The 57671-nt window shown below is 52.5% G+C and carries 46 protein-coding genes and 1 other RNA gene (2 of these 47 running past the window's edge); 10 read left to right on the top strand and 37 right to left on the bottom strand.

The window, feature by feature from the left end; all coding sequences use genetic code 11:
• From EH228_RS19705 to EH228_RS19740, 8 genes are all read right to left on the bottom strand, one after another.
• Window positions 1-136, bottom strand: partial view of an efflux RND transporter permease subunit gene (locus EH228_RS19705; protein WP_152323310.1) — the 5' portion only. The gene continues 3053 nt to the left of window position 1, outside the view; the window shows 136 of its 3189 coding nt (coding positions 1-136); the start codon lies at window positions 134-136; its stop codon lies off the left edge, out of view.
• Window positions 133-1380, bottom strand: coding sequence for an MdtA/MuxA family multidrug efflux RND transporter periplasmic adaptor subunit (locus tag EH228_RS19710; RefSeq protein ID WP_152323311.1), 1248 nt, complete (start codon window positions 1378-1380; stop codon window positions 133-135). Before EH228_RS19710 ends, EH228_RS19705 begins: the two co-directional genes overlap by 4 nt.
• A 159-nt stretch (window positions 1381-1539) precedes the next feature.
• A complete protein-coding gene (locus EH228_RS19715) occupies window positions 1540-2952 on the bottom strand; it encodes an efflux transporter outer membrane subunit (protein ID WP_152323312.1) in 1413 nt (470 codons plus the stop codon).
• Complete coding sequence (locus EH228_RS19720; RefSeq protein WP_152323313.1) at window positions 2952-6071, bottom strand: efflux RND transporter permease subunit; 3120 nt, start codon at window positions 6069-6071, stop codon at window positions 2952-2954. The genes EH228_RS19715 and EH228_RS19720 overlap by 1 nt, the downstream gene beginning before the upstream one ends.
• 10 nt (window positions 6072-6081) lie before the next feature.
• Complete coding sequence (locus tag EH228_RS19725) at window positions 6082-7209, bottom strand: efflux RND transporter periplasmic adaptor subunit (protein ID WP_152323314.1); 1128 nt, start codon at window positions 7207-7209, stop codon at window positions 6082-6084.
• 201 nt (window positions 7210-7410) lie between these two features.
• Window positions 7411-7599 carry a toxin-antitoxin system HicB family antitoxin gene (locus EH228_RS19730; protein ID WP_152323315.1) on the bottom strand — a complete coding sequence of 63 codons (189 nt, stop codon included), beginning with the start codon at window positions 7597-7599 and terminating at the stop codon, window positions 7411-7413.
• A gap of 1189 nt (window positions 7600-8788) precedes the next feature.
• A complete protein-coding gene (locus tag EH228_RS19735; protein WP_152323316.1) occupies window positions 8789-10513 on the bottom strand; it encodes a penicillin-binding transpeptidase domain-containing protein in 1725 nt (574 codons plus the stop codon).
• Window positions 10514-10908: 395 nt separating this feature from the next.
• Window positions 10909-13182 (bottom strand): molybdopterin guanine dinucleotide-containing S/N-oxide reductase, encoded by a 2274-nt coding sequence (locus EH228_RS19740; protein WP_152323317.1) that lies wholly within the window; start codon window positions 13180-13182, stop codon window positions 10909-10911.
• A 203-nt stretch (window positions 13183-13385) separates the two neighbouring features.
• Here EH228_RS19740 and galR point away from each other — a divergent pair, with 203 nt between their 5' ends.
• Window positions 13386-14387, top strand: coding sequence for an HTH-type transcriptional regulator GalR (gene galR, locus EH228_RS19745; protein WP_152323318.1), 1002 nt, complete (start codon window positions 13386-13388; stop codon window positions 14385-14387).
• Window positions 14388-14480: 93 nt separating this feature from the next.
• On the opposite strand, the gene lysA is transcribed toward galR, so the two are convergent.
• Window positions 14481-15734 carry a diaminopimelate decarboxylase gene (gene lysA, locus EH228_RS19750; protein ID WP_152323319.1) on the bottom strand — a complete coding sequence of 418 codons (1254 nt, stop codon included), beginning with the start codon at window positions 15732-15734 and terminating at the stop codon, window positions 14481-14483.
• Window positions 15735-15855: 121 nt separating this feature from the next.
• Here lysA and EH228_RS19755 point away from each other — a divergent pair, with 121 nt between their 5' ends.
• The gene (locus EH228_RS19755; protein ID WP_152323384.1) at window positions 15856-16776 is read left to right on the top strand and encodes a LysR family transcriptional regulator; all 921 of its coding nucleotides are present in this window, start codon (window positions 15856-15858) and stop codon (window positions 16774-16776) included.
• Here EH228_RS19755 and EH228_RS19760 read toward each other — a convergent pair whose 3' ends face one another.
• The 6 genes from EH228_RS19760 to xerD all read right to left on the bottom strand — a co-directional run bounded on the left by EH228_RS19760 (window position 16777) and on the right by xerD (window position 24393).
• Window positions 16777-17940 carry an MFS transporter gene (locus EH228_RS19760; RefSeq protein ID WP_152323320.1) on the bottom strand — a complete coding sequence of 388 codons (1164 nt, stop codon included), beginning with the start codon at window positions 17938-17940 and terminating at the stop codon, window positions 16777-16779.
• A gap of 330 nt (window positions 17941-18270) precedes the next feature.
• A complete protein-coding gene (gene lysS / locus EH228_RS19765) occupies window positions 18271-19791 on the bottom strand; it encodes a lysine--tRNA ligase (protein WP_152323321.1) in 1521 nt (506 codons plus the stop codon).
• A 9-nt stretch (window positions 19792-19800) separates the two neighbouring features.
• A protein-coding gene (gene prfB / locus EH228_RS19770; protein ID WP_152323322.1) for a peptide chain release factor 2 occupies window positions 19801-20899 on the bottom strand; the annotation gives its coding sequence in 2 pieces (ribosomal slippage) (window positions 19801-20823 and window positions 20825-20899; 1098 coding nt in all).
• Between the two features lie 129 nt (window positions 20900-21028).
• Window positions 21029-22747 carry a single-stranded-DNA-specific exonuclease RecJ gene (gene recJ / locus EH228_RS19775; RefSeq protein WP_152323323.1) on the bottom strand — a complete coding sequence of 573 codons (1719 nt, stop codon included), beginning with the start codon at window positions 22745-22747 and terminating at the stop codon, window positions 21029-21031.
• Between the two features lie 5 nt (window positions 22748-22752).
• The gene (gene dsbC / locus EH228_RS19780) at window positions 22753-23454 is read right to left on the bottom strand and encodes a bifunctional protein-disulfide isomerase/oxidoreductase DsbC (RefSeq protein WP_152323324.1); all 702 of its coding nucleotides are present in this window, start codon (window positions 23452-23454) and stop codon (window positions 22753-22755) included.
• A 45-nt stretch (window positions 23455-23499) separates the two neighbouring features.
• A complete protein-coding gene (gene xerD, locus EH228_RS19785; RefSeq protein ID WP_152323325.1) occupies window positions 23500-24393 on the bottom strand; it encodes a site-specific tyrosine recombinase XerD in 894 nt (297 codons plus the stop codon).
• Between the two features lie 100 nt (window positions 24394-24493).
• Between xerD and fldB the strand changes: the two genes are divergently transcribed.
• On the top strand, window positions 24494-25012 hold the full coding sequence (gene fldB / locus EH228_RS19790) for a flavodoxin FldB (protein ID WP_152323326.1): 519 nt from the start codon (window positions 24494-24496) through the stop codon (window positions 25010-25012).
• Between the two features lie 76 nt (window positions 25013-25088).
• Here the strand turns inward: fldB and EH228_RS19795 are convergent, their stop codons facing one another.
• The gene (locus tag EH228_RS19795) at window positions 25089-25496 is read right to left on the bottom strand and encodes a protein YgfX (protein ID WP_152323327.1); all 408 of its coding nucleotides are present in this window, start codon (window positions 25494-25496) and stop codon (window positions 25089-25091) included.
• On the bottom strand, window positions 25477-25743 hold the full coding sequence (sdhE, locus tag EH228_RS19800; protein ID WP_152323328.1) for an FAD assembly factor SdhE: 267 nt from the start codon (window positions 25741-25743) through the stop codon (window positions 25477-25479). Before sdhE ends, EH228_RS19795 begins: the two co-directional genes overlap by 20 nt.
• A gap of 223 nt (window positions 25744-25966) precedes the next feature.
• Between sdhE and ygfZ the strand changes: the two genes are divergently transcribed.
• Window positions 25967-26947: a tRNA-modifying protein YgfZ gene (gene ygfZ, locus EH228_RS19805; RefSeq protein ID WP_152323329.1), complete on the top strand. Its 981-nt coding sequence runs from the start codon at window positions 25967-25969 to the stop codon at window positions 26945-26947.
• A 90-nt stretch (window positions 26948-27037) separates the two neighbouring features.
• Here ygfZ and trhA read toward each other — a convergent pair whose 3' ends face one another.
• From trhA to EH228_RS19855, 9 genes are all read right to left on the bottom strand, one after another.
• Window positions 27038-27691 carry a PAQR family membrane homeostasis protein TrhA gene (trhA, locus tag EH228_RS19810; RefSeq protein WP_152323330.1) on the bottom strand — a complete coding sequence of 218 codons (654 nt, stop codon included), beginning with the start codon at window positions 27689-27691 and terminating at the stop codon, window positions 27038-27040.
• A gap of 887 nt (window positions 27692-28578) precedes the next feature.
• Entirely contained in the window at window positions 28579-29322 is a 744-nt protein-coding gene (locus EH228_RS19820; protein ID WP_152323332.1) for an SDR family oxidoreductase, read from the bottom strand.
• Window positions 29323-29398: 76 nt separating this feature from the next.
• Window positions 29399-32272, bottom strand: a complete 2874-nt coding sequence (gene gcvP / locus EH228_RS19825; RefSeq protein WP_152323333.1) for an aminomethyl-transferring glycine dehydrogenase — start codon at window positions 32270-32272, stop codon at window positions 29399-29401.
• Between the two features lie 23 nt (window positions 32273-32295).
• Window positions 32296-32682, bottom strand: a complete 387-nt coding sequence (gcvH, locus tag EH228_RS19830; RefSeq protein WP_152323334.1) for a glycine cleavage system protein GcvH — start codon at window positions 32680-32682, stop codon at window positions 32296-32298.
• A gap of 81 nt (window positions 32683-32763) precedes the next feature.
• Window positions 32764-33858, bottom strand: coding sequence for a glycine cleavage system aminomethyltransferase GcvT (gene gcvT, locus EH228_RS19835; protein WP_152323335.1), 1095 nt, complete (start codon window positions 33856-33858; stop codon window positions 32764-32766).
• Between the two features lie 456 nt (window positions 33859-34314).
• A complete protein-coding gene (gene ubiI / locus EH228_RS19840; protein WP_152323336.1) occupies window positions 34315-35517 on the bottom strand; it encodes an FAD-dependent 2-octaprenylphenol hydroxylase in 1203 nt (400 codons plus the stop codon).
• Window positions 35518-35530: 13 nt separating this feature from the next.
• The gene (gene ubiH / locus EH228_RS19845; RefSeq protein WP_152323337.1) at window positions 35531-36709 is read right to left on the bottom strand and encodes a 2-octaprenyl-6-methoxyphenyl hydroxylase; all 1179 of its coding nucleotides are present in this window, start codon (window positions 36707-36709) and stop codon (window positions 35531-35533) included.
• Window positions 36706-38022, bottom strand: coding sequence for a Xaa-Pro aminopeptidase (gene pepP / locus EH228_RS19850; protein ID WP_152323338.1), 1317 nt, complete (start codon window positions 38020-38022; stop codon window positions 36706-36708). Before pepP ends, ubiH begins: the two co-directional genes overlap by 4 nt.
• A gap of 41 nt (window positions 38023-38063) precedes the next feature.
• Window positions 38064-38645 (bottom strand): YecA/YgfB family protein, encoded by a 582-nt coding sequence (locus tag EH228_RS19855; protein WP_152323339.1) that lies wholly within the window; start codon window positions 38643-38645, stop codon window positions 38064-38066.
• A 169-nt stretch (window positions 38646-38814) separates the two neighbouring features.
• On the opposite strand from EH228_RS19855, the gene zapA reads away from it, so the two are divergent.
• The 3 genes from zapA (at window position 38815) to EH228_RS19870 (ending at window position 40080) form a co-directional block, all read left to right on the top strand.
• Window positions 38815-39144 carry a cell division protein ZapA gene (zapA, locus tag EH228_RS19860; protein ID WP_152323340.1) on the top strand — a complete coding sequence of 110 codons (330 nt, stop codon included), beginning with the start codon at window positions 38815-38817 and terminating at the stop codon, window positions 39142-39144.
• 41 nt (window positions 39145-39185) lie between these two features.
• Window positions 39186-39369, top strand: a non-coding RNA gene (gene ssrS / locus EH228_RS19865) — 6S RNA.
• Window positions 39370-39492: 123 nt separating this feature from the next.
• Complete coding sequence (locus EH228_RS19870) at window positions 39493-40080, top strand: 5-formyltetrahydrofolate cyclo-ligase (protein WP_152323341.1); 588 nt, start codon at window positions 39493-39495, stop codon at window positions 40078-40080.
• A 167-nt stretch (window positions 40081-40247) separates the two neighbouring features.
• Here EH228_RS19870 and serA read toward each other — a convergent pair whose 3' ends face one another.
• Both serA and rpiA read right to left on the bottom strand, forming a co-directional pair.
• A complete protein-coding gene (gene serA / locus EH228_RS19875) occupies window positions 40248-41483 on the bottom strand; it encodes a phosphoglycerate dehydrogenase (protein WP_152323342.1) in 1236 nt (411 codons plus the stop codon).
• A 282-nt stretch (window positions 41484-41765) separates the two neighbouring features.
• A complete protein-coding gene (gene rpiA / locus EH228_RS19880) occupies window positions 41766-42425 on the bottom strand; it encodes a ribose-5-phosphate isomerase RpiA (RefSeq protein WP_152323343.1) in 660 nt (219 codons plus the stop codon).
• 194 nt (window positions 42426-42619) lie between these two features.
• Here rpiA and EH228_RS19885 point away from each other — a divergent pair, with 194 nt between their 5' ends.
• A complete protein-coding gene (locus EH228_RS19885) occupies window positions 42620-43516 on the top strand; it encodes a LysR family transcriptional regulator ArgP (RefSeq protein ID WP_152323344.1) in 897 nt (298 codons plus the stop codon).
• A gap of 45 nt (window positions 43517-43561) precedes the next feature.
• Here the strand turns inward: EH228_RS19885 and EH228_RS19890 are convergent, their stop codons facing one another.
• The 6 genes from EH228_RS19890 to epd all read right to left on the bottom strand — a co-directional run bounded on the left by EH228_RS19890 (window position 43562) and on the right by epd (window position 49629).
• Window positions 43562-44287, bottom strand: coding sequence for an oxidative stress defense protein (locus tag EH228_RS19890; protein ID WP_152323345.1), 726 nt, complete (start codon window positions 44285-44287; stop codon window positions 43562-43564).
• Window positions 44288-44356: 69 nt separating this feature from the next.
• Window positions 44357-44977, bottom strand: a complete 621-nt coding sequence (gene argO / locus EH228_RS19895) for an arginine exporter ArgO (protein WP_152323346.1) — start codon at window positions 44975-44977, stop codon at window positions 44357-44359.
• A gap of 155 nt (window positions 44978-45132) precedes the next feature.
• The gene (gene mscS, locus EH228_RS19900; protein ID WP_152323347.1) at window positions 45133-46026 is read right to left on the bottom strand and encodes a small-conductance mechanosensitive channel MscS; all 894 of its coding nucleotides are present in this window, start codon (window positions 46024-46026) and stop codon (window positions 45133-45135) included.
• 195 nt (window positions 46027-46221) lie between these two features.
• Window positions 46222-47301 (bottom strand): class II fructose-bisphosphate aldolase, encoded by a 1080-nt coding sequence (gene fbaA, locus EH228_RS19905; protein ID WP_152323348.1) that lies wholly within the window; start codon window positions 47299-47301, stop codon window positions 46222-46224.
• 96 nt (window positions 47302-47397) lie between these two features.
• The gene (gene pgk / locus EH228_RS19910; RefSeq protein WP_152323349.1) at window positions 47398-48558 is read right to left on the bottom strand and encodes a phosphoglycerate kinase; all 1161 of its coding nucleotides are present in this window, start codon (window positions 48556-48558) and stop codon (window positions 47398-47400) included.
• A gap of 51 nt (window positions 48559-48609) precedes the next feature.
• Window positions 48610-49629, bottom strand: coding sequence for an erythrose-4-phosphate dehydrogenase (gene epd / locus EH228_RS19915; RefSeq protein WP_152323350.1), 1020 nt, complete (start codon window positions 49627-49629; stop codon window positions 48610-48612).
• Between the two features lie 327 nt (window positions 49630-49956).
• Here epd and EH228_RS19920 point away from each other — a divergent pair, with 327 nt between their 5' ends.
• Entirely contained in the window at window positions 49957-50703 is a 747-nt protein-coding gene (locus tag EH228_RS19920; RefSeq protein ID WP_152323351.1) for a bactofilin family protein, read from the top strand.
• 53 nt (window positions 50704-50756) lie between these two features.
• On the opposite strand, the gene tkt is transcribed toward EH228_RS19920, so the two are convergent.
• The 3 genes from tkt to speA all read right to left on the bottom strand — a co-directional run bounded on the left by tkt (window position 50757) and on the right by speA (window position 55868).
• On the bottom strand, window positions 50757-52748 hold the full coding sequence (gene tkt / locus EH228_RS19925) for a transketolase (protein WP_152323352.1): 1992 nt from the start codon (window positions 52746-52748) through the stop codon (window positions 50757-50759).
• Window positions 52749-52915: 167 nt separating this feature from the next.
• Window positions 52916-53839 (bottom strand): agmatinase, encoded by a 924-nt coding sequence (gene speB, locus EH228_RS19930; RefSeq protein ID WP_152323353.1) that lies wholly within the window; start codon window positions 53837-53839, stop codon window positions 52916-52918.
• A gap of 52 nt (window positions 53840-53891) precedes the next feature.
• Window positions 53892-55868: a biosynthetic arginine decarboxylase gene (speA, locus tag EH228_RS19935; protein ID WP_152323354.1), complete on the bottom strand. Its 1977-nt coding sequence runs from the start codon at window positions 55866-55868 to the stop codon at window positions 53892-53894.
• Window positions 55869-56756: 888 nt separating this feature from the next.
• Here speA and metK point away from each other — a divergent pair.
• Window positions 56757-57671: the 5' portion of a methionine adenosyltransferase gene (metK, locus tag EH228_RS19940; RefSeq protein WP_152323355.1), read on the top strand. It continues 240 nt past the right edge of the window; the window shows 915 of its 1155 coding nt (coding positions 1-915); its start codon is at window positions 56757-56759; the stop codon falls past the right edge of the window.

Below are 57671 nucleotides of genomic sequence, written 5' to 3' on the forward strand. Positions count from 1 at the left end.
GAATGGTCGGGTAATCCACCTGCGGCAGTGCCGAGGTGGACAGGAAACGATAGGCAAAAATACCAGAAATCAGCACCCCGACCATCAGCAAAATGGTGGCGACCGGGCGCTCAATAAAGATGCGGGAAGGATTCATTGCGCTTTCGCGCTCCCGCTAGCGGCCAGGGTCTCAGCCGCGGTAATCACCGACACTTTGCTGCCATTACTCAGACGATCAATGCCTTCCGTCACCACTCGCTCGCCAGCCGTCACCCCATCGAGAATAGCTTGTTGCGTTTCGCCCAGTGGGGGGCCGGCTTTCACCGCTTTACGCGTAACGGTATTATCCTGATTAATAACATAGACAAAGCTGCCATCACTGCTCAGTTGCAAAGCCTGCGCGGGAATAACCGTGGCCTGTTTCAACGTGCCGGTCTGCAACCGAAGATTGACGAACTGGTTGGGATACAACGCTTCATCCTGGTTATCAAACAGCGCTTTCAACTCTACCGTGCCGGTACTGGTATCAATCTGGTTGCTGATAAACTGCACCTTACCCACCGACAGCTCACGGTTGCCATCCTGATCGAAAGCAGTGGCAGGCAAACTCTGACCATTATGCAACACGTTTACCAACGTCGGAATATTGCTCTGCGGAACGCTAAAGGTCACGGCGGCGGGTTGTGTCTGAGTAATCGTGACGATACCGCCAGTATCCGAGGAATGCACCATATTCCCGGCGTCTACCAGGCGTAGCCCCACCCGGCCAGAAATCGGTGCGGTAATACGGGCATAATCGATGTTGAGTTTCGCGGCGGCAATTTGCGCCAGATCCGCTTTAATCGCCCCACGATATTGCCCGACTGTAGCAATTTGCGCATCAAGATCCTGACGGGATAACGAGTCCTGCGCGAACAATTTTTGGTAACGGGCCAGGGTCAACTCGGCACTTTTCAGCAACGCCTGATTCTGACTCAGCTCGCCCTGATACTGCGCCAGGGTCGCCTGATAGCTGCGCGGGTCAATCTGCGCCAGTAACTGCCCTTCCGCTACTTTCTGCCCTTCAGTGAAGTACACCTGCATCAATTGACCATCCACCCGGCTGGTCACCGTCACCGTGGCGTTGGGAATAACCGTGCCTAACGCCGTCAGATAAACCGGTACATCTGCGGTGGTCACTCCCCCGGCATGAACCGGCGTCGGCCCTGACATCATCATACCGCCAGGTCCACCCGGCCCCCCTGGGCCTCCGCCACCGCCTGGAGGTCCACCCGCACCTTGATGCCCTGTCGTTCCATGTGGCCAGAAACGCCAGACCAGTAGCGCGATGAGGATTATCAGGATCAGTAACAGGATTTTTTTACGCCATGAAGATGAGGTTTTGGCAGTCGTTAGGGTCATGAGGCTCTGTGGAGTCAAATAAAGTAAAAATCAAAAAGGCATTTCGCCACCCCTGAAAAAAGTCAGGCCAGCAAAAACTGGCCTGTGGCTATTATGGTTGAGCACGTTGATTAATTTCCATCCCCATAATGTAAGGATTTTGTTAAAATGCGCCCACTATCATGATTTCCATCCACCACCCAGCGCTTTATACAACGCTATTTGCTGGTTGAGCTGGCCTAGCTGGGTGGTTATCAGCGATTTTTGCACAGCATAGAGTGAACGTTGCGCCACCAGTACATTCAGATAATTGTCCACACCTTCCTGATAGCGAATATGGGCAAAATCATAGTTTTTCTGGTTTGCCTGCTCGTCCTGCAGGCGTGCCGTCAGCTCATCCTGATATGTATCCTGAGCGGCCAACGCATCGCCAACTTCTTTGAACGCGGTCTGGATCGCCTTTTCATAGTCAGCAATTTCAATACGTTTTTGCAGATGAGCGATATTAAGATTAGCCGTATTCACCCCACCATCAAAGATCGGCAGATTAATACTCGGGCCAAATGACCATGCTGCAGTACCGCCTTCCAGCAGATGTCCCAGACTGCTGGAGGTCGAACCACCGGATGCAGTCAGCGTAATGCTAGGGAAGAAGGCCGCACGTGCAGCCCCAATATTAGCGTTAGCGGCTTTCAGGGTGTGCTCAGCAGCAATAATATCCGGACGACGAGTCAGCAGATCGGACGGTAACCCGGCCGGTGTTGCCGGGAAGCGCCAACCTTTTTTCAAACGGGCATTCGCCAACATGTCTGACGGCAGGTCAGTCCCCACCAACAGCCGCAAGGCGTTGACATCCTGACGCACCTGGCGGGTATAGGTTGCTATGTCTGCCTGCGCGCTACGTACCGAGGTTTCCGCCTGGACCAAATCCTGCTCGCTACTGACCCCCCCTTCGAAGCTACGCTTCGTCAGGTCATAAGAGTCCTGTTGGCTTTTCACCGTATCCTGCGCTAACTGCAGCAAATCGTTATCCGCACACAGCGACAGATAGGATGACGCCACCTCGGAAATCAGACTGATTTGTGTCGCCCGCTGCGTGGCGGCGGTAGCCAGATAACTTTCCAGCGCCTTATCGCGCAGGCTGCGCAGCCGCCCGAAGAAATCCAGTTCCCAGGCACTCACCCCCAGACTGGTGTTGAGCTCGTGATAAGTCACTGGGCCGCTCGAGGAGGTGTTGTACAGGTTGCCCGGCAGGTGAGCCGAGGTTTGCGAGGCGCTCATATCAACAGAAGGCAGCAGCGCGGCCCGGTTAATCTGCACCTGCGAACGGGCCACATCGACATTCAGCGCGGCCACCCGCAGATCACGGTTATTCGCCAGTGACAACGCGATCAACTTATGCATCACCGGATCGGTGAAGAAGTTTTGCCAACGGATATCCGCGCCGTTACCCGCCATGGCTTTGCCCTGCTGATCGTAGTGCGCCGCCACCGGCAACGCAGGACGATGGTAGTCAGGCTCCATCGTACAGCCGCTCAGCACCAGCATCATTGCCAGTGGCAATACGGCCAGTGAATAAGTCTTACGTTGCATTATTCTTTTACCTCAGTTTTTGTTTTTTTCTTACCAGAGAAGAGCTGAGCGACAACAACGTAAAACATCGGTACGAAGAAGATAGCGAGGAAGGTGGCGGTAATCATCCCACCCACCACACCTGTACCAATGGAGTGCTGACTGCCGGCGCCCGCACCATGGGAAATGGTCAGCGGAAATACGCCAAGCACAAAGGCCATCGAGGTCATGATGATTGGACGGATACGCAGTTTCGCCGCTTCCATCGCAGCCTCTACCAGCCCCTTACCTTCTTTCTCATGCAGATCTTTGGCGAACTCAACAATCAGGATGGCATTCTTCGCCGCCAGGCCGACAGTGGTCAGTAGGCCCACCTGGAAGAAGACGTCGTTTTCCAGTCCACGCATCAGTACCGCGAGAATAGTGCCAATCACCCCCAGCGGCACCACCATAATCACCGAGAACGGGATCGACCAGCTTTCGTACAATGCGGCCAGGCACAGGAACACCACCAGAATCGAGATCGAGTACAACGCTGGCGTTTGCGAACCCGAGCTCTGTTCTTCATACGACAGACCATGCCACTGTACCCGGAAGCCTTTTGGCAGTTTGGCGGCTATCTCTTCTACCGCTTTCACCGCATCGCCCGAGCTATAGCCGCTGGCCGGGGATCCCATGATTTCCACCGCTGAAACACCGTTAAAACGTTCATAACGTGGTGAACCGTATTCCCACTTACCGCTACCAAAAGCAGAGAACGGCACCATGTCGCCGCTGGCGTTACGGAAGTACCATTTATCCAGATCTTCCGGTGTGACGCGCGAACCGGCGTTCCCCTGGATATACACCTTCTTCACCCGACCATTGTAGATGAACTGATTGACATAGCTGGAGCCCCACGCCGTGGAGAGCGTATCATTGATATCTTCCAGACTCAGACCCAGCGCCCGCGCACGCTCATCATCAATGATCAGGTGATACTGAGGCTCATCTTCCATGCCATTTGGACGCGTCGCCGTCAAACGTTTATCCTGCGCGGCCATCGCCAGGAACTGGTTACGAGCTGCCATCAGCGCTGCATGCCCCTGGTTGTTGATATCCTGCAGGAAGAAGTCGAAACCGGTGGCATTCCCCAGTTCCATGACCGCAGGCGGCACCAGTGCGAAAACTTTGGCATCTTTCAGGGTGATGAAGTGCGCCATGGTACGTTGCGCCAGCTTCTGTACTGACTGGTTGCTGTTGCGCTGATCCCACGGCTTAAGCAACACAAATGACATCGCGGTGTTTTGACCACGTCCGGAGAAGCTAAAGCCGTTTGGCGAGAACACCGAGCTGACTTCCGGTTCATTCTTCAACAACCATGACTGGATATCATCCAGCACCTGCTGCGTACGCTCAGCCGAGGCATTGGCTGGCAACGTGATCTGTATCATCATCACCCCCTGATCCTCATCCGGCAGGAACGAGGTTGGCACGCGGGTGAACAAATAACCGGTCAGACCAACCAACACCAGATAGATAACCAGGAACAGTTTGCGTTTGGAGAGTACCGTGCTAACACCGCGGGTGTAGCGCAACGTGCCGGCATCGAACTTACGGTTAAACCAGCCAGCAAAACCTTTAGTTTTGTGTTCAGCCGAGCCTGATTTAAGCATGGTTGCACATAACGCCGGGGTGAAAATCATCGCCATCAGCACTGACAACGCCATCGCCGAAACAATAGTGATGGAGAACTGGCGGTAGATAACTCCCGTCGATCCACTGAAGAAAGCCATCGGCAACAGCACAGCAGAAAGCACCAACGCAATGCCGAACAACGCCCCCTGAATTTGTTCCATCGACTTGATAGTGGCGGCTTTCGGATCCAAACCTTCGTCGTGCATGACACGCTCGACGTTTTCCACTACCACGATGGCATCATCCACCAGCAAGCCTATCGCCAACACCATCCCGAACATCGTCAGGGTGTTAATGGTATAGCCACAAGCGGCAAGAATACCGAAAGTGCCCAACAGCACCACGGGCACCACCATGGTGGTGATCAGCGTGGCTCGCAGGTTCTGCAGGAACACCAGCATCACCAGGAACACCAGGGCTATCGCTTCAAACAGGGTTTTCACCACTTCTTCAATTGAGGCGCTAACCACTGGAGAAGTGTCATAAGGGAATGTCACCTGTACGCCTGACGGCAGGGAAGATTTGAGACCGTCCACAGTGGCACGTACAGCCCTGATCGCGTCCAGCACGTTCCCCCCACTGGCCAGGCGCAGAGCGATACCGGAAGAAGGTTCGCCGTTATAGGTAGCGGAAATGCTGTAATCCTGCGGCCCCAGATCAATCTTCGCCACATCTTTCAGTCGCACCTGCGAACCATCCGGATTGACTTTCAGCAGAATATTTTCAAACTGTTGTACGGTCTGCAGACGTGTTTTGCCGATAATCGTCGCACTGAATTTCGCACCAGGTATGGTCGGCAACCCTGCCAGTTTACCGCTGGAGACCTGCACGTTTTGTTGATTGATAGCGGTGGTAACATCGCTGGGAATCAACTGGTACTTATACAGTTTTGACGGATCAAGCCAGATACGCATACCGTATTCCGAACCCAACACCAGGAAATCGCCCACGCCTTTGGTACGTGAAATCGGATCTTCCAGTTTGGAAACCAGCAGGTCGGTCAGGTCGCCGTTGCTCATTTTGCCGTCGGTGGAGATCAGACTGACTACCAGCATGAAGTTAGCCTGATATTTACGGACGTTAATGCCCTGCTCGGTCACTTCAGTCGGCAGTTGGGATTCCGCCAGCGACACTTTGTTCTGTACCTGGACCTGAGCGATATCCGGATCAGTCCCCTGATCGAAGGTGACGATTATCGTGGCGCTACCATCACTGTTACTCTGTGATTCGATATAACGCAGATTATCAAGACCATTAAGCTGCTGTTCAATGACCTGTACCACGGTATTTTGCGCCGTTTCAGCACTGGCCCCCGGGTAGGTCACCTGGATAGAAATCGCTGGTGGCGCGATATTGGGATACTGGTTAATCGGCAGCTTGAGGATCGACAAACCACCGACCAGCATCACAATGATCGCCACCACCCAGGCAAAGATGGGGCGCTCAATGAAAAATTTAGACATCAGATTTCCTCTACTGCGCTGAAGGATCAGTGGTCGACAGATTGATCTGCGGCGCGGCTCTTTCCTGGCTTTCGTTCGGGCTGACCTTGCTGCCAACCTTCACGTTTTGCAGCCCATTCACCACGACCCGGTCACCGTTTTTCAGACCGGAGGTCACCAGCCATTTGCCGTTGATCATTTCACCGGTGGTAATGGTTTGCTGGACCACGCTATTATTCGCGGTGACCAGGAAGACATACGGCTTACCTTTGGTGTCGTGCATGATCGCTTCCTGAGGCGCGAGGATGCCCTGTGCAGCCACACCTTGAGGGAAGCTGGCATGGACAAACATACCCGGCAGCAGTACATGGTCTGGGTTAGGGAATGCCGCACGCATGGTGACGCTGCCGGTGCTTTGATCAACCGTCACTTCCGAGAACTCCAGTTTGCCTTCCAGCGGATAGGCTGAGTCATCTTCCAACTGCAATCTCACCGCCGCAGCGTTGTCACCCACGGCTTTCAGCTTACCGTCAGCCAGCGCACGACGTTGACGCAGCAGATCCTGTGAGGATTCACTGACATCGACATAAATGGGGTCAAGTTGCTGAATAGTGGTCAGGTAACTGGTCTGGCCGTTGGTGACCAACGCACCTTCTGTATATAGCGACCGACCGATGTGACCGGAAATCGGTGCCCGAACTTTGGTATAGTTGAGATTGACCCGCGCCGTTTCCAGATCGGCCTGAGCTTCGCGCGCAGCGGCGACGGCATCGTCATAAGCCTGCCCACTAATAGCATGTACGGCGGCAAGAGGCTTATAGCGCTGCGCAAGCTTATTGGCATTGGTCAGGGTCGCAGCGGCCTTGTCATAGGCCGCCTGATAAGTGGCTGGGTCAATTTGATACAACTGTTCGCCCGCCGTCACTTCCGCCCCTTCGGTAAATAACCGTTTAAGGATGATACCGCTGACTTGCGGACGGACTTCAGCTGTCCGTACTGCAGTGGTACGTCCTGGTAACTGGGTAAAAAGTGTCACGGGTTCACTATGTAAGGTCGTCACACCGACAGATACCGGCTGATTGCCGCCACCGGACGTGGGACTCTGGTCGCAGGCAGCCAGCAGGAACATCAGGCTCACCGGGAGGATCTTTAAGCGCATGGTGAATTCTCGATAGAGTAAAAAAAGAATAATAATGAGAGTGATCATTCTCAAAAAAGAGAACAATTATAGAAGGGCCTAAATATTGACAATGTTAAGTTTCCGAAAAATTATTTTGCCAAACACTACCGATAAGCACATCGTGCTGAAACGAGATGGTTAGACCCCATCATCTTTTTCATTTTGTGCTTTTCAGCCCTTTCAACCTTTCGGTTCAATGCCCCGACGGCGCAATTCACGCCTCGCCAGCTCTTTCAACCAACAAGAGAGTGTAATGTTATCATTATCAGTTAACGCTTTTAGCTGGTCATGAAGTTCGGGATGAATACGCAGTTGAAATGCCGCTGAGCGACCACCAACTTTCGGCGTTCTGTCTTTCAATTTAGCCATAGGCATCCAGTCCAATTGACGAGAAAAAGCGCCCCTTTCAGCGCTACCAACACAAAAAGGGGCTGTCATTGCCCAACGGAATGCGGTGCCAGACAATGATACTTACACAATAACTCCCGTCACATCGATACAGGTGTTTATGAATTGCAAAAAATAAGTTAAGAGTTGTGAGAATTTTCAGAAAAAACACCACTGAATATCACTTATATTTATGTGACTTCCGTCTTAATATAATGTCATTTTCAGAAAACTGACGGGTATAACGGTTCATCCGTCAGCAAAAGAGTGTATTAAATCGTTATAAACGCCCGACGCGGTTGTTGTAATATTTAGAAATTATATGTAATAAAACAGCCAGAGCGAGAGTAATGAACAACGAAATGATCATCGTGAAGTTTATAAACTTATCGTTAAAAATCCTTGCATCTTCGATTTCCCAAAAAATAGCCAATTCATTCCTGAAATCATCCGTAATTAAAACAGGAAATATAATGCTAATAAGCATAAAAACGCCCAGAAATAATAAACTATAACCGGTATATTTCATCATGTTACCACCATTACACCACAGGCTTTAAAGGAAGCACTCACTACAGGGACCATAATATACTCATCAGACATCAAGCCACGAGTATGTTGGCTGCACTCGCGCTATTCAGCAATGCGTCAACGTTTTTGTCCTGTATCTCAAACCATTCTGGATATCGAAAAAAGTAACCAGTCATTCATTATTCATTACATTAGCTTAGCATTTACCCCAAAAAAATAGTAAAACATCCATTACCAGACTTGTTTTATAAAAAATCTTGTACAGGCTGGAGAGCCTTTCCATAACATAGCGTGATAATGTCATTCATGACCAGCATGTTTTCGGAAACAATGATAATAAGCAGAATATATATAGCCCCAATATACCGATCACAGTTCTGCTCTTTCGCACCACTCCAGACGATATTGACGCCAATCATCAGGCAAAAAAAACCCACGCATCCGCGTGGGTTGGTGCAACTGAACAGGGTTTAAATCTGCCGGGAGCAGATTGCATTCTCACCAATCAATATCTCTGGGACTTTTATCCTGGCAGGTGAGCTGCTGGCATGCCAGCAGCAAAACGCAACGGAATTAGCGAAAATGCTACCAGCTGTAAAACCTTTGCCACTTTAGTTTTCCTGCCTTTTCCACGGGTAAATTATGAGCCGGTGTGAGTGGCGTACAACGCGTCCGGCGCGATATTCATATGCTTAAGCACCGGGCCAATAATGTTACCAAATACTGGCGCGGCGACCGTTCCACCAAAGTGTCCCCCCGCCGTAGGGTGGTTGATCATCACCACCAGCGCCACCTGCGGATTACTGGCCGGTGCCACACCAGCGGTATAGTTGATATAACCGCCATCGTATTTACCACCAGCGCCCATTTTCTCCGCCGTACCTGTTTTGATGGCCAAACGGTAACCGGGTACAGCCGCACGCACCCCACTCCCGCCCGGCAAGGCATCGCTTTCCATCATATGGACAACCGAACGAACGGTATCCTCATCTGCCACTCGAGCCCCTATTACTGGCGGCGTCACTTTGGTTATCGACAGCGGACGGTAGATCCCAAATGAACCCAGCGTGGCGTACTCGCGGGCAATCTGTAACGGTGTCACACGCAGGCCATAGCCAAATGAGAAAGTAGCTCGCTCAATATCCGCCCAGCGTTCACGGTGCAACGGGAAGTAACCCACACTCTCGCCAGTCAATCCCAGACCGGTTGGCCTGCCTAAACCAAAGGAACGAAAGGTATTCACCAGCACTTCGGCCGGCATCGCCAGCGCAATGTGCGATACTCCAATGTCACTCGATTTTTGCAGGATGCCAGTCATGGTCAAGCGTGGCCAGTTGCCAACATCACGGATCAGGTGGCCATTCACACGATACGGCGTGGTATCCAGCACCGAATCCGGACGGACCAGTTTACGGATCAACCCTTCCATCACCACCAGTGGCTTAACCGTTGACCCAGGCTCGTAGCTATCGTTAATCGCCACATTACGCATCTGCGCGGGAGAAACATTGCTGAAATTGTTAGGATTAAAGGACGGATAAGAGGCCATCCCTAAAATCTCGCCGGTATCAATTTTGATCAACACGGCAGCGCCGGAATCGGCTTTATTTAACAGTACGCCGTCACGCAATTTGGTGTACATCGTGTACTGGTCGAACTTATCGATGCTGAGCTGTACTGTTGGCGGCTGACGCGGGGGTTGGTAGTTGATCATCGCCACAATATTACCGTGCGCATCCTGCCGATATTCCTCTTTGCCCGGCGTCCCCTGCAGCACCTTATCAAATCCCTTTTCCAACCCGTTCAGGCCGGTGTTATCCGCTCCAACGATGCCAATCAGCGGCGCGGTAGCGTCACTCATGGGATAGAAGCGGCTGTCATCATAAACGGTACTGATCCCAGTGAGGTGCAACTGGGCGATATCCCTGGAGATACCCAGCTCTATTTTTCTTCCGAGATACAGGAAGCGACGATGGGGATTCTCGTTAATCTGCTGAGCTATCTGCTCAGGGCGTTGATCGAGCGCTTTTGCCAGATATTGCCATTTTGCGTTGGTGAAATCGGGATGCGCCTCCAGCACACGCTGCGGATCGGCAATAATATCGCGCGAAGGCACACTCAGGGCCAGCGCCTCGCCGTTACGATCCAGTAAGGTACCGCGATTGGTTGGAATGGTCACGGTACGCAGGGAGCGTTCATCCGCCTGCTTTTCCAGCATGGGGTGATTAATCAACTGAACATCGCCAACCCAGGCCAGCAGTATCACCAGACAACCAAACACGCCGAGGCATATCAGACGGAAGCGGACAGGATTAAAAGGCGTTTTCGCCGAGTCTTTTGCCAATAATTTCTTTAAGCGGGGCATGATTCTTCTACTAGCCGGTCAAGATAACTGACTGTGAGTTATACAAAAAATGCCATAAGGAAAACAGGAAAACTGTGTTTCAGCCTGTTATTATGCCGTCTTTCCCGCAAGGGGATGGTGATAATAATATTAATAATTTCATTCAGTTATCGTTATTTTTAGGCAAAAAAAACCTGCGCATCTGCGCAGGTTGGTGAAACAAAGCATTAATACTTTTTGATGTTCACCCATCAATACCTCTGGGATGTAAACTGTAGCAATCAGACTGACTCATTCGCTAGTCAGTATTCGCAACAGTTACCCGCAAAATGTAACCAGCCATGTGATTCTTATACGGTTTTGCAAACTTTCAGTAACGACAGAACTCTCCACGTAACCAGCATCATACCCTGCGGTTACATTGACGGCTCAACACGTTTAATCTCCACCAGGCAACTCATGGCGTTAGGCCCCTGGGTCAACGATGAGGTCCCGATATCCAGCGTCAGCACATTTGGATTGCCTGCGCGATCATAAGGCTGCCAGGCCTGACCGAAACCGGGATCAAACCAGGCGCCGGTGGCGATCAGCACCACCCCGCGAGTGACCCCATCAGTTAACCGTACTCCCGCCAACATACGACCACGCTCATTACTGACCTCAATCACATCCCCCGTCACAATGCCACGCGACTGCGCATCATCCGGATGCATCCAAAGTGTCTCATGACCAGCGGTTTTGTTGGCCTGTACCGACGGCGTAGCATCCAACTGGCTGTGCAGACGATCGCCGGGTTGTATTGAGATCATATGCAAAGGGAAGCGCTGACTCACTTCCGACCCCAGCCACTCCCGCGGTGGTCGCCATTCCGGATGCGGCGCGAAGTCATCCAGTTGGTAAGTCGCTATTGTTTCGCTGAACAGCTCAATTTTGCCACTGGCTGTTTTGATCGGATTGGCGACCGGGTCCTGGCGAAACGCCGCCATAAAAACAAACGCGTCCTCACTATGCGGAACTTCCACATGCCCTTCCTGCCAGAACGCCTGAAAGTCAGGCCAGTGAATATCTTTCTGTCGGTGTGCCTGCGCGCACTGATTATACAGGTGTTCAATCCACTGCATTTCATTACGGTTTTCAGTGAAAGCCTCACGATATCCCAGACGTTCAGCGAGGTCGGCAAAAATATCAAAATCATTCCGCGCCAGATGCTGCGGTTTAATCGCCTGGTGCATCGCCAACACAAAACGGTCGCGGGATGAACCGCCGATGTCGTTGCGCTCCAGTGTCGTGGTGGCTGGCAACACGATGTCGGCCATCTGTGCCGCCGCCGTCCAGACAATATCCTGTACAACAACTGTGTCAGGCTTCTGCCAACCTTCGACCAACCGGTTAAGTTGCTGGTGATGATGGAAGGGATTGCCCCCTGCCCAGTGAATTAAATGAATATCAGGCCAGGTGTGCGCCTGTCCCTGAAAAGAGTACGCTTCACCGGGATGGAGCAGCATATCGCTGATGCGGGCCACCGGAATCGCCCGATCGGCAATCGGATTAACGCCGGTAGACATCAACGGTGCCGGGCCTTCTATACGGGGATTCCCGACGCTGTTCATCGAACCGTGGCCGAAAGAAAAACCAGCCCCCGGTAAACCCGGCTGACCAAGCATCGAAGAAAGCGCGATCATCATCCAGTAAGGCTGCTCGCCACGGTGGGCACGCTGCACAGAATAAGAACAGGTAATAAAACTACGTTTGCCCACCAGTTGTTTCGCTAACTGCTCAATGCGCAATACCGGAATACCGGTGATATCGCTGGCCCACGCTGGCGTTTTCGGCGTGCCGTCCGTTTCGCCCAGTAAATAGCGGCGCAATTGCGGATACCCTACACAGTGCGAGGCGAGGAAGTCCTTATCAACCGCCCCCAATCGCTCGATTTCAAAGCCCAGCGCCAGCATCAGCGCCACATCGGTATTCGGACGGATGGGGATCCATTCAGCATTAACAAACGTCGGACAATCATCGCGCATTGGGCTGATGTTGATAACTGGCGTACCTTTGGCCGCCAGCTCAAGCAGCGCCGGCTTCAGACTATGCTGTCCCGCACCGCCGGAAGCCACTTGTGCATTTTTCAACGCCAGGCCGCCAAAGGCGATAAAAATTTCGCAATGTTCTACCACACTCGGCCAGTCAGTAACCCGACCGGTCAGTGGCATATAGGTACCGATAACATAAGGCAGGAAGAACTGCGCCGCGCCCCAACTGTAGTTGCCCAGTTGGTCAATACCGCCGCCACCCGCGAAATAGAAACGGCGGATCAACGTACGGGCATGGTTGACGCGACCTGCGGAAGACCAGCCATAGGAACCGTTGAAAATGCTGGCAGCACCGTAACGGTCCCGCACACGGCGGTTCTCATCGGCCACCAGATCCAGTGCGGTTTCCCAGTCCACGGGCACGAAATCCTCGCGACCTCGCAACGTCCGATCACTCTTCTCCCGTGACTTCAGCCAGGATCGTCGTACCATCGGCTGCCGGATACGCTTGTCCGAATAGACCAGCTCCGGGATGGTATTAAGCATCGGCGATGGATCCTGATCAGCAAAAAAAGGCTCACAGCGTTGTAATTTCCCCTCTTCCACCACGGCGGTGAAGGCGCCCCAGTGGGCAAGATGTGGCACTTTTATTATGGTCATCAGCAAATCCGGCAGGCTTTATTGTTGTTAACACCAGCATACCATTTTTTGGCGCCAGTTTTGAATCGCCAACCCGCCGTCCCCATCAGGTTAATTTTATCCAGCTTTGCGACATCGCTTACATTCTGTGAGCTTGAAGTAGCAGGGGAATTCCGCAACACTTAAACATAATGTAAACGTTTACCCAGGAAGGCACTTTATCTATGGCTACGATTAAGGATGTTGCCAAACTCGCTGGGGTGTCCGTCGCGACGGTCTCCCGCGTTATCAACAACTCACCGAAAGCAAGTGCGTATTCACGCCAGGCGGTTAACCATGCGATGGAACAGTTGCAGTATCATCCAAACGCCAACGCACGCGCCCTGGCGCAACAATCCACTGAAACCATAGGCCTGGTGGTAGGAGATGTTTCCGATCCCTTTTTTGGTGCACTGGTTAAAGCGGTTGAGCAAGTTGCCTATGAGATCGGCCACTTTTTGCTGATTGGTAACGGTTACCACAATGAGCAAAAAGAGCGACAGGCTATCGAGCAGTTAATTCGCCATCGCTGTGACGCGCTGGTGGTCCACACCAAGAAAATCCCCGACAGTGATTTAATCCCGCTGATGCAGCAAATCCCGGGCATGGTACTGATCAACCGCACACTACCCGGTTTTGAACAGCGTTGTATTGCGTTGGATGATCGCTATGGCGCCTGGCTGGCAACCCGCCATCTGATTCAGTTGGGTCACCAAAACATTGCTTATGTTTGCTCAACCCATTCGATATCGGATGCGGAAAATCGTCTGCAGGGCTATTACGACGCCCTGCGCGAGCATAACCTGCCTTGCAACGATCGCCTGGTATCGCTGGGTGAACCCGATGAAGTGGGCGGTGAACAGGCGATGACCGAGCTACTGGGGCGTGGTAAACCTTTCAGCGCCGTCGCCTGCTACAACGATTCAATGGCCGCAGGCGCGTTAGCTGTTCTCAGTGATAACGGTGTACAGGTGCCGGAAGAGATGTCGCTCATCGGTTTCGATGATGTGCTGGTTTCTCGTTATGTGCGTCCACGCTTAACGACAGTACGTTATCCGATAGTCGCCATGGCGCAACAGGCGGCAAAACTGGCGCTGGCGTTAGCCAATAACCAGCACCTGCCAGAGGTCACTAATATGTTCAGCCCGACGCTGGTACGCCGCCATTCGGTGGGTTCGCCGGGCTGAATCCACGATTTATCATCCAGCATCCTGCGATGGCCCCAGCGACCGAACAGCATCCCGAAAACGGATAAAATCGCCATAGCGGATCGCGCGTCCTTACAGCTCCAGCGCCAGCAGTTCCTGTACGGTTTGCGGACGACGGATCTGCCTCGGCTGCCCGTTATCAAACAGCACTTCCGGCAGGAGCGGACGACTGTTGTAATTGGAGGACATCGATGCGCCATAAGCCCCGGTGTCGTGGAAGACCAGGTAGTCGCCCACTTTCACCACGGGCAGCGCCCGGGTCTCCACTTTGCCGCCTTCCAACTGCGTAAACACATCGCCAGATTCACACAGCGGCCCCGCCACCACGCTCTCCACGGTGTGCTGTTCATCCAGCTCGCGTCCATCACCGGCCATCACCGAGATATGATGATAGCTGCCGTACATGGCCGGACGCATCAAATCGTTGAAACCGGCATCCACCAGCACGAAATGGCGACTTCCCATCTGCTTCACGGCGCGAACCTGGCAGATCAATACGCCGGACTCGGCCACCAGAAAGCGACCCGGTTCAATTTCCAGCTTAACCGGATGCCCGAGATACTGCGCAATACGCTGGCGCGCCGCATTCCACAGCCCAAAATAGTGCGCGATATTAATCGCCTCTTCACCAAAGTGATAAGGTATCGACAACCCCCCACCAGCTGAAATCGCCTGCACATCCTGACCAAAACTGATGATCTGATTGACCATCGCATCACACACCTTTTCCAGGTGACCATAATCAACGCCCGAACCGATATGCATATGCATCCCCACCAGTTGCAGCTGATGACGCTGAATGGCTTCTAGCGCCAGATTCACATCGCGGTGCCAGATACCATGCTTGCTGTTCTCGCCGCCCGTATTGGTTTTCTGACTGTGACCATGACCGAAGCCAGGATTGACGCGCAACCAAACGGGATGACCGGGGGAAACATCACCCAGTTGCTGTAGCATATCGACCGAACCGGCGTTAACCGGAATGTTCAGCGCCGCAATGCGGGTCAGCGTGGGGTTATCCAGTACATCAGCAGTGAAGACAATTTCATCGCCGCCCGCGCTGAAACCCGCCACCAGCGCACGCTCAATTTCACCAAGGGAAACCGAATCCACTTTTACCCCAGCCGCACGCATCAGACGCAAAATATGGCTGTTTGAGCACGCTTTCTGGGCAAATCGCACCACATCAAACGGCTGCAACTGCGCGATACGCTCACGAATAATATCGGCGTCATAAACCCAGATCGGGCCAGCGTACTGACGCGCCAGTGGCAAAAGGTTATCGCGGGTCAGCGCGGTTTCGGTGGTGTTGAGCGGACGTGGCATGCGTTTTCTCCTGAAAGATATCGCGTTATTACGCCACAGCCTGAAAATGATGAAAAATATCTGTTTTAACGAAGTCTATTCATCCATGATATGGCTTTGTCCTTTTACCCAGGAAGAGCTTATGGCGGGCATTACGCTGCGGCATATCGAAATTTTTCATGCGGTCGTCACCACCGGCAATCTGACGGAAGCCGCGACGTTACTGCATACCTCGCAGCCAACGGTGAGCCGTGAGCTGGCAAGGTTCGAAAAACTCACTGGATTGACGCTGTTTGATCGGGTGCGTGGTCGCCTGCGTCCCACCGTACAGGGACTGCAATTATTTGAGGAAGTACAGCGATGCTGGTACGGACTGGACCAAATTATCAATGCCGCGGAAGGACTCAAACAGTTTCGTCAGGGAGAATTGTCGCTGGCTTGCCTGCCGGTTTTTGCCCAATCGCTGCTACCGTTACTGTGCCAGCCCTTTTTGCAACGCTACCCCGAAGTCAGCCTGAATATCATTGCGCAGGAATCTCCCTTACTGGAAGAATGGCTCTCGGCCCAGCGCTATGACCTGGGGTTAACGGAAACCAGCCTGACTCCTGCCGGGACAGAACGAACCGAACTGTTTACCGGACTGGAAGTCTGCGTGTTGCCAGCAGGCCATCCGTTAGCAGACAAACGCTGTCTGACGCCGCAGGATTTTAGTGGACAGAATTACATCAGTCTGTCGCACACCGACAGCTATCGCCAACTGCTGGATAGTTTGTTCAGCGAACAGGGTGTACAACGAAGAATGGTCATGGAAACGCCCAGCGCGGCATCGGTATGCTCGATGGTCAGAGCAGGCGTGGGCGTGTCGGTGGTAAACCCGCTGACGGCGCTGGACTATGTCGGCAGTGGTGTGGTTATCCGGCGCTTCAGCGTTGACGTGCCTTTTACCGTCAGTTTGATCAAGCCGCGCCACCGCCCTTCTTCCGCGCTGGTTGAGACCTTCAGCAAACACTTGCAGCAGCAAGTCAGCCTGTTCAACCAGCGCCTGGCCACGTTGCTGGATTAATTAAGCGCGAGCGGCTTGAGTTTGTCCACCAGAGCGACGAAAGGTGAACAGGCAGAGCAGCAATCCTGCAACCGCCAGAACAGCGGCCACAATCGGCACTGACGTCAAACCATAGCCCCCTTTAATCACCGCGCCCCCCGCCCATGCACCAAAAGCATTACCCATGTTGAAGGCAGAAATATTCAGAGTGGAAACCAGATTAGGCGCTTCTTTGCCATGGCGGACGACATTAATTTGCAAACCCGGAATAATAGCAAACGTCGCCATCGCCCACAGAAATAGTGTGATTTCCGCCAGCCATGGCACATGGATGGTCCAGCTGAAGATCAGCGAGAACAGGGCAATCAACGAGAAGCTGAGGATCAGGCTGAAAGAAACTTTCCAGTCCGCCAGCTTACCACCAAGAATGTTACCTACCGTCAAACCGCCGCCGATCAGGAACAACGTCCAACTCACCTCTTTATCGCTGATCCCGGTAACCTGCAATAACATCGGTGCAATATAGCTGAACAGTGTAAACATTGCGGCAGCAAAAAGGACGGTCATCAGCAATGAAAGCCACAATTTACGCTGAGCCAGCGCGCTGATTTCGCTGAGCAGATGAACGGGCTTTTCTTCCTTATTGGTCGGCAGGCTGACAATCAGTGAGATAAACGCCAGGATACCGATAGCCGAAACACCCCAGAAAGTGGCGCGCCAGCCTAACCATTGGCCGAACCAGGTGCCCAGCGGCACGCCCAATACGTTTGCCAGCGTCAACCCGGTAAACATCAGCGCCACCGCTGAAGCCTGTTTATCCGGCGCCACCAGGCTGGAAGCCACCACCGCCCCAATACCAAAGAAAGCACCATGACAAAGCGCAGTGATCACCCGGGCAAGCATCAGCAGATTGTAACTGTAGGCCAACGCGCAAAGCGCATTGCCGATAATAAAAATCGACATCAGCAGGATCAAGGTGCTCTTACGCGGCAATTTTGCTGTTAGCAGGGCCATGATCGGCGCGCCAATAGCGACCCCAAGGGCATAACCACTGATTAACCAACCTGCGGTAGGAATCGAAACGTGCAACCCATCCGCCACTTCCGGCAACAATCCCATAATCACAAATTCTGTCGTGCCGATGGCAAAAGCACTCAGTGCCAGCGCCAGTAAAGAAACAGGCATCTCTCTTTCTCCACAATTGACAACAAGATCCCTTGTCAGCATGAGCCAACACACTAAAATGGGACGGATAAAACGTGTTCAGCAGACAAATTGATCTCTATCACAAATATTAAAGCACAGTGGGGCGATGCCTTATACCCCGACAGTTGCAAGGATCTGTTGCCTGAATTGCAACAATCGCGGCAACAAGTGATTGAGAATTCAGCGTAATGAAAGGTTATTTCCGCCATCGTTATGCAGGCAGGCCGCATATCAGACTGCCTTTACGTTAAAAATGACGCAAAAAAAAGGGCGAATACCCTCGCCCCTTTGTGTACTGCCTGTACGCTATTATTTGCCGGATGGACGCAGTGCCGGGAACAGAATCACATCACGAATAGTATGACTGTTGGTGAACAGCATCACCATACGATCAATACCAATCCCCAGGCCTGCCGTCGGCGGCAAACCATGCTCCAGCGCCGTCACATAGTCTTCATCGTAGAACATCGCCTCATCATCACCGGCATCTTTGGCATTGACCTGCTGCAGGAAACGCTCAGCCTGGTCCTGCGCATCGTTCAGCTCGGAAAAACCATTACCAATTTCACGCCCGCCGATAAAGAACTCGAAGCGGTCGGTGATGTCTGGATTATGGTCGTTACGACGTGCCAGAGGCGACACTTCAGCCGGATATTCGGTAATGAACGTTGGCTGGATCAGATGGCTTTCAGCGGTCTCTTCAAAGATCTCAGTCACGAGACGCCCCAGACCCCAGCTCTTCTCAATATTGATCCCCAGAGACTGCGCAATCGCAGCCGCTTTATCAAAATCATCAAGATCGGCAAGGTTGGTTTCTGGACGGTATTTCAGGATCGCTTCTTTCATGGTCAGCTTTTCAAAAGGCTTACCAAAGTCGAATTCCTGCTCACCATAAGGCACCACCGTGGTACCCAGCACATTCTGCGCCAAAGTACGGAACAGACTTTCAGTCAGTTCGATCAGATCTCTGTAATCCGCATAGGCCATATAGAGTTCCATCATGGTGAACTCCGGGTTATGGCGCGGCGAAATACCTTCGTTACGGAAGTTGCGGTTAATTTCAAACACGCGTTCAAATCCCCCGACCACCAGACGCTTCAGGTACAGCTCCGGAGCGATACGCAGATACATGTCGATATCAAGCGCATTGTGATGGGTGATAAACGGGCGGGCTGACGCACCACCAGGGATCACCTGCATCATCGGCGTTTCCACCTCCATAAAGCCACGTTCAACCATAAAGCGGCGGATGCCAGCCATAATCTGTGAACGCACCTTAAAGGTGTGACGAGATTCATCGTTAGAAATCAGGTCAAGGTAACGCTGGCGGTAACGTGTTTCCTGATCGGCCAGGCCATGGAACTTGTCCGGCAACGGACGCAGGGCTTTCGTCAGCAAACGCAATTCACTGCAGTGAACAGAAAGCTCACCTGTTTTGGTTTTGAACAGCTTACCGCGGGCGCCAACAATATCGCCAAGGTCCCACTTTTTAAACTGCTCGTTATAAATACCTTCTGCCAGGTCATCGCGGGACACATACAACTGAATGCGCCCTCCCACATCCTGCAGCGTGACGAACGAGGCTTTCCCCATGATACGGCGGGTCATCATCCGACCCGCGACGCTCACTTCAATACCCAGCGCTTCCAGTTCCGGGTTTTCTTTTGCATCGTAACGGGCATGCAGCTGATCTGACGTGCTGTCGCGGCGGAAATCATTCGGGAATGCCACGCCATTTTCACGCAGCGCGCTGAGCTTCTCGCGACGCGCTTTCAGTTCGTTATTCAGCTCAAGTGCAGCGTCAGCGCTTTGCGGTTGTTGTTCAGACATGTCAGTTCCTTATAGCCCTGCTTTCAAACTTGCTTCAATAAATCGGTCCAGATCGCCATCCAGCACCGCCTGGGTATTACGGGTTTCAACCCCCGTGCGCAGATCCTTGATGCGGGAATCATCCAGCACATAGGAGCGGATCTGGCTGCCCCAGCCAATATCGGATTTGTTGTCTTCCAGCGCCTGTTTCTCCGCATTTTTCTTTTGCATCTCCAGTTCGTACAGCTTCGCCTTCATCTGCTTCATCGCCTGGTCTTTGTTTTTATGCTGAGAACGGTCATTCTGACACTGAGTCACCGTATTGGTCGGGATATGGGTAATACGCACCGCAGACTCGGTGCGGTTGACGTGCTGGCCACCCGCGCCAGACGCCCGATATACGTCAATACGCAGGTCTGCCGGATTGATTTCGATATCAATATCATCATCCACTTCCGGATAGACAAACGCGGAACTGAACGAGGTATGACGACGACCACCGGAGTCGAACGGACTTTTGCGCACCAGGCGGTGCACCCCGGTTTCAGTACGCAACCAGCCAAAAGCATAGTCGCCCATAATGCGTATTGTGGCTGATTTGATACCCGCCACTTCGCCTTCGGACTCTTCGATAACCTCGGTTTTGAAGCCTTTCGCTTCAGCCCAACGCAGATACATACGCAGCAACATGTTGGCCCAGTCCTGAGCCTCGGTGCCGCCAGAACCCGCCTGGATATCAACATAACAGTCGGCACTATCGTATTCACCAGAGAACATCCGGCGGAATTCCAGCTCACCGAGTTTTTTCTCTAACTCGTCAAGCTCAGCGACCGCTTCATTGAACGTGTCTTCGTCGTCGGCTTCCACCGCCAGTTCGAGCAGGCCGGCAACATCCTCCAGGCCTTGATTCATCTGATCCAGCGTAGTGACTATCGCTTCCAGAGAGGAACGTTCTTTACCTAACGTCTGAGCACGTTCAGGATCATTCCACACATCCGGCTGTTCCAGCTCGGCGTTAACCTCTTCTAAGCGTTCTTTCCTGGCATCGTAGTCAAAGATACCCCCTGAGAACGCCGCTGCGATCAGCGAGATCCTGAATGCGGTTCTTTACCGGATTAATTTCAAACATGATTTTTTATCTTTAATAAATTTGAATGTAACGAAGCAGTTTAACTGAAATTGCGCCCGGATTGTATCCCCTGACGCATCAAGTCACAGGAACAAAACGCCCGGACGTTCAGGGGAACGATTAGCGTCGTTACTGCGGCCAGAGATGGTCGATGATCAATTGTACGCTGCGATTACCACGATACTCGTTGATATCCAGCTTGTAAGCCAGCTCAACCTGCTTCACGCTGGGATCTGGCCACTGTGTGGTGTCAATGTTGAAAGCGATACCATCAAGCAACGGGCCACCGCCCAACGGTTCAATCATCACCTTCAGATGACGTTCAGCCACCAGGCGTTGCTGAATCAGTTTAAACGTGCCATCAAACTGTGGTTCCGGGAAGGACTGGCCCCACGGCCCCGCTTCACGTAGCAGTTCGGCGGTTGCCAGTGTCAGCTCATGCGCCATCAGCTCGCCATCAGACCAAATAATCCCCTGTAAGGCATCCACATCCAGCCATTCTCCGACCAGTTCGCCAAAGCGCTGGCGAAACTCAGTGAACTTTGCCTCTTCCAACGACAGCCCGGCCGCCATGGCATGTCCGCCAAACTTGAGCATCAACCCCGGATTCAGCGTATCCAGCCTTTCCAACGCATCACGCATATGCAGCCCGGCGACAGAGCGGCCTGAGCCTTTTAGTATACCGTCACCTGATGGGGCAAAGGCTATCACCGGACGGTGAAAACGCTCTTTCAACCGGGATGCCAGAATACCCACCACTCCCTGATGCCATTCGGGATGATAGATGGCAATACCCAGCGGCAGTACCTCGCTACTGTGTTCCAACGCATCGCACAGCGTCAGCGCTTCTGTCTGCATGCCCTGCTCAATCTCTTTGCGCATCTGGTTCAGCGCATCCAACTCGTTCGCCAGCATCCTGGCCTGAGCCATATCCTCACTCAGCAATAGCGCCACGCCAATGGACATATCATCCAGTCGCCCTGCCGCATTCAGGCGTGGTCCCAGAGCAAAGCCCAGATCGTTAGCCGCCAGTTGACGGGCATCGCGGTTCGCGACTTCCAACAGCGCTTTGATGCCAACCCGGCATTTCCCTGCACGAATACGGCTTAGCCCTTGCCAGACCAGGATGCGATTGTTGGCATCCAACGGCACCACATCCGCCACCGTTCCCAGCGCCACCAGGTCAAGCAATTCGGCCAGATTAGGCAATGTCGCCACCCCGCTGTCGCGTAGACGGGCACGCAGGGCCAGCATCAGATAAAAAGCCACTCCCACTCCCGCCAGCGAACGTGAAGGGAACTCGCAGTCATCGAGGTTAGGATTGACGATCGCCTCCGCCTCCGGCAGGGTCTCTCCCGGCAGGTGGTGATCGGTAATCACCACGGCGATCCCTTTCTCATGCGCGAGGTTGACCCCGGCATGAGAAGAAATGCCGTTGTCCACGGTGACAATCAACTGCGCCCCGCGCTCGGCAGCCTGCTGAACCACTTCCGGACTCAGTCCGTAACCATCATCAAAACGATTAGGCACCAGATACTTGACGTTACGTCCGCCCATGCCGCGCAGCGCCAGCACGGTCAAAGCCGTACTGGTTGCGCCATCGGCGTCAAAATCACCGACGATCATAATGCAAAGATTATCAGCGATAGCCTGCTGCAATATTTCCGCCGCCCGCTGAATACCATCAAGGGAATGAAAAGCGTGGAGATTTTTGGCACCGCGCTCCAACTCTGCCTCATGCCGCACCCCCCGGTGTAGATACAGGCGACGGAGCAAGGGATGGAGAGAATCAGGAAGGTAACAGCCTGCCACCGCCTCACGGCGGCGGAGTTGGATTTTACTGTTCACTGCGCTCAGACACCCTTCTGGCTATCAAGCTGCTGCTTCATTTCCTGTGGACCCTGGTATCCTGGGATCATCATGCCGTTTTGCAGCAGGATGGCTGGCGTCCCCTGGATACCGTACAGAATACCCAGCTTATAGTGCTGGGCGAGATCGATTTTGCAGTCGATTGGGGAAACTGTTTCACCTTTCATCGCGGCATCAAAGGCTTTGCGGCGATCGGCTGCACACCAGACTGATTTCATATCGTTGGCAACCTGGCCGTTCATACCTTCACGCGGGAATGCAAGGTAGCGCACGGTAATGCCCAGCGCGTTGTAATCGGCTATCTGAGAATGCAGTTTGCGGCAATAACCACAGGTGATGTCGGTGAACACTGTAATGACATGCTGCTCCTTTGGTGCTTTGTAGACGATCATCTGGTCGCTCAGCGCATCAATCTTTTTTTCCAGCAACTGGTTGGTCACGTTGACCGGCCGATGACCACTCACATTATACAAAGGTCCCTGAATAAATTGTTTGCCGTCATCAGTGACATACAGGACACCGCTTTCAGTCAATACCGTCTTCATCCCTGGCAGAGTGGATGGCTGGATCTCAATTTGCTGCAAACCCAGCTTTTTCAACGTCTGCTGGATAGCGGCATCATCAGCATGAGCAAAACTGGTGACAGCCGTCATCAGCAGGGAAAGTAACAGGTGGCGCTTCTTCATTTAATATCCTTAAAATCTTTATTGTGTAGCCATTTAATCTTCCCGCTAAGCACGGGGGTGGTGCTGTAGATGTAACTGACGCAGTCGCTCAGTGGCAACATGCGTATAAATCTGGGTGGTCGATAAGTCACTGTGCCCCAGTAGCATCTGTACGACACGCAGATCAGCGCCATGGTTCAGCAGATGGGTGGCAAACGCATGACGCAACACGTGGGGGGACAGCTTATCGCTATCGATCCCCGCCAGTGTGGCGTAATGTTTAATCCGATGCCAGAAAGTTTGTCGGGTCATTTGTTGCGCCCGGTTGCTGGGGAATAACACATCAAGCGTCTGACCGTTGAGCAACCACGGGCGGCCATATTCAATATATTGCTCCAGCCAGTACACCGCTTCTTCTCCCAACGGCACCAGCCGCTCTTTGTTGCCCTTGCCGATAACTCTGACCACACCCTGGCGGAGGCTGACATTATTCAGCGTCAAACTGACCAGTTCAGTAACGCGCAGACCGGTAGCATACAGCAGTTCCAGCATGGCTTTATCACGGAGTTCAATCGGCTGTTCAGTACTCGGAGCCTGTAACAGACGCTCAATCTGCGCTTCACTGAGGTCTTTCGGCAGTCGCTGCGGCAGTTTTGGCGAAGCCAGCAGCGCGCTGGGATCATCTTCACGTTGCTTTTCACGGTACAGATACTGGAACAAGCGACGCATCGCACTGAGCAGGCGCGCCGAACTGGTCGCTTTGTATCCCCCCTCAACACGTTCGGCCAGAAAACGTTGCAAATCAACTGTATCCACTCGCAACAAATCCAATTCGTGATGAGCAAGCCAGCCTGCTAACGACATCAGATCGAGGCGATAAGAGGCCACGGTGTTTTCTGCCAGATTCCGCTCAATCCATAAGGCGTCAAGAAACTGCTCGATCAGGTCGCTGTCCTGCACGTCATCCTCTCTTTGCTAGCCCCGGCGGCGAAAAACGCCGACAAAGTTCAATTCTGATATAATCCGCGCCATTGCACCATGCACAATGAGTAAACCTGCTATGAATATTGGTCTTTTTTACGGCTCCAGCACTTGCTATACCGAGATGGCAGCAGAGAAGATCCGCGATTTCATTGGTGATGATCTCGTCACTCTGCACAATCTGAAAGACGACTCACCTGCGCTGATGGAACAATATGACCTGCTGATCCTCGGCATCCCCACCTGGGATTTTGGCGAATTACAGGAAGACTGGGAAGCCATCTGGACTACGCTGCCAACGCTGAATCTGCGCGGCAAGGTGGTCGCGCTCTACGGCATGGGCGATCAGGTCGAATACAGCGAGTGGTTTCTGGACGCGCTGGGTATGTTGCATGATGTTCTGGCGCCGTTGGGGGTGCAGTTTGTCGGCTTCTGGCCCAATGAAGGCTACACCTTCACCAGTAAAAAACCGCTGACTGCGAATGGTCGTCAGTTCGTCGGTCTGGCCCTGGACGACATTAATCAGTTTGAAGAAACCGACCAACGCATTGCACAATGGTGCGAGCAGATCCTGACTGAAATGGCGGCATTATTATAATCTCGATGGTACTTCCCCCCGGGTGTATGGACCATTGAGTATAAAATGAAGCAGGCCTGTCACACCGGCGCCCCCGCTACGTCACCCTCCCCATACTGAGCAGTTGCTGACGCAACTGTCGCCACTCATCCTCGTCCATACTGTCACGAAGCAGCCACAGTTTTTCATGTTCGCCTTTTGGCGAACGCAACGTCAGCAGGATCGCCTGACGAGTCATCCACGGCTGACCACAGATTTGCCAACGCGTCTGTCGCCACTGTAACTGCCGTTCTTCCAACAGGGCGATGTCTCCTTCCCGGCTACGGATACGGCGCTGGCTGCGCACGCACTCAAACACCACCAGCGTCAGCAGCAACATCCATACCACTGTATAGCTGTCTGGCCACGGGGCCAGCAGGAGCAACAGGATCACCACGCCATGCAGCAGCAAAGAAATCCACTGTGCACGCCAGGAAACCCGCAGTTCAGAATGCCACAGGGCCACGTTGCTGGTTCCGTTGTTGGATCAAGTTAATCATACGTTTCAGTTCGACATCTGCGGGTTCGCCATGATTCATCAACCAGTTAAACAGATCGGGATCATCACTTTCCAGCAGGCGTACAAACAGCTGTTTGTCGCTATCGCTCAGCGCGTCATACTCATACTCGAAAAACGGCATGATAGAAATATCCAGTTCACGCATGCCCCGGCGGCAGGCCCATTGAACACGCGCCTTATTACTAATATCCATTTGATCCATCATCAGTCAGCCAAACATGCGAACCAGTGTAACGCGTTTTCACCAGGATGTTGATGCTGCAATTTTCTGCTTTTATCCCATTTCGCAAAGCCGTCGCCTCTGTTGCAGGGGTATCACACGTTTTGTGCGTCATTTTCAGGAAACTGGTTGCAAAGCCCGCCGGCTCTTTTAACATAAACAACAGCGTTTACCTTCATCATTCAGGGATACATCAATGCCGACTTTGTCTTTTCCTCCTCGCCAACCAGTGGCTTCAGCACACCTGCCACTTACGCTGATTTCACTGGAAGAGTGGGCGCTGGTTAACGTTACCGGCGCAGACCGCGTCAGCTATTTACAGGGGCAGCTCACCCTGGATGTCGCCGCGCTGGATGCCTGTCACCATCGCCCTGCGGCCCACTGTGACGCCAAAGGTAAAATGTGGAGCAACCTGCGTTTGTTCCATCGCGGCGAGGGGCTGGCTTACCTGTTACGCCGCAGCCTGCGTGAAGCACAAATTACCGAGCTGAAAAAATATGCGGTGTTCTCTAAAGTCACCATTGAAGCTGATGACCAGGCGATACTGCTCGGCGTTGCCGGTTCCCAGGCTCGAACGGCTTTAACGCGTTGCTTTGGTACGTTACCCGACGCAGAGAACCCGCTAGTACAGCAGGATGAAACCACACTGCTGTGGTTCGCCCTTCCCGCTGAGCGTTTTCTGTTGGTCACCAGCCATGATAAAGCGTTGGCGCTGCGCGAGGCATTGAATGGGCAAGCGTTGCTGACTGACAGTTCCCAGTGGTTGGCACTGAATATCGAAGCCGGTTTCCCGGTCATTGATGATGTGACCCGCGCGCAATTTATTCCACAGGCAACTAATCTGCAGGCACTGGACGCGATCAGCTTTAAGAAGGGCTGCTACACCGGCCAGGAAATGGTCGCCCGGGCAAAATTCCGTGGCGCCAACAAGCGAGCGCTGTTCTGGCTGGCGGGTAACGCCAGCCATATCCCCGCCGCCAATGACGCGCTGGAAATAAAGCTGGGTGAAAACTGGCGCCGTACCGGGACTGTCCTGGCGGCCTGTCAGTTGGATAACGGCGACGTGTGGGTTCAGGCTGTGCTGAATAACGACCTTGAGTCGGATAGCGAACTGCGCGTACAGGGCGATGAAGGCGGCAAGCTGACCATTCAACCCCTACCGTACGAATTAAGCTGACGCCAGTCTATTGCGGGGCGAAAGGCCCTCCTCCTTTACAACAAAGCAACAAACGATGTCTGCGCGGGAAAGCCAGGTTTCCGATATTAATCAGGCAACATAAAGATAAATCGCCAGAAAATGGCAGATACTCCCGCCCAGCACAAAGCCATGCCAGATCGCATGGTTATACGGGATCCGTTTCGCGACATAAAAAATGACGCCCAGTGAGTAAATCACCCCTCCGGCCGCCAGCAACCAGACACCGCCGGGCGACAGTTTCATTGCCAGTTGATAAATCACGATCAGCGATAGCCAGCCCATCAGCAGATAGGTAATCACTGACAGCGCCTCGAAGCGATGTACAAACGCCAGTTTGAACAGCACGCCCAACAGCGCCAGACTCCAGATAATCACCATCAAACCATGCGCTAACGGCGACTTCAGACCGACCAACAGAAAAGGAGTATAGGTACCTGCTATCAAAATATAGATCGCGCAGTGATCCAACTTTTTCAGCCAGGATTTCGCCTGCGGATGCGGGATAGCATGATAAAGGGTAGAAGCCAGAAACAGCAGGATCATACTGCCGCCATACAGACTGTAACTGGTGATTGTCATGACGTCAGCCTTGCTATCAAACGCCTGGGTAAGCAGTAATACCAGACCGACGATGCCGAAAATAAAACCGATACCGTGACTGATACTATTGGCCACTTCCTCAGCCAGAGAATAACCTTGCGCTAATAACGTTTTTTCAGCCATATACACTTACTCTCCAGACTTTAAAACAGGCTGCTGACCACGCCAATTACGTCAGTCAACGCTCAGTACTCACCGATGTTATGGCAGGCACGCCCGAAAATTGAGCAGTGACTCATAGCGTAACTGAGAATAATTTCAGAGTACAAGTGTAAGCAATGACAAAATGTGAATATATGTAAAGTTAAGCGACAGAACCCTGAGAACTATCAACGCCAATCAACACCTTTTAAACAAATTAATATAAATATGGCCGTCATGTTTCAAGCTGAACATAACATCAGCATTTCCAGGCAAGAACTGGCGAATTTCTCACTGGCGACCTTCCTTATACCCCAAACAGTGAGGGTCTACCTTTATATTTAAATAAGATATCCCACCAGATTATTCAGTTAACAATAAACAGGATGGTATTAATTTTCACGTCAATTAAAGATAAAACACCAACCAGAAAAATAATCCATTTAATTATAAAATCAAATAAATCTCCAGCGCGAACTGATAATATTTCCATATAATTCCTGCCGTTACCAATAATATCACCTTGCCTGCGTGATAAATTTTCATCTACTATGACTAAATCTTCTAAGGGTCAGTAAATCCAACAATAGAAATATTTTATCTTTCAATAAAAAAAGGTAATATTATGAGGCAGTTAAACCAAAATGAGTTAAAGAAAGTATCCGGCGGAAGTTCATCGCTCTCATCCAAACTTAATAATAGCAAAGTTAAGGATATTATTAATCGTTTTATTGCGATGCTGGAAGTAAGCTAATAGCTATCGATCAGTACCGCCTTCTAATATTAGAAGGCGGCTTAAAGGTGTCCTCCTGAAAGGAGGACACCTTTAAGCGTTGGTGAGGCATTCATCATTCACTTCTTTCGTGCGATTAACGTCCTCCCGATGCATCAATAAAAGTGCCTGTAACATAAGAAGCCGCTTCGCTAATCAGCCAACTAATTGCCTGAGCTATCTCTTCTGGCTGACCGCCCCGTTGCATCGGAAGCGCCGGAGCAACGCGATCCACCCTCCCCGGTTCCCCTCCATCGGCATGCATTTCGGTGTAGACCGCGCCGGGACGTACGCTATTAACCCGGATACCTTGTGCCGCGACTTCCAGCGACAATCCTCTGGTCAGGGTATCCATCGCGCCTTTTGAGGCCGCATAGTCCACATATTCTGTCGGTGAGCCTGTGCGGGCAGCTGCCGAGGAAACATTAACAATCGCTCCCCCTTGCCCGCCATGATGATATCCCATTCTTTTGACCGCCTCGCGACAGCAGAGGAAAGTCCCGAGCACATTGGTGGCAAACACGCGAGTTATCCGATCGGCGGTCAATTGCTCAACCGTTGTCTGCTGAAACAGGATACCAGCGTTGTTGACCAGGGCACTCAACGTACCCGACAGTCCATTTATCTGTCGGAACATTGCCATCACCTGTTCTTCTTCGGCTATATCGGCCTGTATAGCGACGCCATGGCCGCCCTGCTGGAGGATCTGCGCCACTACTTCTTCAGCCGCCGCGCTATTCTGGCGATAATTGACGACCACACAGTATCCCTGCCGGGCCAACAGTAAGCTGGTAGCCCGACCGATCCCCCGGCTACCGCCTGTCACCAATGCGATTTTCATCTGCCGACTCCTGAAATAAAAAATAAGTAAAAAGGGCATGTCATCTGCCCTTTTTACTGTGGTTAAACCAGTCGAACTAGTGGTATTCGCTTATTGGTACGCAGGAACAAAACAGGTTACGGTCGCCGTAAACATCATCAAGGCGCTTCACAGTCGGCCAGTATTTGTTGTCGCTACCCATCGGGAAGACCGCCTGCTCGCGCGTATACGGATGCGACCACTCGCCAACTATTTCCATCTGCGTATGCGGCGCATTAACCAACGGGTTGTCTTCCGCAGGCCATTCACCGGCTACCACGCGATCAATTTCCTTGCGAATAGCCAACATCGCATCAATAAAGCGGTCCAGCTCAATTTTACTTTCCGATTCGGTTGGTTCCACCATCAGGGTACCGCTCACCGGGAACGACATCGTCGGTGCATGAAAACCGTAGTCGATCAGGCGCTTGGCAATATCCAGTTCGCTGATGCCGCTTTGCTCTTTCAGCGGACGGATATCCAGAATACATTCGTGCGCCACGCGGCCATCGCGCCCCGTGTAGAGGACAGGCCAGGCTGACTGTAAACGGGTCGCAATGTAGTTGGCATTCAGAATAGCGACAGAACTGGCCTGCTTCAGACCTTCCGCCCCCATCATACGAATGTACATCCAGCTGATCGGCAGAATAGACGCGCTGCCAAACGGTGCGGCGGCAACCGCCCCTTGCTGCGTCAGCACGCCATCGACCTGTACCACGCTGTGACCGGGAACAAACGGCGCCAGGTGTGCTTTCACGCCGATGGGCCCCATCCCCGGGCCGCCGCCGCCATGCGGGATACAGAAGGTTTTATGCAGGTTGAGATGCGACACATCCGCACCAATATAGCCGGGCGTGGTGATCCCCACCTGGGCATTCATATTCGCACCATCCAGATACACCTGGCCGCCGTACTGATGGACGACCTGACAGACTTCGCGGATGGTCTCTTCATACACACCATGAGTAGAAGGATAGGTCACCATGATGCAGGAAAGCGCGTCGCCAGCCTGCTCCGCCTTCAGCCGCAGGTCGTGCAAATCAATGTTGCCCTGTTTATCACACGCCACCACCACCACTGACATACCGGCCATCTGCGCGGAAGCCGGGTTGGTACCGTGAGCGGAACTGGGGATCAAACAAATATGACGCCCACCTTCATGACGGCTTTGATGGTAACGGCGGATGGCCAACAGTCCGGCGTATTCGCCCTGCGCCCCTGAGTTAGGCTGCATGCACAAGGCATCGTAACCGGTCAGTTGCACCAGCCACTGGGAAAGCTGCGCAATCAGTTGCAGATACCCCGTCGCCTGCCCGACCGGGCAAAAAGGATGTAGCTCAGCGAACTCTGGCCAGGTTATCGGGATCATCTCAGCGGCGGCATTCAGTTTCATGGTGCACGATCCCAGCGGGATCATCGCCTGATTCAGCGCCAGATCTTTGCGCTCCAGACTGTGCAGATAGCGCATCATCTCGGTTTCGCTGTGATAACGGTTGAATACCGGATGGCTCAGGATCGCGTCCTGACGCAACAGCGCGGCAGGCAATGACTGACTGTCGGCCGCCACTACCGCATCCAGTTGGTCGATATCCAGACCATGTGTTTCCCCCAACAGAATGGAGAACAGCACGGCGACATCTTCGCGTTGCGTGGTTTCATCCAGCGTAATGCCGACAGCATGATGAAGATCCATCCGCAGGTTGACCCCAACGCTCAGCGCCCGCTCCAGCACTGCGGCTTTATCCGCTACTTCCACAGTCAGGGTATCGAACCAGTGCTGATGGCGCAGTGTCAGACCACCTTGCTGCAACCCTGCGGCCAGGATATCGGTCAGACGATGAATGCGCGAAGCAATACGCTTCAGTCCTGCCGGACCGTGGAAGACGGCATACAGGCTGGCGATATTGGCCAGCAGTACCTGGGAAGTACAGATGTTGGAGTTGGCTTTCTCACGGCGGATATGCTGCTCACGCGTCTGCATCGCCATACGGAGCGCGGTATTACCCGCCGCATCACGGGAAACACCGATGATACGGCCAGGCATCGATCGTTTGTGCTCGTCGCGGGTCGCAAAGAAGGCGGCGTGAGGTCCTCCGTAACCCATTGGCACCCCGAAACGTTGGGCGGAACCGAACACGATATCCGCCCCCTGCCGGCCCGGTGCCGGCAACATCACCAGCGACATAAAGTCAGCCGCCACCGCAACGATGACCTTGCGTGCTTTCAACTCAGCAATCAGGCGGGTGTAATCATGGACTTCACCGGTCGTGCCGACCTGCTGTAACAGCACACCAAACACCTCCTGATTATCCAACACGCTCTCGGCCTTACCAATCAGTAACTCAAAACCAAAGGTCTCAGCACGCGTACGAACCACGTCCAACGTCTGCGGATGAATATCATCAGCAACAAAAAAACGATGCGCATTTTTCAGCTTGCTCACGCGCTTCGCCATCGCCATCGCTTCGGCAGCAGCAGTGGCTTCGTCCAATAACGAGGCAGAAGCGATATCCAGACCGGTCAAATCCAGCGTCACCTGCTGGAAATTGAGCAACGCCTCAAGACGCCCCTGCGACACTTCCGGCTGATATGGGGTATAAGCCGTGTACCACCCAGGATTTTCCAGCACGTTGCGCAGAATAACCGGTGGCGTCAGCACTGGCGTGTACCCCATGCCAATGTAAGATTTGTAACGCAGATTCTGGCTGGCTATCGCTTTCAGCTCCGCCAGCGCCTGATGTTCAGTCAGGCCATCACCAATCGCTGGTGGGCCTGACAGTTGAATGTCTGCTGGCACAATAGCGGCGATCAGCGCGTTGAGGGAACGGGCGCCGATCGCGTTTAACATCGCATCCTGCTGTTCCGGCGAGGGGCCGATATGGCGTTCGATAAACGCGCCGGTGTGTTCAAGCTGGCTGAGTGTCTGCGTCATGAGCAACAAATCCTGATTACGGGTTATTCTGCAATACTGGTTTTATAAGCGTCGGCATCCAACAATGAATCCACTTCAGATTCATCACTGGCTTTCATCCGGAACAACCAACCTTCGGCATACGGCGCGCTGTTGACCAACTCCGGCTCACTGTCCAGTGCATCATTCACCGCAATCACTTCACCGCTAAGCGGAGCATAAATATCAGAAGCCGCCTTCACTGATTCAGCAACGGCGCAATCTTCCCCCTGGCTGTAGGTGTTGCCCACCTCAGGCAAGTCAACAAACACCATATCGCCCAGCAGTTCCTGGGCATGTTCGGTAATGCCTACAGTCCAGGTGCCATCGTCTTCTTTACGCACCCACTCGTGGCTGTCACGATATTTCAATTCATTTGGCACATGACTCATCGCCCGCTCTCCTGAAAGTTATTATTGGCTGGCTCCCCTTCGCTGGCCGTCAGTGACAACCAATGCTGGATGGAAAGCTGATTATGCGACCGGTTTACCGGCGCGAACAAAAATCGGTTTAGTGACACTGACCGGCACTTCACGGTTACGGATCTGCACCATAGCCTGCTTGCCAATTCCTGCAGGGACACGGGCTAACGCGATACTGCACCCCAACGTCGGAGAAAAAGAGCCGCTGGTGATCACGCCTTCTTTTGGCTTGCCCTGTGCATCGGTAAAATATACCGGCAGATTATTACGTAGCACGCCCTTTTCGGTCATGATCAGGCCGACCAGTTGTCCGGTGTCTTTTTCACGCAGAGCCTCTAATGCTTCGCGACCGATAAAATCACGCTCATCTGGCTGCCATGCCACAGTCCAGCCCATATTGGCAGCCAGCGGAGAAACACTTTCATCCATTTCCTGCCCGTATAAATTCATGCCGGCTTCCAGACGCAGAGTATCACGCGCGCCCAGACCGGCGGGCTTCACTCCCGTCGCAAGCAGCTTCTGCCAGAAATCCGCCGCCTGCTCATTCGCCAGCGCAATTTCATAACCGGCTTCACCCGTGTAGCCGGTGGTAGCGATAAACAAATCGCCAGCCTGCACCCCAAAAAAAGGCTTCATTCCCGCCACAATCTGACGTTGTGCATCATCAAGCAGACTCTGTACTTTAGCCTGTGCATTCGGCCCCTGTACGGCCATCAGCGACAAATCGTCACGTTCTGTCAGTTGTACGCCATACGGTTCAGCATGCTGTGTTATCCACGCCAGATCTTTTTCGCGGGTCGCTGAGTTGACCACCAGGCGGAAAAAGTCATCGGCCATAAAATAGACAATCAGATCGTCAATGACGCCCGCCGAAACGTTCAGCATCCCGCTATACAGTGCTTTGCCCGGTTGCGTTAATTTAGCGACATCATTCGCCAGGAGGTAGCGCAGGAAGTCGCGGGTGTGGACTCCTCGCAGATCGATAATGGTCATATGCGACACATCAAACATACCAGCATCGGTACGCACTGCGTGGTGTTCATCCAACTGAGAACCATAGTGAAGCGGCATCATCCAGCCATGAAAATCCACCATGCGCGCAGCTGAAGCCAGATGTTGTTCGAACAAAGGAGTCTGCTGGGTCATATCATTCCTGTATTTTGCTGGTTGTCAGACGCCTGCACGGGTCGCACTGGACGGGCGCAAACGATACCCTGGCTCTGAACTTACCACCGAACGGTGCCATTAACCATAAGTTAAATGGGGCCGAATCGTTATGGTGCATGACATCATCACCCAACAGAAAACAGAATTTATCACCAAAATAAAACCAAAATAACAATATAAACAGCCAATTTTTAATGAATATTCAGTTTTTAACTAGATAATATGACTCATAAAAATCAAATCTAACCAGGAGAAACTAAATAATAAATGAGAAAATCTAATGCGAATCAGCAAGTGACATTAGAATTTTTCAAACGATGAACCAAAACGGGGCAACGTGTTGACAAGGGAAATGTTGATGAAGGGAATAATGGTGAGAATGAAAGACGGACTAAACAGTAAGGGCGGCATTGCACCGCCCTGGCGGAAAAGAAGTTAACGCAGCCACTGCGGCAAATCATTCAGCCCCATGGCTTGCCTGAGCAATCGCGGTTTCACACCGGGCAAGTTGTCAGCCAGACGCAGCCCCATATCCCGCAAGAGTTTTTTAGCCGGATGATTGCCATTGAACAACTCACGGAAACCCTGCATGCCTGCCAACATCAGCGCCGCGCTATGCTTGCGACTGCGCTCATAACGGCGCAGATACAGATGCTGGCCGATATCCTTTCCTTGTTGATGCAGACGTTTAACTTCACCAATCAACTCTGCCGCATCCATAAAACCGAGATTCACTCCCTGCCCTGCCAACGGATGGATGGTGTGCGCCGCATCGCCAACCAATGCCAAACGATGGGCAGCAAAGTGACGTGCATAGCGTCCCATCAGCGGGAAGGTTTTACGCTCACTCTCCACACTGCACAGCCCCAAACGCAGATCAAAAGCCACCGACAACTGCTGGTTGAACACCGCTTCCGGCATTGATTGCAGACGGTTGGCCTCCTGCGGAGGCAGGGACCAGACGATTGAACTCAGATGCGGATCGCTCAGCGGCAGGAAAGCCAGGATGCCGTCACCGTGGAATACCTGACGCGCGACAGCATCGTGTGGCTGCGCGGTACGGATCGTCGCCACCAGCGCATGATGCTCATAATCCCAGAACGCCAGCGGAATATCCGCTTTATTACGCAACCAGGAATTAGCACCGTCAGCGGCAACCAGCAAGCGGGCACTGATCATGGTCCCGTCATTGAGCGTCACGAATGCTTCATTATCGCCAAAAGCGACCTGCTGCGGTTCCACCGGCGACATCAGCGTAATATCGCTCAGGCGGCCAGCCTGATTCCATAATGCCTGATGGATAACCGCATTTTCGATAATATGCCCAAGATGCGTCACCTCTTGCTGCGCGTCATCAAAGGTAATGTGACCAAAGCTGTCGCGATCCCACACTTCCATACCGTGCCAGGCACTGGCACGGCTGGCAATAATACTGCTCCAGACATCCAAATGTTGCAGCAATCGCTCGCTGGCCGCATTAATTGCGGAGACCCGTAGCGCTGGTGCGGCATCAGCGGCCAGGGCGACCGGGGTTTCACGCTCCAGAACCGCCACTTTCATCCCATTTCCCTGCAGGCCGCAAGCGACAGCAAGACCAACCATGCCTCCCCCGGCAACGATCACATCATACGTTTGCATCACTGCTTTCTCCTTAACGCTCAACCCAGCCTAATGTGCGCTCGGCCAGCAAATTACGCACTAATGGCAGGGAATCCATCGCCATCAGGCCCAGATTACGCCCTACCACCAGCGGTGTGTAGCGGTTAGCAAACACCCTGACCAGACTATCGGTTATGCCAATAGTCGCCGACGCATCCGGCTGTCGCCGTTGCTGATACTGCTGCAAAACGGCATAGCTTCCCATATCCTGCCCACTTCTGAAGGCGCCAGCAACGGTTTCCGCCAGCGACATCACATCGCGGATCCCCAGATTAAACCCCTGCCCTGCAATGGGATGCAGCGTCTGAGCAGCATTGCCGACCAGTGCCAGGCGGTGAGATACGCGCTGAGACGAAACCTGCAACTGCAACGGATAGCTGTGGCGTTGTCCCACCTGGGTGAAACGCCCCAGCCGCCAACCGAAGGCTTTTTGCAACTCGTCCAGAAAATACGGGTCGCTCCAGCCATCCAACAACGCCTGATCAGCCAGTGGATGGCACCAGACCAGCGAGCTACGTCCGTCGGACATTGGCAACAGCGCCAGAGGGCCATGTTCGGTGAAGCGCTCGAAAGCCCGCCCCTGATGTGGCTGTTGGGTAGAAACATTGGCGATAACCGCGACCTGCTGATAATCCTGCGTCTGCCACTGAATGCCGCAAGACGCGGCAACCGCAGAACGTGAACCATCCGCCGCCACCAGCAACTGCGCGGTAAGCGTTTCGCCACTATCCAGCGTGACACTCACCTGCTGTTGACTACGCGCCACCTGCGACACTTTCGCCGGACAGCACAGACGCACGCCAGGCGCTTTTTTCAGTAAAGCGAACAGGCGCTGCCCGACATCGTGTAGCTCAACAACCTGCCCCAGGGCCGGGATAGCATAATCATCAGCATCCAGAGAAACAAAGTTGGCATGACCACGATCACTGACATGAACATGCGTTATCGCCGTAGCGTACGCCTGTAATGCAGGCCACAAATTAATCCCCGCCAACTGTCGGCAGGTTCCTTCAGCCAGCGCAATCGCCCGACCGTCATAGCCCGGATGCCTCCGACTGACCGGTTCGAAAGCTTCCACCAGGGTAACCGGTACCTTTCCCTGGGTAAGAAACGAGACAGCCAGCGCCAGCGTGGCACCGGCCATGCCGCCCCCTGCAATTACTATGCTCATTGCGTCTTCGCTGCCGCCATCAGTGCTTCAATTTCATCCGCATCTTTCACCACGGTATCCGTCAGGTTTTCGTTACCGTCTTGAGTAATAATGATGTCATCTTCGATACGAATACCGATACCGCGATATTCCGCAGGCACATCCGCATCCGGGGCGATATACAGTCCCGGTTCAACGGTAAGCGCCATGCCAACTTCCAACACACGGTCACGATCGTGACCATAGTGACCGACATCGTGAACATCCAGCCCAAGCCAGTGACTGAGGCCATGCATAAAGAACGGGCGATAAGCCTGCTCAGCAATCAGCGTGTCCACCTCTCCCTGCATCACACCAAGCTCAACCAGTCCGGTCACCATGATACGCACAACTTGCGCAGTCACCTCGCGAATGCTGGTGCCCGGACGATACAGCTCCAGCGCTTTGTACAGAGACGCCAGCACAATGTCGTAAATGGCACGTTGGGGCGCGGTGAATTTGCCGTTCACCGGGAAGGTACGGGTGATATCGCCGGCATACCCTTGTAGCTCGCAACCAGCATCGATCAACACCAACTCGCCATCACGCATCTGATGCTCGTTTTCGGTATAGTGCAGGATACAGCCATTCTCACCCGCCCCAACAATAGTGTTGTATGAGGGGAACCGGGCGCCATGACGGTTGAACTCGTGGTGAATCTCGCCTTCAAGCTGATATTCATACATCCCCGGACGGCACTGTTGCATGGCCCGGGTATGCGCCAGTGCGCTAATCCGTCCGGCTTCCCGCAGGATGGCCTGCTCCTCAGGCGATTTGAACAGCCGCATTTCATGCACCCAGGGCCGCCAGTCGGTCACACTGACAGGCGCAATGAGATTCTGACGTGAACCACGACGCAGTTTTTCCAGCGCGGCAAACAGCAGCGTATCCGCGTAGGCATACCCCCCCTGAGCGTGATAAACCACCGCCAGCCCATTCAGCAACTGCGGCAGTTGTTCACTGATCTCATCAAAAGGCAGAGCGCGGTCAACTGACAGTTTCTCCGGTGCGGCATCCTGCCCCAGGCGACGACCAAACCAGATCTCAGCCGTCAGATCGCGAACCCGATTGAACAGTACACTGTGGTGATGGCTTTCATCACTTTTGATCAATACCAGTACCGCTTCCGGCTCATTAAAGCCGGTGAAGTACCAGAAATCACTGTTCTGACGATAAGGATACTCACTGTCGTTGCTGCGGGTCACTTCGGGCGCGGCAAAAATCACTGCCGCACTGGCTGGCGCCATTTTTGCCAACAATGCCTGGCGACGACGCACAAACTCTTGTTGTGTCATCAGCTTCTCCTGAATGCAGTCCATATTAGAATCCGTCCAGCTTAATGCAGCGTCGGTTTTTTTACTTCCACGACGACATCAGGACTGGAATGGGTAAAGGTGTCATGGCAGAGCAGTGCCGCTACCCGCACGTATTCGATAACCTCTTCCAGCGACTGCTCCAGCTCTTCCTGATCTTCATCCTCATCATAACCGAGCTGAGCAATCGTACGCAGGTCATCAATAGCTTCTCCGGTTTCACCCTTCACTTTGTCCAGTTTAGGCTGTGACACGCCAAGGCCGAGCAAAAAGTGATTCACCCAGCCGGCCAATGCATCGGCGCGCTCGAACACCGTGGCGTCATCGTCTTCCGGCAACCACAGTTGGAACAAAAAGCCTTCATCCTCCAGTGAATCACCGATGCCCTGATGCAGTTGCTGCAATGGCTGGGCCAGTGACTGGGAGAACGCCATCCCTTCGTTAGTCAGATCGTGAACCAGTGCTTGCCAGCTACTGTCTTTATTGCCGCCGCACAGTAATCCGCTGATCAGACCATGCATTTCAGCAGGCGTCATTCCCACTCCCTGCTGCGTCAGTATTGAAGCCAGCGCCTCATAGCCCGGCATGATGTTTGATAGTGACATACGTTTTGGTCGTCGTTGGCTGGTTAAGTTCGTGTTATGCTACCACCAGGTGCCTCAACGATTCCAGAAAGGGGTTGTTTCTTCTCAAGGGGTAGTTATCGATGCGCCATTCCCAGCCCACTGAGTGGTATGGGGGATTGACGGCGCAGTAATCAGTCAGGATGGTTTCATGTCAGCTCAACCCGTAGATATTCAAATTTTTGGCCGTTCTTTAAGAGTAAATTGTCCGCCTGAACAGCTAGATGCGCTGAATATGGCAGCCGAGGACCTCAATCAGCGGTTGCAAGATTTAAAAGTTCGCACTAGAGTCACAAATACTGAGCAACTGGTTTTTATCGCTGCATTGAATATTTGCTATGAGCTGGCGCAGGAGAAAAGTAAAACCCGCGATTATGCCAGCAACATGGAACAACGTATCCGTATGCTGCAACAGACCATTGAACAGGCGTTGCTTGAGCAAGGTCGCATTACGGAACAGGCAGGTCCTCAATTCGAATAACACCTTATCGCTGACTGTGATACAGTAGCGGTGAAGTAAAAATTTCTCTGAGATGTTTGCAAGCGGGCCAGTCCCCTGAGCCGATATTTCATACCAACAGAGTGTGGCGCTCTGTAACCTGTGAGCATACTCGGTTCGTCCGAGAAGCCTGATGGTTGCGACGGCACATTCACCTTGAACCAAGGGTTCAAGGGTTACAGTCTGCGGCGGCATCTCGGAGATTCCTTTCTTAGTTTTACCGGCAACGTGTTGTGGTTTCGGATCATAAATACGCCATTGTCGGCCGGGTAATATTGTCGGCTTCGGCCACCGGATCACTAACCGTGATCTCCTGATACGGTGGAAATGATGTCTCTCAACCTTCCTGAACGCCAGGATATTCGTCTTCGTGTTCGTCAGTTGCGTCGGGCTTTAACACCTGAGCAGCAACAACTGGCCGCGATACAAGTCGCCGAACATGCGCTCAAGTTCTCTCCTGTCCAGCAGGCCCGCAAAATCGCGCTGTTCCTCTCTGTTGATGGTGAACTGAATCCCCATCCCCTGATGGCTAAACTCTGGCAACACGAGCAGGAAGTCTATTTGCCCGTCCTCCATCCCTTCGCGAAGGGACAACTGCTGTTTATCCGCTATGATGCCGCAACGCCGCTGACGCCAAACCGACTTGCCATACCTGAACCTCCGCTGGATATCCGCCATCTGGCAACACTGAACGAGTTGGATGTGTTAATGGTGCCATTGGTGGCGTTTGATTCTCAGGGGCAGCGTCTGGGGATGGGGGGCGGCTTTTATGACCGAACGTTACAGAACTGGCAACAACACGGCGTTCTCCCGATCGGACTGGCCCATGACTGTCAGAGGGTCGAAGCACTGCCAGTAGCTGAGTGGGATATACCGTTACCGGCAATAATCACGCCCTCGAAAATCTGGCAATGGTAAAACGCTGAGCGCCAAACATCGTCCATAACGCAAGAGGCTTTATTCCCAACAGCGGCTCTCCGCACATTGCGGGGTCATACCCGCCAGCTAAAGATAAAAAAGCGACCTGATTACGGTCGCTGATTTTATTCAGGGGCAATTTTCCCTTAACGCTGGCCGTCGTCGGCTTAGAACAACAGACGTGCGCGGATAGTACCAGGAATCGCCTTCATCATCTGTAGCGCGGTATAAGCCACATCCTGCGGCGCATCGATATCAATCACCACATAGCCCATTGATGGACTGGTTTGCAGATACTGTGCAGAGATATTGATGTCCTGTCCGGCAAAGATATGGTTAATGGCGGTCAGCACACCCGGACGGTTCTCGTGGATGTGCAGCAGGCGGCTCTTGTCACCATGCATCGGCAGGGAAACTTCCGGGAAATTAACCGCAGACAACGTGGAACCGTTATCAGAGTATTTCGCCAGCTTATCAGCCACTTCAATACCAATGTTCTCCTGCGCTTCCTGAGTGGAGCCACCAATATGCGGCGTCAGGATCACGTTATCAAACTCACACAATGGCGAATTGAATGGATCACTGTTGCTCGCGGGTTCTTCCGGGAACACATCAATAGCCGCGCCAGCCAGATGGTTATCCGCCAGCACTTTGCACAGCGCCGGGATATCAACCACCGTACCGCGCGAAGCATTGATCAACAACGAACCCGGCTTCATCATCGCCAACTCTTCCGCCCCCATCATATTCTGCGTTGACGGCGTTTCCGGCACGTGCAGGCTGACTACGTCGCTCATATTCAGCAAATCGGACAGATGGCGAACCTGAGTGGCATTTCCCAGCGGCAGCTTGTTCTCAATATCGTAGAAGAACACATGCATGCCCAGGCTCTCCGCCAACACGCCCAACTGCATACCGATATGGCCGTAACCAATGATCCCCAGTTTCTTGCCGCGCGCTTCAAACGAACCCACCGCGACTTTATTCCACACACCACGGTGTGCCTTCGCATTCGCCGCCGGTACGCCGCGTAGCATCAGCAACAGTTCACCGATAACCAGTTCAGCCACGGATCGAGTATTGGAGAAAGGTGCGTTAAATACCGGGATCCCTCGCTTCTCTGCCGCGCTCAGGTCAACCTGATTAGTGCCGATACAAAAACAGCCCACGGCAACCAATTTTTCAGCCGCAGCAAAAATCTCTTCGGTGAGATGGGTACGCGAACGGATGCCAATAAAGTGTGCGTCACGGATCGATTTTTTCAGTGCTTCGCTGTCCAGAGCGCCTTTATGATATTCAATGTTGGTGTAACCAGACGCCCGTAAGTTATCAATTGCTTTCTGGTGCACGCCCTCCACCAACAGGAACTTAATCTTGTCTTTCTCCAGTGATACTTTTGCCATTTCCCGATCCTATTTAGCAGACTTCAGATGTGGCTGATATAAGTCAGCCTTCTGTCAAAATATCAAAATTTACGCCAGCGGCAATACAAACAATGACTAGCAGGATAACACGCGCGGAATGCCACCAGGCACAAATCAACAGATAATCAGGGTACTCAGAACATCGTTAGAAGGATCGCCCTGTCAATTAAGCTTATGTGACATAAGCCACCGAATTTCGCGATTAAACGAAAAGGTGTTTTTTTGCAGAAATTAACCGGCACCAGGACGATACCCGTAAGATCACTTTTCTATGGTTTTCACACCAGAGGCGGTGCCAATCAGTGCGATATCGGCAGCACGCGTTGCAAACAACCCCACGGTCACCACACCCGGCAAGGCATTGATCGCCTTTTCCAGCGCGATGGGCTCCAGAATCACAAGGTTATGAACATCCAGGATAATGTTGCCGTTATCGGTCACCACATGCTGGCGATACTCTGGCAAACCGCCCAACTTCACCAGTTCCCGCGCGACATAACTACGCGCCATCGGGATCACTTCAACCGGTAACGGGAATTTCCCCAGTACGTCAACTTGCTTGGACTCATCGGCAATACAGACAAATTTATCCGCTACTGCCGCAATGATTTTCTCACGGGTCAGCGCGCCGCCGCCGCCCTTGATCATCTGCATCAATCCATTGATTTCATCAGCACCGTCAACATACACCGAGAGTGAGTCCACCTCGTTGAGATCGAAAACCGGGATACCCAGGCTTTTAAGTTTGCGCGTTGAGGCCTCCGAACTGGACACCGCACCGTCGATCTGCTGTTTGATTGAGCCCAGCGCATCAATAAAATGAGCGGCGGTCGATCCCGTTCCCACCCCGACAATGGTGCCTGGTTTAACATATTCCAGCGCGGCCCAGCCAACGGCTTTTTTCAGTTCATCCTGTGTCATGGTATATTCTCAATCCGTGCAGCTACAGTGTAGCGACAGTATAAAACAACCCCAGTATTGCCGGGCAGTATTTTCTGGCAGTTTGCCGGGCAGAACACCAGGCAACAGCGGATAAATGTGAGGTTGCACAGGGCAAACGGACCAAAATATGGCATAGTGCAATTTCCACACCTGAAAGAGAGTTAAACGACCCCATGAAACGCCCGGATTATCGAACGCTTCAGGCGCTGGATGCCGTGATCCGCGAACGCGGTTTTGAACGCGCAGCACAAAAGCTTTGTATTACCCAGTCAGCTGTTTCCCAACGAATCAAACAATTGGAAAACATGTTCGGTCAGCCACTGCTGGTGCGTACTGTTCCGCCTCGTCCGACTGAACAAGGACAAAAACTTCTGGCGTTACTGCATCAGGTCGAACTGCTTGAAGAAGAATGGCTGGGCGATGAAAACGGCGGCACCACCCCATTGTTGTTATCGCTGGCCGTCAACGCCGACAGTCTGGCAACCTGGTTACTGCCCGCGCTGAAAACCGTGCTGACCGACTCGCCGGTACGCCTGAATTTACAAGTGGAAGATGAAAGCCGAACCCAGGAAAGACTGCGTCGGGGTGAAGTCGTGGGGGCCGTCAGTATTCAGCCTCAACCGCTACCAAGCTGTCTGGTAGACCAACTTGGCGCACTGGATTACCTGTTCGTCGGATCAAAGGAATTCGCCACACGCTATTTCCCTAACGGCGTAACCCGTTCAGCATTACTGAAAGCCCCAGCTGTCGCTTTTGACCATCTTGATGATATGCATCAGGCTTTTTTACAACAGAACTTTGATTTGTCGCCAGGCAGCGTCCCCTGCCATATTGTTAACTCGTCAGAAGCCTTCGTGCAACTGGCTCGCCAGGGTACCACCTGCTGTATGATCCCACATCTGCAGATTGAGCGGGAACTGGCTGAGGGAGAACTGATTGACCTGACGCCAGGGCTGTACCAACGCCGTATGCTGTACTGGCACCGCTTCGCGCCGGAAAGTCGTCTGATGCGTAAGGTGACTGACGCGCTGATCGCCCATGGTCACCGCGTACTACGTCAGGGCGAATAGCCATAAAAAGGGGGCTATCTCGCCCCTTTATCCACGATGCAATCACTACTGATTGCGCTGCAATTCAAACACCACATCAACTTGATCGTCAAAATGAATGCTTTGCTGCTCATAAGTCTGCTCTGCGCTGGTCATCGGTGCCGCATCAGCGGTTTTGAACATCCTTACCATTGGCCCCGGATGATAATTATCCTCATGGTAACGAATGCTATAGACTGGCCCCAGCCGGGTATTAAAGCCCTTTGCCAATGCGCCAGCCTGCTGGATAGCATCATTTATCGCCGCCTGACGGGCCTTTTCTCGATATTGCTCCGGATTCGCCACGCCTAACTCCACCGAGCGGATCTCATTCAGGCCAGACTTCAGCGCACCATCCAGTAACGCATTCAGTTTGTCCAGTTGACGCACGGTAACCTGCACCTGACGCACGGCACGGTAGCCTTTCAGCTCCGATTTACCCTCTTTCAGATAGTTATATTCCGGCAGAGTCCTCAGGTTGGCGGCATTGATGTCTTGCTTCTTAATACCGTTTTTTTGCAAAAAATCAAAATACTGCGCAAGGCGAGTATCCGCCTGCGTTTTTGCCTCTGCGGCCTCTTTTGCAGAAACATTCACTTCAATCACCAAACTGGCGATATCCGGCGTGGCATCCACGCTGGCCTGGCCCGAGGTCGCCACATGCGGGCCATCAGGGACTTCGTCCGCCAGCGCTAAAGCAGGTATCGTTGCCAATCCCGTCATGGCGACCAGCGTCAAGGTTGTCAGCTTCATCCCGTATCCTCCATATCGTGCGTTTACATCGGCCTCGCTATGACCGCATTTCCTCTGGTGAGTTCCTTGTTACAGATAACCCACCGCCTGCATCGCCAACTTACCCGCAATCCCCCACATCACCATCCCCACCAGCAAGTTGATAATGCGCTGAACCGCCGGTGCTTTCAGCCATGGCGAGAGCCAGGAAGCCAACAACGCCAGACCCAAAAACCACAGCAGCGATGCGCTGACTGAGCCAAGAGCAAACCAACCGCGCGCCCCGACCGGTAACTGCCCACCCAGGCTACCCAGTACCATAAAAGTGTCGATATAAACATGTGGGTTAAGCCAGGTCACGGCCAGAATGGTGGCAATAATACGCCAGCGCCCTTGCTTCATCGTCTCGTTCGCGGCGAGATCGACATTGCCGCTCAGCGCGATACGGAATCTCCCCCAGCCATACCACAACAGGAACAACACTCCGCCCCAGCTAACCAGATTCAGCAACAAGGGAGACTGCGTCAGTAGAGCGCTACCACCGAATATCCCAGCGTAAATCAGAATAACATCACTCAGCGTACAGAGTCCGGCGGCCATCAGATGATAATGACGACGCATGCCCAGGTTCATCACCAACGCGTTCTGCGGCCCCAACGGCAAAATTAATGCCATGCCAAACAGCAATCCCTGAAAAAAAACAGATAACACCACCATTTCCTCCCCCTGCAATCCATGCTGGCGAGTGTAGCGGCGCTTAATTATTAGATAAAATTAAAATAAATAATAATAAATCACATTTACTAATGAATAAGATCGAAGAAAAGGCGGTTCAGCGACCGCCTTTAACTGACTGATGACTCCGCTTACGGCTGAGCGTTCTCCGGAACTTTCTGCCCACTCTGCGGCGCCTGAGCAGCCTTATCGTGGTGCAGATGAACGTCCATTTGCGGATAGGGAATACCGATGCCATTAGCATCGAGCGCACGTTTAATGTTCTTCAGCAGATCCCAGTACACATCCTGCAAATCACCCGACTGACTCCAGCAACGCACTACGAAGTTCATTGACGAAGCGGCCAGTTCATTCAGGCCAACTTGCACGCCCATATTCTGCAACACACGGGTGTCGGCATCAACGACTTCACGCAGCAGTTTAATCACCTGATCCACGTCGGCATCATAAGCCACCCCGACGATAAACTCATTACGACGCAGTGGCTCACGGGAAAAGTTAACGATGTTACCGGCGATAATTTTGCCGTTTGGCACCACCACGATTTTACCGTCGGCAGACTTCAAGGTAGTAGAGAAAATCTGTACGCTCAACACCGTGCCCGTTACACCGATATCAATAAAATCCCCCGCCCGGAAAGGTCGGAAGGTCACCAGAAGTACCCCTGCCGCCAGGTTCGCCAGTGACCCCTGCAAGGCCAGACCAACGGCCAAACCCGCGGCACCTAATACCGCAATCACCGACGCCGTTTGCACACCGACCCGGCCCAACGCAGCAATCAACGTAAAGGCAATCACCCCATAGCGCACCAGAGCAGACAAGAAGTCAGCGACCGTGACATCGATATGGCGAGAAGTCATTAATTTATTCAGCGTGTTAGAAATAATACGCGCCACAATCATCCCAACAATGATGATGGCAATCGCCGCAATAATATTAACGGCGTAGCTCAGCAGCAACTCCTGGTTGCGTACTAACCAACTACCTGCATTATTGATGTCATTTACTACATTAAGATCTTCCATTTGGTTATCCTGTTGTGGCTCTCAGTGGGAATTAAGCAGTTAATCATTGCCAGATGAAGCTGGCATCCCAAACCTCAAGCGTAACCAAAAACAGTGCTCTCTGCCAAATAACCTGTGAAATTAATCATTTGTTATCCACTTAAACTAAAAAAAAAAGCCCCTTTCGGGGCCTTTAAGGAGCCTGAACTCAAAAAATCACAACACGTCTACCGCGTTCAGTTCTTTGAAGGCCTGCTCCAGGCGGGTAATCATTGAAGTCTGAGCTGCACGCAGCCATACACGCGGATCATAGTATTTTTTGTTTGGCTTATCGGCACCTTCCGGGTTGCCCAACTGAGCCTGCAGGTAGCCTTCGTTCTTTTTGTAGTACTGCAAAATACCATCCCAGGTCGCCCACTGGGTGTCAGTATCAATGTTCATTTTGATAACCCCGTAGCTGATCGATTCTTCAATCTCAGCGGCAGAAGAACCGGAACCACCGTGGAATACGAAGTTCAGGGAATTATGCGGCAGATTGTGTTTCTTGCTCACATAGTCCTGGGAATTACGCAGAATCGTTGGCGTCAGCTTAACATTGCCTGGCTTATAAACACCGTGCACATTGCCGAAAGAGGCAGCAATGGTGAAACGTGGGCTGATTGCGTTCAGTTTTTCGTAAGCGTAATCGACATCTTCTGGCTGAGTGTATAGCGCCGAAGCGTCCATATGGCTGTTATCAACACCATCTTCTTCACCACCGGTACAGCCCAGCTCAATTTCCAGCGTCATGTTGATTTTGGCCATACGGGCCAGATACTTGCTACTGATCTCAATGTTTTCTTGCAGAGACTCTTCTGACAGGTCGATCATGTGAGAAGAGAACAGCGGCTTACCGGTTTTCTTGAAGTGGGCTTCTCCCGCCTCCAGCAGGCCGTCGATCCACGGCAGCAGTTTCTTCGCACAGTGGTCAGTATGCAGGATAACCGGCACACCGTAGTGTTCCGCCATCTGGTGGACATGATGCGCGCCAGAGATTGCCCCCTGAATAGCGGCAGCCTGTGGCTTATCAGACTTCATGCCTTTGCCTGCGATAAATGCAGCACCGCCGTTAGAGAACTGGACGATTACCGGCGCTTTTACTTTCGCAGCCGTTTCCAGAACCGCATTGATAGAATCAGTACCCACACAGTTCACGGCAGGCAGTGCGAATTTATTTTCTTTCGCAACTTGAAAAATTTTCTGTACGTCATCGCCGGTGACAACGCCTGGTTTTACGAAATCAAAAATTTTAGACATATTTTTTGTCCTGTTCGTCGGTCGTATGTAAGAGATTCTGCACCTGCGAATAGCCAGGTCAATCATTACAACGGGAGTTACCTCCCGTCCTAAAGATTACTGTTTCGCACGCTCTTCAAGCATAGCGACTGCTGGCAACGTTTTTCCTTCCACGAACTCCAGGAAAGCACCACCACCGGTAGAAATATAAGAGATCTTATCTTCGATACCGAACAGATCGATAGCCGCCAGCGTATCACCACCACCAGCGATAGAGAATGCGTCACTGTCTGCAATGGCTTTCGCCACAATTTCAGTGCCTTTACGGAAGTTAGGGAATTCAAACACGCCGACCGGACCATTCCACAGGATAGTTTTGGCTTCTTTCAACAATTTAGCCATCGCATTGGCCGTCTCATCACCAAAGTCCATGATTTCTTCATTCTCATTGACTTCATTGACTTTTTTCACATGGGAAGGCGCAGTTTCAGAAAATTCAGTACCAACGCGGCAGTCGACAGGGACCGGAATTTTAAATTCGTCACGCAGTTTTTTCGCCGCATCAACGAAATCTGGCTCGTAGAGAGATTTACCGACGTTGTTATCAATCGCCACGAAAGTATTCGCGATACCTCCCCCCACGATGACCGTATCAGCAATTTTTACCAATGAGTTCAGCACGTCGAATTTAGTGGAAACTTTAGACCCACCCACCACGGCAATCATTGGGCGAGCTGGCGTTTTCAACGCTTTGCCCAATGCTTCCAGCTCATTCGCTAACAGCGGACCCGCACAGGCAACCGGCGCGAATTTGCCCACGCCGTGGGTGGAAGCCTGTGCACGGTGAGCCGTACCAAAAGCATCCATCACGTAGATATCACACAACGCGGCATATTTTTTCGCCAGCGTTTCGTCGTCTTTCTTCTCGCCTTTGTTGAAGCGAACGTTTTCCAGAACCACCAGTTCACCTGCGGCGACATCAACACCGTCAAGATAGTCTTTAGCCAGACGAACTGGAGAAGAAATTTTTTCTTTCAGATAGTTAACGACAGGCAACAGAGAAAACTCTTCATTGTATTCACCTTCGGTCGGGCGACCCAGATGAGAAGTAACCATCACTTTAGCACCCTGTTTCAGTGCGGCTTCAATGGTTGGCAACGAAGCACGGATACGTGCATCTGACGTCACTTTCCCTTCCTTCACGGGCACATTCAAATCGGAGCGGATGAGTACACGCTTCCCAGCAAGATCCAGATCGGTCATCTTAATTACAGACATGGGTGAATCCTCTCGTTGATTCTCTAAGTTTTGACAGGCGCAAACCGCACCTTACCTGAAACCGCTTGCGGCCATTGCTAACGTGGTATCAATCATCCGGTTAGCAAAACCCCATTCGTTGTCACACCAAACCAGCGTTTTGATCAAGTGTCGACCGCTAACCCGCGTCTGTGTGCCGTCCACTATGGCACTGTGCGGATCATGGTTAAAATCTATGGAGACTAACGGTAATTCCGTATAGTCAACTATACCACTAAATGCCCCTTCTGACGCCTTTTGCAACAGCGCATTGACCTCCGCGGCGTTAACAGCCTCCCGGACACTGACGCTCAAATCAATCGCCGTCACATTAATCGTCGGTACCCTTACGGCAATCGCTTCAAAACAGTCACTGAATTTCGGAAAAATGCGCGAAATACCCGCGGCAAGTCGGGTATCCACCGGAATGATTGACTGACTGGCCGCTCGAGTCCGACGTAAATCAGTGTGGTAAGCGTCAATCACCTGTTGGTCATGCATTGCCGAATGAATTGTGGTCACCGTACCCGATTCAATGCCGAATGCATCATCCAGCAGTTTAATCACCGGAATAATACAGTTGGTAGTACAGGATGCATTGGACACGATCCGGTCGCTGGGTTGCAGATCTTTCTCATTCACGCCGTAGACCACCGTGGCATCCAGATCATTACCGCCAGGATGAGAAAACAGCACTTTTTTAGCCCCTGCGGCCAGGTGGGCCTCGCCATCGGCGCGGTTGCCATAAATCCCGGTACAATCAAGCACCACATCAACGTTCAGTTCACGCCAGGGTAAATCGCTAATTTCTGCCCGGTGGAGAAGACGAATCGTGTCTTCGCCAACCCACAGTAAATCGCGCTCCTGACGGACATCCCAGGCAAAACGGCCGTGGCTGGTATCGTACTTCAGCAAATGCGCCATCCCGGAGGCTTCCGCCAGCTCATTAATGGCGACGACGCTAATCTCGGCGCGGCGCCCGGTTTCATAAAGCGCTCGTAATACGTTGCGCCCTATGCGACCAAACCCGTTAATGGCAATGTGAACCGTCATATCACTCCTGCATCAGAATTTCAGTACAAAACTGGAATGTTAGCCTGAGCCAGACCTTCGCTTTTGTACAGGGAATTCTTGCGCTACTGCATCTGCATATAACCGAGGTTTCATCAGCGATAACGCCAACTGAAACGGTTCAGCCACAATAAAGACAATACGGAATAATTGAAATGAGGAAGATCAATCAATAAGCTAAAATTCTGACAGAGATCACATTTAACAATCGAGTTGCACAAATTAAGAATAGAGCCCGGCCCTGCGGGAGTAAAGTATCAACTCTGACCGTGACTTCTGGCTACCGGAGGTTAACATAACCTACACAACATGAACTACAACCTGCTTTGGTTTATCTGGCTAATCTGGGCTGCAGCGTTGATTGTCTATGGTTTGGGCTGGGAAGCGTCGCTGGCGATAATCAGCCAGTACCCTGGCCAGCTGACTGGACTGTTTTCGGCGATCATTGCTGGCGTTATTTTAAGGAATTTATTGTTCAATAAGGATATGACTATGTTTAAACGCAAAGATAATAATACCCCCATCCCAACTGAATCCCCCCTCACTCCTCGTCGGGACCCTTACTCACTGAATAATGAAGATCATCTGTCGGCTGGCAGCGACTTTCAGGAAGAGGTATCCGCTGTCACTATCACCAAAGTGTCAGACACCACCACTATCCCGGAAACCTGCGTTATCGAAGGTGAAATCAAAGCGCTTGGCGATATTCATATCAATGGTGCCGTTAACGGCAAAATTAACTCAGAAAAAACAGTATTTGTGCAAAAAAGCGGACGGGTGGAAGGTGAAATATTTGCCAATCGCATTGAAGTCAGTGGGGAGCTAAAAGGATTATGCCGCAGCAGGGAAGTGGCCATCAACGCTAACGGTTTTCTGGACGGAACCATTGAGTGCGAATCACTTTCTGTGCACCAGAGCGGACGCTTCTATGGCCAGTCAAAACCGTATGAACAGTCGCAACTGACGGAAGAACTTTCCGTGAAGCAGAAAATCACCGAGCCAGTAGTTACGCTCAATCAGGATTTCCATCTGAGAGAACAGACGGTGGCGCAGTAAGCAGGATAAGAAAGAGGTTCGCCCGTTTATACTGCAGGCGAACCTCGGTATTACTACAGCAAGGCTTTCGCTTTAGCAACTACGTTATCCACGGTGAAGCCAAAGATTTCGAACAACTTCTCTGCTGGCGCAGATTCGCCAAAGGTGGTCATACCAACAATAGCGCCGTTCAGGCCGGTATATTTGAACCAGTAATCGGCGATACCTGCTTCGATAGCCACGCGCGCGCTGACCGCTTTAGGTAATACCGACTCACGGTAAGCCGCATCCTGCTTGTCAAAGACATCAGTCGATGGCATGGAAACCACGCGAACTTTACGCCCTTCAGCAGTCAGTTTGTCATACGCGCCGACAGCCAGTTCCACTTCAGATCCCGTCGCTATCAGGATCACTTCCGGCTGCCCGTCACAATCCTTCAGCACGTAGGCACCACGGGCCACATTGGTCAATTGCTCCGCGGTACGCTCCTGTTGCGCCAGATTCTGTCGGGAGAAAATCAGGGCGGTTGGACCGTCATGACGCTCAATACCATATTTCCACGCCACCGCAGATTCAACCTGATCACACGGACGCCATACGCTCATATTCGGCGTGACACGCAGGCTGGCAAGCTGCTCAACCGGCTGGTGCGTCGGTCCATCTTCACCGAGACCAATAGAATCGTGGGTATAGACCATCACCTGACGGATTTTCATCAGTGCGGCCATACGGACAGCATTACGTGCGTATTCCACAAACATCAGGAAGGTCGCGGTATAAGGCAGGAAACCACCGTGCAAGGTGATGCCGTTGGCGATAGCGGTCATGCCGAATTCACGTACACCGTAGTGAATGTAATTACCCGCCGCATCTTCATTGATAGCTTTAGAACCGGACCACATAGTCAGATTACTTGGCGCCAGGTCAGCAGACCCGCCCAGATATTCTGGCAACAATTTACCGAAAGCTTCCAGTGTGTTCTGAGACGCTTTGCGGCTGGCGATTTTCGCTGGATTAGCCTGCAACTGTTCAATGAATTTCTGCGACTCTGCCTGCCAGTTTTCCGGCAGCGCGCCACGCATACGGCGTTTGAATTCCGCCGCCAACTCAGGATAAGCGCTGGCGTACGCGGCAAACTTCTCGTTCCAGGCGCCTTCTTTAGCCTTACCGGCGGCTTTCGCATCCCACTGTTCATAGATGTCCTGTGGAATTTCGAATGGCGCATGCGTCCAACCCAGTTGTTTGCGGGTCAGCGCGATTTCTTCTTCACCCAGTGGGGCGCCGTGTGAATCGTGCGTGCCCGCTTTGTTAGGTGAACCGAAACCGATAACGGTCTTACACATCAACAAGGATGGCTTATCGCTGACCGCCCGCGCTTCTTCAATCGCTTTTTTAATTGCGGCAGCATCATGACCATCCACGCCACGCACTACATGCCAGCCGTAAGATTCGAAGCGTTTCGCGGTATCATCAGTGAACCAGCCATCAACATGACCGTCGATAGAGATGCCGTTGTCATCATAGAAGGCGATCAATTTGCCCAATTTCAGCGTACCCGCCAGTGAGCACACTTCGTGGGAAATGCCTTCCATCATGCAACCGTCGCCCATGAACACATAAGTGTGATGGTCGACAATATCATGATTCGGACGGTTGAACTGAGCCGCCAGGGTGCGCTCAGCCATCGCCATCCCTACCGCATTGGCGATACCCTGCCCTAATGGGCCGGTGGTGGTTTCCACCCCTACGGTATAGCCATATTCAGGGTGACCCGGCGTTTTAGAGTGCAGCTGGCGGAAATTAGCCAGTTCAGTAATCGGCAGATCATAGCCGCTGAGGTGCAGCAGGCTGTAGATCAGCATGGAGCCGTGACCATTGGACAACACAAAACGATCGCGATCGGCCCACTGCGGGTTGGTCGGGTTATGGTTCAGGAAATCACGCCACAGGACTTCGGCGATATCCGCCATACCCATGGGCGCCCCCGGATGGCCAGATTTGGCTTTCTGCACCGCATCCATACTTAAAGCACGAATGGCGTTAGCAAGCTCTTTACGAGAAGACATGTTTTACTCCAGGTCGGATTAAATGCTTCGCCGTCCTTAACCTATTTTAATCAATGAGTTATCAGGCAAAGTTATAAAGGTTGCCCTCCAATGTACATGAAATACAGGGGTCATGTACATGGTCAAAAGTGCAAAAAACTGCGGCCAGACTTGCACTTTTGTGCGGCTTATTCGCCTTTATTCACGGCCTGCACGTACAGCATATCCAGCGCCAACGTCGCTGCCGCCAGAGAAGTCAGGTCAGACTGATCATAGCCAGGGGCCACTTCAACCAGATCCATGCCGACAATGTTCAGTCCCTGCAAGCCGCGAACCAGTCGGGTGGCTTTATCGGTGGTCAACCCGCCAATCACTGGCGTACCGGTGCCCGGGGCATGCGCCGGATCCAGACAATCAATATCGAAAGTCAGGTAAACCGGCAGTGAACCCACGATCTGTTTCACCTGCGCGATGATGTCATCCACGCTGCGTTCGTTGACTTGAGCCGCATCCAGTACATTAAAGCCCAGGGAGGCATCGAACTCGGTGCGGATGCCGATTTGCACTGAGTGCTGCGGATCAATCAGACCTTCTGCCGGGGCATGGTGGAACATGGTGCCATGGTCGAATTTCGGGCCGTTAGAATAGGTATCAGTATGGGCATCGAAGTGTACCAGCGCCATTTTACCAAAATACCGGGCATGCGCACGCAGCAGCGGCAACGTAACGTAGTGGTCGCCGCCGAAGGACAGCATACGCTTGCCGCTGGCCAGCAGCTTTTCGGCATGCGCCTGTAATTTGTCGGTCAGATCCTGAGAATCGCCAAACGCATAAACCAGGTCGCCACAATCCACCACTTTCAGCCGCTGACGCAGATCGAAATTCCACGGCCAGCGACACCCTTCCCACGCCAGATTAGTCGAAATCTGACGGATAGCTCCCGGCCCTAAACGGCTGCCTGGACGACCAGACGTTGCCGCATCGAAAGGAATACCGGTTATCACCCACTCGGCATCACTGTCGTAGGGCTGGAAATTAACAGGAAAACGCATAAAACCAAAGGCGTTAGAAACCAGTGAGTTATCGTACTGATTGCCCAGGGTGTTATTCATACCAAATCCTCTTTAAATGACCTCGGGCAGCGTTCATTGCTGCCCGCATAGCTTATTCATCTTCCAGATACGTGTAACCGTACAGGCCTGACTCAAATTCTTGCATGAACGACACACGCAGATCTTCGTCCAAATCGCTCTCTTTGATCTGGTTACGGAAGTGCGTCAACAGTTCTTGCGGATCCAGTTGGACATACTCCAGCATGTCGGCAACGGTATCGCCTTCATCAGACAGTTGCACTTCCACGCTGCCGTCGGCAAAGGCGAATACATCAACTGCTTCCGTATCGCCGAACAGATTATGCATGTTACCGAGGATTTCCTGGTACGCACCAACCATAAAAAAGCCCAGCATCGGTGGATTATCCACATCGTACTGCGGCATCGGCATAGTGGTGGCAATTCCGTCACCGTCCACATAGTGATCGATGCTGCCATCAGAGTCACAGGTAATGTCCAGCAGCACCGCACGGCGCTCTGGCGACTGGTTCAGCCCTTCCAGCGGCATTACCGGGAACAGTTGATCGATGCCCCAGGCATCCGGCATGGACTGGAATAGCGAGAAGTTGACGTAAATCTTATCCGCCATGCGCTCCTGCAGCTCGTCGATGATTGGCCGGTGAGCCCGGTTACTCGGGTCCAGATGCTGCTGAATATAGTGGCAGATACTCAGGTAAAGTTGCTCAGCCCAGGCGCGCTGGGTCAGATCATAGGTACCCTGTGAATAACCAGTATGAATATCGGACAGATCCATCTGGCTGTCGTGCAACCACTCACGTAACGAGCGACGATTGTTTGGCTGGTGCATCTCCTGCCAGGTATCCCACATGCTGATAATCGGCCGTGGAGAATCCGCGGAAGGCGCCTGCGGCGTGCTGAATTCGTTGCGTTCAACCCCGATGATATTGGAAACCAGCACGGTGTGGTGAGCCGTAACGGCCCGGCCAGATTCAGTGATCACCGTTGGGTGCGGCAGATTATGCTCCTCACAAGCGTCGCCAATCGCCCAGATCACGTTGTTGGCATATTCGTTCAGGCCATAGTTGACCGAGCAGTCAGACTGTGAACGGGTTCCTTCATAATCCACGCCCAGACCGCCACCGACGTCGAAACATTGAATATTGACGCCGAGCTTAGCCAGTTCGACATAAAAACGGGCGGATTCACGCACGCCGGTGGCAATATCGCGAATATTCGCCATCTGTGATCCCAGATGGAAATGCAACAGTTGCAGACTTTCCAGACGCCCCGCGTCGCGCATGATGTCGACCAACTGCAAAACCTGGGTGGCCGACAGACCAAATTTCGATTTTTCACCACCACTGGACTGCCATTTCCCGGATCCCTGAGATGCCAGACGCGCACGAATACCCAGGCGCGGAACAACATTCAGACGTTCGGCTTCTTCCAGCACCAGCTTCACTTCGGTCATTTTTTCCAGCACCAGATAAACCTTGTGGCCCATCTTCTCGCCGATCAGTGCCAGACGAATGTATTCACGGTCTTTATAGCCATTACACACAATAACCGAGCGAGTCATCCCGGCATGCGCCAATACCGCCATCAGTTCCGCTTTTGAGCCGGCTTCCAGTCCCAATGGTTCGCCCGAATTAATCAATGATTCGATAACGCGTTTATGCTGGTTGACCTTTATCGGGTAAACCAGGAAATAGCCACCACGATAACCATAGGATTCGCGCGCGCGCTTGAACGCGGCGTTAATCGAGCGCAGACGGTGTTGGAGGATCTGCGGAAAACAAAACAACGCAGGCAAACGCTGACCTTCGGCTTCACGTTCTTTAACCAGTTTAGCCAGATCGACACGCGCTTCCGGTACGTCCGGGTCGGGACACACGCTGATATGCCCCAACTCATTCACGTCGTAGTAGTTATTGCCCCACCAGGCAATATTGTAGGTGCGCAGCATTTTGCTGGCATCGTGATCGCTCATCGCCACCTCCTGCATTGAGCGGAGTACACCATGTTCGCCTGCTGACGAACCCTTAACCATCTTGATGTCGTCAGACATTGCGAGCCTCAAATTTCAATAATGATGTGGAACAGTTAACTACTATCACAGGGAAAGGATATGCATAAAAGCCATCCGTTAGCGCTAAATTCAGCACAACACGCTGAAACGCAGCATCAGGCAGTAGCAGAAGTATAACATTAAACACGTCAGACTCCGGGGAACGGGTCAGAGAGCCAATAGCAAATCTCTCTCAGGAAAGTCTGAGAGCACCTGAAAGCAGCGTTAGCGAAGTTTATCCGGCACAAGTGTCGGAAAAATGACCGACTGCAAAATGACATCGGGGAAAATACAAAAATGAGGATGAAAAACCAGCGAGAAAAGCGCACCACTGGCAGCCTACCGCGAAGCTGGATCCCTGAGCGAAAATCATCAATTGAAACGCAGCGGCGTTTTATACAACCACTGTACATGGAATGCAAAATCTAATTGTGCGGATTGCTCTGGTGTCAGGAATTTTTTCCACTGTTATTCCCTGCTGAAATTCCATTTGATTAAAAAAAACTGGTAATCCACTGAGCGTGTAACCTAAAATAGCCGTCCAGATGTTAATCCATCTATACTGGTTAACTTCTAAGCGTCTTAATAATTACCCTGACTAATTCAAGTTACAGGACAAAAACGCCCACGCGTTTTGAACCGTGTTGTCACTGGCCCCGAAGGGGAAAGTATCAGGCCGATTCAGGCGGCAAGCGCAGGGACCCGATGCGTTTACATTGATAAGCGATTCGGACGATTGAAGCCGCCTACGCACCGGCTGCTTGAAGGATGGCAGGGGTATATGTACTGCTCATGGCTTTGCCTGAGGGGGCGCTGAGAACCACCGCCAGGTTCAGTTTTTGGCGTTATGCAGTCGAATTCAACCCGTATCAGTAAGGTAAAGAATAAATGGCTAAACACCTTTTCACTTCCGAGTCCGTCTCAGAAGGACATCCTGATAAAATCGCTGACCAGATTTCCGATGCTGTGCTTGACGCCATTCTCAGGCAGGATCCGAAAGCCCGCGTCGCGTGTGAAACCTATGTGAAAACCGGTATGGTGCTGGTTGGTGGTGAGATTACTACGACTGCATGGGTAGATATCGAAGAAATCACCCGTAATACCGTGCGTGAAATCGGTTATGTCCATTCCGATATGGGCTTTGATGCCAACTCCTGCGCCGTGCTGAATGCCATTGGTAAACAGTCGCCGGATATCAACCAGGGCGTTGACCGTGCAAACCCGCTGGAACAGGGCGCGGGCGACCAGGGCCTGATGTTTGGTTACGCGACTAACGAAACTGATGTGTTGATGCCTGCGCCAGTGACCTATGCGCACCGACTGGTACAGCGTCAGTCTGAAGTACGTAAAAACGGTACCCTGCCGTGGCTGCGTCCCGATGCGAAAAGCCAGATAACCTTCCAGTATAACGATGGCAAAATCGTCGGTATTGATGCGGTAGTGTTGTCTACTCAGCATGCTGAAGACATCTCGCAAAAAGATCTACAAGAAGCGGTGATGGAAGAGATAATCAAACCCGTTTTGCCTGCTGACTGGATCAACGCCAGCACCAAATATCACATCAACCCAACCGGCCGTTTTGTTATCGGCGGTCCAATGGGTGACTGTGGTCTGACGGGGCGTAAAATTATCGTTGATACCTACGGCGGTATGGCACGTCACGGCGGCGGCGCTTTCTCTGGTAAAGACCCGTCTAAAGTCGACCGTTCTGCGGCCTATGCTGCCCGCTACGTGGCAAAAAATATCGTTGCGGCTGGCCTGGCTGATCGTTGTGAAATCCAGGTTTCTTACGCGATTGGCGTG

Source organism: Erwinia endophytica, assembly GCF_009295515.1.
Classification (GTDB): domain Bacteria; phylum Pseudomonadota; class Gammaproteobacteria; order Enterobacterales; family Enterobacteriaceae; genus Erwinia; species Erwinia endophytica.

What these genes read in the sequence shown, in the direction of transcription:
- EH228_RS19890 (WP_152323345.1), bottom strand. Translation starts at nt 44,287, where the DNA reads ATGAAGCTGACAACCTTGACGCTGGTCGCCATGACGGGATTGGCAACG.
- lysS (WP_152323321.1), bottom strand. Translation starts at nt 19,791, where the DNA reads ATGTCTGAACAACAACCGCAAAGCGCTGACGCTGCACTTGAGCTGAAT.
- epd (WP_152323350.1), bottom strand. Translation starts at nt 49,629, where the DNA reads ATGACGGTTCACATTGCCATTAACGGGTTTGGTCGCATAGGGCGCAAC.
- gcvH (WP_152323334.1), bottom strand. Translation starts at nt 32,682, where the DNA reads ATGAGTCATGTGCCAAATGAATTGAAATATCGTGACAGCCACGAGTGG.
- rpiA (WP_152323343.1), bottom strand. Translation starts at nt 42,425, where the DNA reads ATGACACAGGATGAACTGAAAAAAGCCGTTGGCTGGGCCGCGCTGGAA.
- fbaA (WP_152323348.1), bottom strand. Translation starts at nt 47,301, where the DNA reads ATGTCTAAAATTTTTGATTTCGTAAAACCAGGCGTTGTCACCGGCGAT.
- speB (WP_152323353.1), bottom strand. Translation starts at nt 53,839, where the DNA reads ATGAATAACACCCTGGGCAATCAGTACGATAACTCACTGGTTTCTAAC.
- EH228_RS19730 (WP_152323315.1), bottom strand. Translation starts at nt 7,599, where the DNA reads ATGGCTAAATTGAAAGACAGAACGCCGAAAGTTGGTGGTCGCTCAGCG.
- trhA (WP_152323330.1), bottom strand. Translation starts at nt 27,691, where the DNA reads ATGGCTGAAAAAACGTTATTAGCGCAAGGTTATTCTCTGGCTGAGGAA.
- lysA (WP_152323319.1), bottom strand. Translation starts at nt 15,734, where the DNA reads ATGCCACGTCCGCTCAACACCACCGAAACCGCGCTGACCCGCGATAAC.
- ubiH (WP_152323337.1), bottom strand. Translation starts at nt 36,709, where the DNA reads ATGAGCATAGTAATTGCAGGGGGCGGCATGGCCGGTGCCACGCTGGCG.
- EH228_RS19725 (WP_152323314.1), bottom strand. Translation starts at nt 7,209, where the DNA reads ATGCGCTTAAAGATCCTCCCGGTGAGCCTGATGTTCCTGCTGGCTGCC.
- EH228_RS19755 (WP_152323384.1), top strand. Translation starts at nt 15,856, where the DNA reads ATGGCGGGCATTACGCTGCGGCATATCGAAATTTTTCATGCGGTCGTC.
- serA (WP_152323342.1), bottom strand. Translation starts at nt 41,483, where the DNA reads ATGGCAAAAGTATCACTGGAGAAAGACAAGATTAAGTTCCTGTTGGTG.
- EH228_RS19870 (WP_152323341.1), top strand. Translation starts at nt 39,493, where the DNA reads ATGTCTCTCAACCTTCCTGAACGCCAGGATATTCGTCTTCGTGTTCGT.
- galR (WP_152323318.1), top strand. Translation starts at nt 13,386, where the DNA reads ATGGCTACGATTAAGGATGTTGCCAAACTCGCTGGGGTGTCCGTCGCG.
- EH228_RS19715 (WP_152323312.1), bottom strand. Translation starts at nt 2,952, where the DNA reads ATGCAACGTAAGACTTATTCACTGGCCGTATTGCCACTGGCAATGATG.
- EH228_RS19710 (WP_152323311.1), bottom strand. Translation starts at nt 1,380, where the DNA reads ATGACCCTAACGACTGCCAAAACCTCATCTTCATGGCGTAAAAAAATC.
- EH228_RS19740 (WP_152323317.1), bottom strand. Translation starts at nt 13,182, where the DNA reads ATGACCATAATAAAAGTGCCACATCTTGCCCACTGGGGCGCCTTCACC.
- ygfZ (WP_152323329.1), top strand. Translation starts at nt 25,967, where the DNA reads ATGCCGACTTTGTCTTTTCCTCCTCGCCAACCAGTGGCTTCAGCACAC.
- EH228_RS19855 (WP_152323339.1), bottom strand. Translation starts at nt 38,645, where the DNA reads ATGTCACTATCAAACATCATGCCGGGCTATGAGGCGCTGGCTTCAATA.
- pgk (WP_152323349.1), bottom strand. Translation starts at nt 48,558, where the DNA reads ATGTCTGTAATTAAGATGACCGATCTGGATCTTGCTGGGAAGCGTGTA.
- mscS (WP_152323347.1), bottom strand. Translation starts at nt 46,026, where the DNA reads ATGGAAGATCTTAATGTAGTAAATGACATCAATAATGCAGGTAGTTGG.
- dsbC (WP_152323324.1), bottom strand. Translation starts at nt 23,454, where the DNA reads ATGAAGAAGCGCCACCTGTTACTTTCCCTGCTGATGACGGCTGTCACC.
- EH228_RS19885 (WP_152323344.1), top strand. Translation starts at nt 42,620, where the DNA reads ATGAAACGCCCGGATTATCGAACGCTTCAGGCGCTGGATGCCGTGATC.
- speA (WP_152323354.1), bottom strand. Translation starts at nt 55,868, where the DNA reads ATGTCTGACGACATCAAGATGGTTAAGGGTTCGTCAGCAGGCGAACAT.
- EH228_RS19820 (WP_152323332.1), bottom strand. Translation starts at nt 29,322, where the DNA reads ATGAAAATCGCATTGGTGACAGGCGGTAGCCGGGGGATCGGTCGGGCT.
- gcvT (WP_152323335.1), bottom strand. Translation starts at nt 33,858, where the DNA reads ATGACCCAGCAGACTCCTTTGTTCGAACAACATCTGGCTTCAGCTGCG.
- EH228_RS19760 (WP_152323320.1), bottom strand. Translation starts at nt 17,940, where the DNA reads ATGCCTGTTTCTTTACTGGCGCTGGCACTGAGTGCTTTTGCCATCGGC.
- gcvP (WP_152323333.1), bottom strand. Translation starts at nt 32,272, where the DNA reads ATGACGCAGACACTCAGCCAGCTTGAACACACCGGCGCGTTTATCGAA.
- zapA (WP_152323340.1), top strand. Translation starts at nt 38,815, where the DNA reads ATGTCAGCTCAACCCGTAGATATTCAAATTTTTGGCCGTTCTTTAAGA.
- tkt (WP_152323352.1), bottom strand. Translation starts at nt 52,748, where the DNA reads ATGTCTTCTCGTAAAGAGCTTGCTAACGCCATTCGTGCTTTAAGTATG.
- pepP (WP_152323338.1), bottom strand. Translation starts at nt 38,022, where the DNA reads ATGACACAACAAGAGTTTGTGCGTCGTCGCCAGGCATTGTTGGCAAAA.
- fldB (WP_152323326.1), top strand. Translation starts at nt 24,494, where the DNA reads ATGAATATTGGTCTTTTTTACGGCTCCAGCACTTGCTATACCGAGATG.
- EH228_RS19720 (WP_152323313.1), bottom strand. Translation starts at nt 6,071, where the DNA reads ATGTCTAAATTTTTCATTGAGCGCCCCATCTTTGCCTGGGTGGTGGCG.
- EH228_RS19735 (WP_152323316.1), bottom strand. Translation starts at nt 10,513, where the DNA reads ATGCCCCGCTTAAAGAAATTATTGGCAAAAGACTCGGCGAAAACGCCT.
- sdhE (WP_152323328.1), bottom strand. Translation starts at nt 25,743, where the DNA reads ATGGATATTAGTAATAAGGCGCGTGTTCAATGGGCCTGCCGCCGGGGC.
- ubiI (WP_152323336.1), bottom strand. Translation starts at nt 35,517, where the DNA reads ATGCAAACGTATGATGTGATCGTTGCCGGGGGAGGCATGGTTGGTCTT.
- EH228_RS19920 (WP_152323351.1), top strand. Translation starts at nt 49,957, where the DNA reads ATGAACTACAACCTGCTTTGGTTTATCTGGCTAATCTGGGCTGCAGCG.